At 55.6% G+C, this 46096-nt stretch carries 42 protein-coding genes and 1 other RNA gene; 24 read left to right on the forward strand and 19 right to left on the reverse strand.

What is annotated here, in order from left to right:
- Positions 1–160: 160 nt before the first annotated feature.
- The 3 genes from ssrS to CMO10_RS02945 form a co-directional block, all read right to left on the reverse strand.
- A non-coding RNA gene (gene ssrS / locus CMO10_RS02935) (6S RNA) lies at positions 161–321 on the reverse strand.
- Positions 322–467: 146 nt separating this feature from the next.
- Positions 468–806 carry a cell division protein ZapA gene (locus CMO10_RS02940; RefSeq protein ID WP_297018795.1) on the reverse strand — a complete coding sequence of 113 codons (339 nt, stop codon included), beginning with the start codon at positions 804–806 and terminating at the stop codon, positions 468–470.
- Between the two features lie 3 nt (positions 807–809).
- Positions 810–1076, reverse strand: coding sequence for a hypothetical protein (locus CMO10_RS02945; RefSeq protein ID WP_297018796.1), 267 nt, complete (start codon positions 1074–1076; stop codon positions 810–812).
- Positions 1077–1484: 408 nt separating this feature from the next.
- Between CMO10_RS02945 and tkt the strand changes: the two genes are divergently transcribed.
- The 10 genes from tkt to CMO10_RS02995 all read left to right on the forward strand — a co-directional run bounded on the left by tkt (position 1485) and on the right by CMO10_RS02995 (position 12084).
- Positions 1485–3467 (forward strand): transketolase, encoded by a 1983-nt coding sequence (gene tkt / locus CMO10_RS02950; protein ID WP_297018797.1) that lies wholly within the window; start codon positions 1485–1487, stop codon positions 3465–3467.
- Positions 3468–3581: 114 nt separating this feature from the next.
- On the forward strand, positions 3582–4589 hold the full coding sequence (gene gap, locus CMO10_RS02955) for a type I glyceraldehyde-3-phosphate dehydrogenase (RefSeq protein ID WP_044828566.1): 1008 nt from the start codon (positions 3582–3584) through the stop codon (positions 4587–4589).
- 119 nt (positions 4590–4708) lie between these two features.
- Positions 4709–5431, forward strand: coding sequence for a polyamine aminopropyltransferase (locus tag CMO10_RS02960; RefSeq protein ID WP_297018798.1), 723 nt, complete (start codon positions 4709–4711; stop codon positions 5429–5431).
- A 9-nt stretch (positions 5432–5440) separates the two neighbouring features.
- Positions 5441–5872 (forward strand): hypothetical protein, encoded by a 432-nt coding sequence (locus CMO10_RS02965; protein WP_297018799.1) that lies wholly within the window; start codon positions 5441–5443, stop codon positions 5870–5872.
- 68 nt (positions 5873–5940) lie between these two features.
- A complete protein-coding gene (thiE, locus tag CMO10_RS02970; RefSeq protein WP_297018800.1) occupies positions 5941–6582 on the forward strand; it encodes a thiamine phosphate synthase in 642 nt (213 codons plus the stop codon).
- A 200-nt stretch (positions 6583–6782) separates the two neighbouring features.
- Complete coding sequence (efp, locus tag CMO10_RS02975; RefSeq protein WP_297018801.1) at positions 6783–7349, forward strand: elongation factor P; 567 nt, start codon at positions 6783–6785, stop codon at positions 7347–7349.
- A 65-nt stretch (positions 7350–7414) separates the two neighbouring features.
- Complete coding sequence (locus CMO10_RS02980; RefSeq protein ID WP_200892670.1) at positions 7415–8224, forward strand: inositol monophosphatase family protein; 810 nt, start codon at positions 7415–7417, stop codon at positions 8222–8224.
- 265 nt (positions 8225–8489) lie between these two features.
- Positions 8490–9719, forward strand: a complete 1230-nt coding sequence (locus CMO10_RS02985; protein ID WP_297018802.1) for an OmpA family protein — start codon at positions 8490–8492, stop codon at positions 9717–9719.
- A 12-nt stretch (positions 9720–9731) separates the two neighbouring features.
- Positions 9732–10916, forward strand: a complete 1185-nt coding sequence (locus CMO10_RS02990) for a hypothetical protein (protein WP_044828560.1) — start codon at positions 9732–9734, stop codon at positions 10914–10916.
- 4 nt (positions 10917–10920) lie between these two features.
- Positions 10921–12084, forward strand: a complete 1164-nt coding sequence (locus CMO10_RS02995; protein WP_297018803.1) for a peptidoglycan -binding protein — start codon at positions 10921–10923, stop codon at positions 12082–12084.
- Between the two features lie 111 nt (positions 12085–12195).
- On the opposite strand, the gene CMO10_RS03000 is transcribed toward CMO10_RS02995, so the two are convergent.
- The gene (locus tag CMO10_RS03000) at positions 12196–12849 is read right to left on the reverse strand and encodes a peroxiredoxin (RefSeq protein WP_297018804.1); all 654 of its coding nucleotides are present in this window, start codon (positions 12847–12849) and stop codon (positions 12196–12198) included.
- A gap of 315 nt (positions 12850–13164) precedes the next feature.
- Between CMO10_RS03000 and CMO10_RS03005 the strand changes: the two genes are divergently transcribed.
- Complete coding sequence (locus tag CMO10_RS03005) at positions 13165–14355, forward strand: benzoate/H(+) symporter BenE family transporter (protein WP_297018805.1); 1191 nt, start codon at positions 13165–13167, stop codon at positions 14353–14355.
- 29 nt (positions 14356–14384) lie between these two features.
- Here CMO10_RS03005 and CMO10_RS03010 read toward each other — a convergent pair whose 3' ends face one another.
- The 6 genes from CMO10_RS03010 to CMO10_RS03035 all read right to left on the reverse strand — a co-directional run bounded on the left by CMO10_RS03010 (position 14385) and on the right by CMO10_RS03035 (position 21420).
- A complete protein-coding gene (locus CMO10_RS03010) occupies positions 14385–16151 on the reverse strand; it encodes a SulP family inorganic anion transporter (RefSeq protein ID WP_297018806.1) in 1767 nt (588 codons plus the stop codon).
- Positions 16152–16216: 65 nt separating this feature from the next.
- Positions 16217–17890 carry a bifunctional protein tyrosine phosphatase family protein/NAD(P)/FAD-dependent oxidoreductase gene (locus tag CMO10_RS03015; protein ID WP_297018807.1) on the reverse strand — a complete coding sequence of 558 codons (1674 nt, stop codon included), beginning with the start codon at positions 17888–17890 and terminating at the stop codon, positions 16217–16219.
- A 24-nt stretch (positions 17891–17914) separates the two neighbouring features.
- A complete protein-coding gene (locus tag CMO10_RS03020; protein WP_297018808.1) occupies positions 17915–18799 on the reverse strand; it encodes an MBL fold metallo-hydrolase in 885 nt (294 codons plus the stop codon).
- Positions 18800–19019: 220 nt separating this feature from the next.
- On the reverse strand, positions 19020–19673 hold the full coding sequence (locus CMO10_RS03025; RefSeq protein ID WP_297018809.1) for a Crp/Fnr family transcriptional regulator: 654 nt from the start codon (positions 19671–19673) through the stop codon (positions 19020–19022).
- 184 nt (positions 19674–19857) lie between these two features.
- Positions 19858–20304, reverse strand: a complete 447-nt coding sequence (locus CMO10_RS03030) for a VOC family protein (protein WP_297018810.1) — start codon at positions 20302–20304, stop codon at positions 19858–19860.
- Between the two features lie 27 nt (positions 20305–20331).
- Positions 20332–21420, reverse strand: a complete 1089-nt coding sequence (locus CMO10_RS03035) for a hypothetical protein (RefSeq protein WP_297018811.1) — start codon at positions 21418–21420, stop codon at positions 20332–20334.
- A gap of 403 nt (positions 21421–21823) precedes the next feature.
- Here CMO10_RS03035 and CMO10_RS03040 point away from each other — a divergent pair, with 403 nt between their 5' ends.
- Positions 21824–25309 carry an indolepyruvate ferredoxin oxidoreductase family protein gene (locus tag CMO10_RS03040; RefSeq protein ID WP_297018812.1) on the forward strand — a complete coding sequence of 1162 codons (3486 nt, stop codon included), beginning with the start codon at positions 21824–21826 and terminating at the stop codon, positions 25307–25309.
- A 62-nt stretch (positions 25310–25371) separates the two neighbouring features.
- On the opposite strand, the gene CMO10_RS03045 is transcribed toward CMO10_RS03040, so the two are convergent.
- The 4 genes from CMO10_RS03045 to CMO10_RS03060 all read right to left on the reverse strand — a co-directional run bounded on the left by CMO10_RS03045 (position 25372) and on the right by CMO10_RS03060 (position 28227).
- Positions 25372–25818 (reverse strand): MmcB family DNA repair protein, encoded by a 447-nt coding sequence (locus tag CMO10_RS03045; RefSeq protein WP_297018813.1) that lies wholly within the window; start codon positions 25816–25818, stop codon positions 25372–25374.
- Between the two features lie 78 nt (positions 25819–25896).
- The gene (locus CMO10_RS03050) at positions 25897–26142 is read right to left on the reverse strand and encodes a DUF2312 domain-containing protein (RefSeq protein WP_007090950.1); all 246 of its coding nucleotides are present in this window, start codon (positions 26140–26142) and stop codon (positions 25897–25899) included.
- Between the two features lie 113 nt (positions 26143–26255).
- Positions 26256–27425 carry a carboxylate-amine ligase gene (locus CMO10_RS03055; protein WP_297018814.1) on the reverse strand — a complete coding sequence of 390 codons (1170 nt, stop codon included), beginning with the start codon at positions 27423–27425 and terminating at the stop codon, positions 26256–26258.
- A 1-nt stretch (position 27426) separates the two neighbouring features.
- Complete coding sequence (locus tag CMO10_RS03060) at positions 27427–28227, reverse strand: N-formylglutamate amidohydrolase (protein ID WP_297018815.1); 801 nt, start codon at positions 28225–28227, stop codon at positions 27427–27429.
- A gap of 287 nt (positions 28228–28514) precedes the next feature.
- On the opposite strand from CMO10_RS03060, the gene CMO10_RS03065 reads away from it, so the two are divergent.
- Together CMO10_RS03065 and CMO10_RS03070 are read left to right on the forward strand one after the other, a co-directional pair.
- Complete coding sequence (locus CMO10_RS03065) at positions 28515–29264, forward strand: FadR/GntR family transcriptional regulator (protein WP_044828545.1); 750 nt, start codon at positions 28515–28517, stop codon at positions 29262–29264.
- Between the two features lie 62 nt (positions 29265–29326).
- Positions 29327–30589 carry a glycerate kinase type-2 family protein gene (locus tag CMO10_RS03070; RefSeq protein ID WP_297018816.1) on the forward strand — a complete coding sequence of 421 codons (1263 nt, stop codon included), beginning with the start codon at positions 29327–29329 and terminating at the stop codon, positions 30587–30589.
- Positions 30590–30608: 19 nt separating this feature from the next.
- Here the strand turns inward: CMO10_RS03070 and otnI are convergent, their stop codons facing one another.
- Together otnI and gcvA are read right to left on the reverse strand one after the other, a co-directional pair.
- Positions 30609–31400, reverse strand: coding sequence for a 2-oxo-tetronate isomerase (gene otnI / locus CMO10_RS03075; protein ID WP_297018817.1), 792 nt, complete (start codon positions 31398–31400; stop codon positions 30609–30611).
- Positions 31401–31464: 64 nt separating this feature from the next.
- Complete coding sequence (gcvA, locus tag CMO10_RS03080; protein ID WP_297018818.1) at positions 31465–32373, reverse strand: transcriptional regulator GcvA; 909 nt, start codon at positions 32371–32373, stop codon at positions 31465–31467.
- Positions 32374–32494: 121 nt separating this feature from the next.
- Here gcvA and CMO10_RS03085 point away from each other — a divergent pair, with 121 nt between their 5' ends.
- From CMO10_RS03085 to hemN, 4 genes are all read left to right on the forward strand, one after another.
- Positions 32495–33184: an FMN-dependent NADH-azoreductase gene (locus CMO10_RS03085; protein ID WP_297018819.1), complete on the forward strand. Its 690-nt coding sequence runs from the start codon at positions 32495–32497 to the stop codon at positions 33182–33184.
- Positions 33185–33299: 115 nt separating this feature from the next.
- Entirely contained in the window at positions 33300–33728 is a 429-nt protein-coding gene (locus tag CMO10_RS03090) for an HIT domain-containing protein (protein ID WP_297018820.1), read from the forward strand.
- Between the two features lie 60 nt (positions 33729–33788).
- A complete protein-coding gene (locus tag CMO10_RS03095; protein ID WP_297018821.1) occupies positions 33789–34145 on the forward strand; it encodes a DUF3088 domain-containing protein in 357 nt (118 codons plus the stop codon).
- A gap of 69 nt (positions 34146–34214) precedes the next feature.
- Entirely contained in the window at positions 34215–35570 is a 1356-nt protein-coding gene (gene hemN / locus CMO10_RS03100) for an oxygen-independent coproporphyrinogen III oxidase (RefSeq protein WP_297018822.1), read from the forward strand.
- 55 nt (positions 35571–35625) lie between these two features.
- On the opposite strand, the gene CMO10_RS03105 is transcribed toward hemN, so the two are convergent.
- Positions 35626–36576: an EamA family transporter gene (locus tag CMO10_RS03105; RefSeq protein WP_297018823.1), complete on the reverse strand. Its 951-nt coding sequence runs from the start codon at positions 36574–36576 to the stop codon at positions 35626–35628.
- A 66-nt stretch (positions 36577–36642) separates the two neighbouring features.
- The gene (locus CMO10_RS03110; protein WP_297018824.1) at positions 36643–37650 is read right to left on the reverse strand and encodes a mitochondrial fission ELM1 family protein; all 1008 of its coding nucleotides are present in this window, start codon (positions 37648–37650) and stop codon (positions 36643–36645) included.
- Between the two features lie 254 nt (positions 37651–37904).
- On the opposite strand from CMO10_RS03110, the gene CMO10_RS03115 reads away from it, so the two are divergent.
- From CMO10_RS03115 to CMO10_RS03140, 6 genes are all read left to right on the forward strand, one after another.
- Positions 37905–39911: a sensor histidine kinase gene (locus CMO10_RS03115; RefSeq protein WP_297018825.1), complete on the forward strand. Its 2007-nt coding sequence runs from the start codon at positions 37905–37907 to the stop codon at positions 39909–39911.
- 47 nt (positions 39912–39958) lie between these two features.
- Positions 39959–41335 (forward strand): sigma-54-dependent transcriptional regulator, encoded by a 1377-nt coding sequence (locus CMO10_RS03120; RefSeq protein WP_297018826.1) that lies wholly within the window; start codon positions 39959–39961, stop codon positions 41333–41335.
- 309 nt (positions 41336–41644) lie between these two features.
- Positions 41645–42637: a TRAP transporter substrate-binding protein gene (locus CMO10_RS03125; protein ID WP_297018827.1), complete on the forward strand. Its 993-nt coding sequence runs from the start codon at positions 41645–41647 to the stop codon at positions 42635–42637.
- Between the two features lie 43 nt (positions 42638–42680).
- Positions 42681–43250 carry a TRAP transporter small permease gene (locus CMO10_RS03130; RefSeq protein WP_297018828.1) on the forward strand — a complete coding sequence of 190 codons (570 nt, stop codon included), beginning with the start codon at positions 42681–42683 and terminating at the stop codon, positions 43248–43250.
- A gap of 23 nt (positions 43251–43273) precedes the next feature.
- Entirely contained in the window at positions 43274–44683 is a 1410-nt protein-coding gene (locus CMO10_RS03135; protein WP_297018829.1) for a TRAP transporter large permease, read from the forward strand.
- A gap of 163 nt (positions 44684–44846) precedes the next feature.
- Positions 44847–45359 carry a DinB family protein gene (locus tag CMO10_RS03140; protein ID WP_297018830.1) on the forward strand — a complete coding sequence of 171 codons (513 nt, stop codon included), beginning with the start codon at positions 44847–44849 and terminating at the stop codon, positions 45357–45359.
- A 6-nt stretch (positions 45360–45365) separates the two neighbouring features.
- Here the strand turns inward: CMO10_RS03140 and CMO10_RS03145 are convergent, their stop codons facing one another.
- Complete coding sequence (locus tag CMO10_RS03145; RefSeq protein ID WP_297018831.1) at positions 45366–46094, reverse strand: enoyl-CoA hydratase/isomerase family protein; 729 nt, start codon at positions 46092–46094, stop codon at positions 45366–45368.
- Positions 46095–46096: the final 2 nt, after the last annotated feature.

The raw sequence follows: 46096 nt of genomic DNA on the forward strand, positions 1-46096 counted from the left end.
GAGCGCTGCCTTGCGACCGGATTGCCCCAGAACGTCGCCAAGATGAAGTAAACGCATTGTGCTTCCTGTTTTGCGTCAGCCAGCAGGCAGACATGTTTCGTTTAATGCACCCTGCCCCGGGACGCATGACCGGCATCACGAAATGGAAAAGGGAATATAAGCGGGAGCCACCGCTGCCGTTGGCCATTTGGTAATTCCTCGTGACCTGCAGGTGCAGGTGGGCGCCGTATAACCAGACCACGGCCTGGCAAGGGACAGCTCCCTAGAGAAATGAGCATCGGCCCCGGGAATTAGCGAACCTGACGAACAGGGCAGCCCCCTTGATGCTGGGTTCTTGATCGCCGCGAACGGCGCATCGCAAACTGTCAGCGACCGGAACTTAGTCTTCGACCATCGGAATTTCAAGTAGATTGCGCGAATTCAGGCCTTCGGAAACGCAGCCATGCAGTCGGCGAATAACCGGGTGATCAGTCTTTGTTCAGGCGATCGGCAAGTGCTTCGACCCGTTCGGCCATGCTTTCGATATTGTCCGCAAGCGCATCACTTTCAGCAGCCGAGATACTTCCGGCCTCGGCCGCCGGGCTTGCCGGCTTTTCGAGCTTTTCATGCGCCATGCCGAGTTCATCGGCAATCAGAAGGCTGGTCATGACCAGAAGGCGCTGTTCACCGATTTGGCCAACCGCATCGGAGATTTCCTTGACCCGTTCGTCAACATAACCGGCAAGCGCGTGAATGCGATCTTCCTGACCGTCGTCGCATGCGATGTCGTAGCTGCGACCGTTAATGCGAATGGAAACCTGTGCCATGGGTTACGCCTGTTTCTTTGCGGGTTCTTCATCAAGGACGAGTTTGAGCTGATCAACAGCGCCATCAAGGCGGTTTGAAACCGTCTCGGTTGTGCGGCTCAGTCGGTCGTAATCTTCGCGAAGGGCCGAAAGCTGTCCGCGCAGGGCGTCGACCTCTGCCGTGTCAGCGTTTGCGTTCTGGCTTTTGGCGTCGATTGCCGACTCCGCAACCGTTTCCAGACGTTCCAATGCTGCTTTCAGCCGATCACTTGCCTGTTGCAACCGCGACATGATCCTACCCGAATGTTTGCTGTTTACCCAAATTGCGCAGACATGACCTGTCTGCTGCGACTCATCTGATGGCGATCAGACCCATCGAAGATGTCATGATCATGGCTGATTTAACATCACAGATTCCGATCAACAACCGTTTTGCCCGATCACGATTGCATCCGAACGCCTCAAGCAGCAGGCGCACTTGGGGAAAATCAGGCGGTATGCGCCCAAACAGATCAGCAGAACCCACAACTGGACACGGCAATTGCCAGTGTGATTAATCTGAATCCGGATAACTTGGCAGTTTTTCGATAGAAGCGGTTGACGTATGCCCCCTGTAAGGGCATCTTCCGCGCGAATTCCGTTAATAAATGGAAAAGTGTTTTCATCGCCCGACCGCGAAACCCCCAGGAACCGCATCACATGACGACGCAAGCAGAACACAACCGCATGGCCAATGCCATCCGCTTCCTCTCGGCAGACGCTGTTGAGAAAGCCAAATCCGGTCACCCGGGCATGCCGATGGGCATGGCAGATGTTGCGACTGTTCTTTATACCAAATTCTTGAAATTCGATCCGAAGCACCCGAACTGGCCGGACCGCGACCGTTTCATCCTGTCCGCAGGTCACGGTTCGATGCTTCTTTATTCGCTTCTGCACCTGACCGGGTACGAAGACTTCGATCTTGATCAGATCAAGAATTTCCGTCAGATGGGCTACCGCACCGCGGGGCACCCGGAATTCGGTCACGGCGAAGGCATTGAAACCACCACTGGCCCGCTGGGTCAGGGTATTGCGACCTCGGTCGGTTTCGCCCTTGGCGAGCGCATCATGAATGCCCGCTTCGGTGACAGCGTTGTTAATCACTACACCTATGTGATTGCTGGCGACGGTTGCCTGATGGAAGGTATTTCGCAGGAAGCCATTTCGATGGCCGGTCACATGAAACTGTCGAAACTCATCGTTCTGTTCGATGACAACGGCATTTCGATTGATGGCCCGACCTCGCTTTCGACCTCGGAAGACCACAAGAAGCGCTTTGAAGCTGCTGGCTGGGACGTTCAGCAGATTGACGGCCACGATCCGGCCGCGATCGAAGCCGCCATCGCCAAAGCCAAAACCACCAACACCCCGTCAATGATTGCCTGCAAAACCCAGATCGGGTTTGGCGCACCGACCAAAGCAGGTACCTCGGCAACCCATGGCGCGGCACTTGGCGCCGAAGAACTTGCGGGCATGCGCAAGAAGCTTGAGTGGGATTACGAGCCGTTCGACATTCCGGCCGATATCCGTGATGCATGGCTTGCTGCTGGCGCACGTGGTGCGGATGACTTCAATGCATGGGGTGGTCGTTTCGAAAGCCTCGAAGCAGCCCTTAAGGACGAGTTCGAGCGTCGTATCGAAGGCAAGCTTCCGGAAAACTGGATCGAAGCCTTCAACGACTACAAAAAGCAGATCACCGAAGACAAGCCGAAGGTCGCCACCCGTAAAGCATCCGAGAATGTTCTCGAAGTGCTGACCAAGGCGATCCCGGAAATGATCGGCGGCTCTGCCGACCTGACCGGTTCGAACAACACCAAGACCAGTGTTCAGGCACCGATCACCGCCGATGGCGGCTATGAAGGTGCGTATATCTATTACGGTATCCGTGAGCACGGCATGGCAGCAGCCATGAACGGTCTGGCGCTGCATGGTGGCGTTCTGCCTTATGGCGGCACCTTCCTGGTCTTCACCGACTATTGCCGCCCGGCGATCCGTCTTTCGGCCCTGATGAACCAGCGCGTTGTTTACGTCATGACCCATGATTCCATCGGTCTTGGCGAAGACGGCCCGACCCACCAACCGGTCGAACATGTTGCATCGCTGCGTGCGATGCCGAACGTGACCGTGATCCGCCCGGCCGATGCGGTTGAAACCGCCGAAGCATGGGCACTGTCGATCACCAACGAAAGCGGCCCGACCGTTCTCGCACTTACCCGTCAGAACCTGCCGGTTCTGCGGACCGACTACCGTGAAGACAACCTTGTCGCACGTGGCGGTTACGTGATTTCCGATTGCGATGGCGACCGCCAGGTCACCCTGATCGCGACCGGTTCGGAAGTCGAGATCGCAGTTGACGCGCAGGCGAAGCTGAAAGCAGACGGCATCAATGCTGCTGTTGTTTCGCTGCCGAGCTGGGAACTGTTTGACGCCCAGTCGCCGGAATACCGCAAGGAAGTCCTGGGCAGCGCACCGCGCGTTGCCATCGAAGCCCTTTCGGTCTTTGGCTGGGAAAAATATGTTGGCGANAACGGCAAGGTTNTCGGCATGCACGGATTTGGTGCCTCGGCACCGGCCCCGGTNCTTTACGAGCATTTCGGCATCACNGCCGANGCGCTGGTCAAAGCGNCCAAGGAACTGGTTTAATTTACAGGGCCGGATCGGTAACATGCCGATCCGGCCTTTTTTCTATGGGTTCTTGTACCCTAAGCCGTGATTGATACTCCCCAGGTACCAATCATTATAATTTTGGAGGGATGAATGGCTATTCGCGTAGCGATTAATGGTTTTGGCCGTATCGGCCGTCTGGTTCTGCGTGCAATCGTTGAAAGCGGCCGCACCGATGTTGAAGTTGTTGCCATCAACGACCTGGGTGACGTCAACACCAACGCACATCTTCTGAAATATGATTCCGTTCATGGCGTTCTGGCCAATGACGTCAAAGCCGAAGGCGACAACCTCGTCATCGACGGCAAGACGATCAAGGTATGCTCAGAGCGTGACCCGGCGAACCTGCCGTGGGCCGACCTTAAAGTCGACATCGCATTCGAGTGCACCGGTATCTTCCTTGACGAAGCCGGTGCTGGCAAACACCTGACCGCTGGCGCCAAGCGCGTTCTGATTTCCGCCCCGGCAAAGGGTGACATCAAGACCGTTGTTTACGGTGTTAACTCCGACACCCTGTCGGCAAGCGACATCATCGTTTCGAACGCATCCTGCACCACCAACTGCCTGGCACCGGTTGCAGATGTTCTGAACAAGACCGTTGGCATCACCAAGGGCTTCATGACCACTGTTCACGCCTTCACCGGCGATCAGAACACCGTCGACAGCCTGCATAAAGACCTGCGTCGTGCACGTTCGGCATCGCTTTCGATGATCCCGACCTCGACCGGTGCAGCCAAGGCTGTTGGCCTGGTTCTTCCGGAACTCAAAGGCAAGCTTGACGGTACCGCGATCCGCGTCCCGACCCCGAACGTTTCCATGGTCGACCTGACCTTCGTTGCGGGCCGTGACACCACCGTTGATGAAATCAACGCAGCGATCAAGGAAGCCGCAAACGGTCCGCTTAAAGGCGTTCTTGGCGTTTGCGAAGCACCGCTGGTTTCGGTTGACTTCAACCACAACCCGAACAGCTCGACCTTTGATGCCACCCAGACCCAGGTCATGGACGGCAACTTCGTTCGTATCCTGTCCTGGTATGACAACGAGTGGGGCTTCTCCAACCGTATGAGCGACACCGCTGTCGCCATGGCGAAGTTCCTCTAAGCATCGCTTAGACCGAGACTTATCAAGTGCCCGAAGTTCTGCTTCGGGCACTTTTCTTTTGCGCCTCTTTCCGTCAGTGTTGAGCCACCAACACATCAAGCCAAACAGGAGCCCGGCCCGTGAGCCTTCTTTTCAAGGAACTTGATTATCGCCCGACACCGATGGGAGTCTTGAGCCTGCGTCGCCGACGTGAGCTCAGCCTTGATATCGATGTCTATGAAATCAAGCTTGATGAAGAATATCTGATGTCGAGCCTGTTTACAGATGCCGAGATCGCGCTGGCCGACCTTGGCTTGGCCGAACTTGATCGCGACAACCTTGATGTTGTCGTTGGCGGGCTTGGGCTTGGCTATACCGCCAAGGCAGCGCTAGATAATCCCAAGACCGGCAAACTGACCGTGCTCGATACCCTGCCCGAGGTGATTGAGTGGCATCAGAAAGGGTTGCTGCCACTGGGTGAGCAGCTTTCAAACGATCCGCGGTGTGCGCTGGTGCATGGTGATTTCTTTGCAGCCTCACTTTCCGATACGCCGGGCATGAACCCGGATGCACCCGAAAAACTGCATGACGCCATTTTGCTTGATGTTGATCATTCACCGGGCAATGTCCTGCATGAAGATCACAAGCGCCTTTACACCAGGGATGGCCTCGCAAAGCTTGCCAAACATCTGGTGCCCGGCGGTATCTTTGCCCTGTGGTCGACCGAAATGCCCGAACCATGGTTTGAAGAGAACCTTCAATCCGCGTTTGAAACCATTCGGGCCGACGTTATCAAATTCAAGCATCCGCTGATTGACCGTGAAGACATCAACACGGTCTATGTCGCGCGCACCAAGGCCTAAGCAACCGTCATGACCGCCCTGCCCGATCCCGTCATTCGCATTCACGGCATCAACGGCGCCAGATCCGCCTGCCGGGTGATGGGGGATCGTGCCTTTGGCTTGCTGTCACCTGATCACGCAGCCCAATCGCATGGGGCACAGTGGTTTGCCGATCTGATCACGCTGGTGCGCGAAGAGTTTCCAGCAGCGAATGTCACCTCGATCCTTGATTGTCGCGGCCGGGTTTCCGGGGCGCTTGCAGCGATCGAGCTTGGGCTTGATGCAGTGATTGTCGATCCGATGGCGGCACCAAAGCTTGAAAAGCTTCGGGATATGGCCGGTCAGGCCAACTGCATCGTCATGACAGAACTGCCGCGCCGAGATGTGATTTATCAGATGGCCGATGACCTTTTGCCCGCCCCTGAACTCGACAAGCGGTTGCACGCGCATCTGGTGGGATAGCCTTGGCAATTGCCAAACCTTACGTCAAAGGTTACATAACACGCAGGAAATCATCAGGAATTATCATCGTGAATTCAGACGAACTTGCCGGTCTTTATCTTCTGACCCCGCCGAAAATCGATCTTGCACCCTTTGGCGAGAAGCTGAAATCCGTGCTTGATACCGGGGCGGTTGATTGCCTGCAATTACGCCTGAAGGATGTCAGCGACGATGAAATCCGCAAGGCAATTGATACGATCCTTCCAATGTGTGCGGAGCGCGATATCCCGCTGATCCTTAATGATCGACCCGACATTGCCAAGAAATCAGGTTGTGACGGCGTGCATGTTGGCGAAGACGATGCCAGCTATGACGAAGCGCGCGCGATCATGGGCGAAGAACACATCGTTGGTGTGTCTTGCTATGACAGCCGCCACAAGGCGATGATCCTTGGCGAAAAGGGTGCGGATTACGTCGCCTTCGGCGCGTTCTATCCGACGGAAACCAAGGAAGCCAAAACCAGCGTCACGCCGGAAATCCTTGAGATCTGGACGACCTTTACCACCGTGCCGTGCGTAGCAATTGGCGGCATTACCGCAGAAAACGTTGCCCCGCTTGTTCTGGCAGGTGCTGATTTCATCGCGGTTACCGGTGGTGTCTGGAACCATCCGGACGGGCCGGAAGCCGGGGCAAAGGCGATCAAGGCAGCGATTGCTGCAACCGATATCTGATTGCTTTTGGTGCGTGGCCAAAACTGCTTGGCCGCCAGATGCTTGATCCAAGCCATGCGCGAATGACGGGGTGTTATGCGCGCTATCCCGGATCAATCTGCTTGCAGCAAAACAGCCGAACTGGTAGGTAGAGCGCCTGAAATGGGGCGCTTGCCCCTTATTGCATTGTGAATCTGTGATCTGAAAGAACGGTTTGTGCCATGAAAATCAACGGCAACGAAATCCGTCCGGGTAACCTTATCGAACATAAAGGTGCCCTGTGGCGTGCAGTAAAATGCCAGGCTGTGAAGCCGGGTAAAGGCGGTGCTTTTAACCAGGTTGAACTCAAAGACATTCGTACCGGCACCAAGCTGAACGAACGTTTCCGTGCATCGGAAACCGTCGAAAAGGTTCGTCTTGAGCAGAAAGAATACACCTACCTGTTTGCCGATGGTGACATGATCACCTTCATGGACAGCGAAACCTATGACCAGATCACAGTAAATTCCGACCTTGTTGGCGAAGCTGCTGTCTATCTTCAGGACGGGATGGTTGTAACCATCGAATCCTTTGAAGGTGAGCCGCTTGGCGTAACCCTGCCCGAGCATGTCGTCTTCCAGATCGTCGAAGCCGATGCGGTCGTCAAAGGTCAGACCCAGTCTTCCTCCTTCAAGCCGGCTGTTCTTGAGAACGGTGTTCGTGTGATGGTGCCCCCGCATATTGAATCGGGTACGCGCATTGTCGTGAACACGGTTGAAGGCACCTATGTCGAGCGTGCCAAGGACTAAGGGCCTCCCTGCCCGCCGGTCCGGAAAGCGGACCTTCTTTTAATTCAAATTCCGGGAGATATGCCGTGCGAGGCGCCGCCCGTCGTTCTGCGAATATCAACGTGATGTACAAGGCTGTCGAAAAGGCAGCCTATGGACTGAAACGCGACTTCGGTGAAGTCGAAAACCTTCAGGTTTCGATGAAAGGCCCGGCAGATTTCGTATCTGCAGCTGATCACCGTGCCGAAAAACGCCTGCGTGAAGAGCTTGAGCGTGCCCGTCCGGGCTATGGCTTCCTTCTTGAAGAAGGTGGCGAGGTCAAGGGCTCCGATCCTGAGCATCGCTGGATCATTGATCCGCTTGATGGCACCACCAACTTCCTGCATGGCATCCCGCATTTCGCGATTTCGGTTGCCCTTCAGAAGGGTGACGAAATCATTGCCGGCATGATCTATGACGTTGCCAAGGATGAGTGCTTCTGGGCGGAAAAGGGCGTTGGTGCGTTCCTTGATAACCGTCGCCTGCGCGTTTCGGGCCGTCGTCGTCTGAACGAATGCGTTCTGGCTTGTGGCGTTCCCCATCTTGGTCATGGCGACCATGCAGCCTTTGAAAAACAGCTGCATTCGGTCATGGATCGTTGTGCCGGCGTGCGTCGTATGGGGGCTGCTGCCCTTGATATGGCTTATGTCGCAGCCGGTCGTTATGACGGGTACTGGGAATCTCACCTCAATGCGTGGGATATCGCAGCCGGAATTATCCTGATCTCGGAAGCTGGCGGCTATATCCGCGACGAAAAAGGCGGCACCAACATGCTTGGTACCGGCAGCGTTGTTGCAGCCAACGACTATATCCAGCCGGTGCTGGCCAAAACGCTTAAAAAGGCAATCGCGGGCTAACTCACCGCTTTTGTTACTGTTTTTTGAAAGGGGCGCTTCGCAAATTGTCGAAGCGCCCCTTTTGCATTATCGGTCAAAGCGGTTGTCCATCACCTGTCTCTAAGCTATGGTGCATGGGACTGTGTGGCCCGGTTGCGGGCCTGCGGACAACAGGGGGGCATTCCAAAAGATTTGCGGGTGCCTAATGATCGACACAAAACTGTGTGAAATAGAACAACGTTACCAAACGATTTCAAACACAGGGTATTAAGGGGCCTGCGATTTGATGATGGGGTATTCCAAGATTTCGGTGCTTGCGATGACGGCTGCACTGGGCACAACCGTGTTCTTTGGCGCTAACGCATCCGCACAACAATACTCCCCGGTTTCGAATGACAGCAGCGTTCAGGTAAACTGGGACGTTGCCGACGGTTACGGCGGACAGCCAACCGTCCCACAGTATCTCTCCCCGTCCGTGTCACGCGAACATATCGTCATGCCCGGCGGAGACCTGATCTTCCCGGAAACCCGTCCGAAATCGACCTTCCTGGCAGCAGAGCAATTTGCGAGTGCCACTGGCAGTGCCGGTTATGACGGCGGTTTTGAAACCGTTGTCATTGACGGATCGAGTGGCGGCGGCAATGCCTTCCCGACCCAGTCCGAATTTTATGGCGTCCCGGGCGTTGCCACGGCATCACGTGCCCCGGCACCTGCACCTGTATCGGCCCCAGCCATGATGGATGATGGTGCAAACCAGACCATCGCGCTGAACCAGCCCGAACCGACTGCCGCACCGCGCAGCAAACCGGCAGCGCCGGCAGTTAGCGAAACCAGCAGCTCCAATGCGCCGACGCCGCTGACCAAACCTGCGCCAGCACCGAGCGTTGCGGAAGCCGCTCCGGCCCCTGCTCCTGCAGCGCCTGCGCCTGCGACCGAAACAGCTGAAGTTGCCTCACCGGCAGCAGAACCGGCACCGGTTGAAGAAAACACAGCGCCAAGTGCGCCTGCGGCACCGGAAGTCGCCCCGATTTCCGAAGCACCTGCCGCCCCGGCAGCACCGGCACCTGATACCACCCAGTCCGCGACCCAAATGGCCGCAACGGCAGAACCGGTGACCGAACAGGTTGCACCGGAAGCCCCGGCTGCCGAAGAAGCCGCCATTCCGCCGGAAACTTCGGCACCGGCACCGATGCCAGCCACGGGTGCTGATGAATACAGCCTTGGCTTTGCCGCAGACAGCTTTGAGCTGAGTACTGCCGCCAAGAGCCAGCTTGATAGTGTGATTGCAAGCATGGGTCAGGATGAAAACCTGCGCATTCAGTTGCAGGCCTACGCCCAGGGTGACGGTGCGAATGCATCAAAAGCACGTCGTCTGTCGCTTTCCCGTGCGCTTCAAGTCCGTTCCTATCTGATTGACAGTGGTGTGCGCTCCACGCGCATTGACGTTCGTGCCCTTGGTGCGAATGTTCCCTCCGGCCCTGCAGATCGCGTCGATATCAAAACCGTTCAACGCTAGGATTAATCCGTTATGAGCAGCAATACGGCCAGTGGTACGGGATCGCTCCCGCCCATTACCAAACCCGGAAGTTATCTGACACGTATGGCAATCTTTGTTGCCATCATTGCCGGGGTTGGCGCCCTGCTGTTCCCGGCCTTGTCTGATGCCTTTATGGCCAACGCTGTTCTCAATGGCCTAATCCTTGGCGTGTTTGTGGTTGGCGTCATTTACACCTTCCGCATGGCGGCAAGCCTGTCACCAGAAGTGACCTGGATCGAGGATTTCCGTCGGTCCCGTCCGGGCCTGACATCGCAGGTTCCGCCGAAACTTCTGGCCCCGATGGCCAGCATGATGGCCGAACAGCGCCGCGATCGCCCGCAGCTTTCAACGACCTCGACCCGGACCATCCTTGACTCGATCCGCTCGCGTCTGGATGAAAGCCGCGAATTGTCGCGCTATGTCGTCGGTCTGCTGGTGTTCCTTGGTCTGCTAGGTACCTTCTGGGGCCTGCTTCAGACGGTGAACTCGGTTGCTGGTGTGATCAGTAACGTCAATGTCGGCAGTGGCTCGAACATGGATCTTTGGTTCTCTGAACTCAAAGACGGCCTGTCCGAACCGCTGAGCGGCATGGGCACGGCGTTCTCGTCCTCGCTGTTTGGTCTTGCCGGATCGCTCGCACTTGGCCTTCTGGACATGCAGGCCGGTCAGGCACAGAACCGTTTCTTCAACGATCTTGAAGAATGGCTTTCAAGCTTTACCCGCCTTGGTTCGGGTGGCGGCATTTCCGATGGCGAACAGTCTGTTCCGGCCTATCTTTCGGCCCTGATCGAACAGATGGCGGACAATATGGAAGGGTTGCAGAACTCTATCCAGCGGTCGGAAAGCTCACAGATCAAATCGCACAACACGCTGATTGATCTGGCAGACAAGCTTTCGACCCTGACCGATCAGATGAAGGCCGAACAGCAATTGATGGTCAAGCTGGCGGAAAACCAGATGCACCTCAAACCGGTTCTGGATCAGCTGGCAGACTCGATGAAGATGGGCAGCTTCGGGATTGATGATAATACCCGCGCCCATATCCGCTCGCTTGACAGCACGCTTGGCCGGATCGGTGAAGAACTGACCATGGGCCGCCAGCAATCCACACAGGAAATCAGAAGCGAGATCAAGCTACTGGCCCGGACCATCGCCGCCATCGCCGAGGAGGGCTGATCGCATGATCGGGCTTTCGCGCCGTCGTAACCGCGATGTAAATACCTGGCCTGGCTTTGTTGATGCGCTGGCGACGCTTTTGATGGTGATCATCTTTCTTCTGATGATCTTCGTCATTGCGCAGGTCTATCTTGGTGCGGCTCTTTCGGGCCGTGACGAGGCGCTGAGCGATCTGACCGCACAGGTCAATGAGCTAACCAATCTGTTGTCGCTTGAACGCGGCAACAATCAGCGCATGGAGCTTGAGCTCACCCAGCTGACGACCGAGCTTTCCAATACCGCCGATCAACGTGATGATCTGCGCAACCGCGCAGCGACCCTTGCCGATCAGCTGGCTGCAGCCGAACTTTCCGCCGACGAGATCGAACAGAAACTTCTGGCAGCACTGGCATCGCTTGAAGACAAGGAAGCCGAGCTGACCGAGCTTCGCGAAACCACCGGCGAGAAAATCACGGATCAGGAAACCCGCATTGACGAACTTTCTGCCCTTCTGGCGTCGCGTGCAGCCGAACTTGAAGAACAAAAGAACCTGAGCGACGAGGCCAAGGCACAGGTCGCAGCGCTTAACCAGCAGATGCTGGCTCTGCGGCAACAACTGGCCCGCATCGAGGCCGCCCTTGAGGCGTCAGAACGCGAGAACGAGGAAAAAGACGCTCAGATCGTCAATCTTGGCAATCGCCTGAACGCAGCCCTTGCCACCAAGGTCGCCGAATTGCAGCGGTACCGTTCGGAATTCTTTGGCCGTCTGCGTGAAGTACTGGGCGACCGTCAGGACATCCGGGTTGTCGGGGATCGCTTTGTCTTCCAGTCCGAGGTCCTGTTTGGATCCGGTTCGGCGGATCTTGGCGAAGAAGGTCAGGAACAGCTGGCCAAACTGGGTGAGACCCTGACCGCGATTGCATCCGACATTCCCGATGATATCGACTGGGTCATGCGTGTTGACGGTCATACTGACAGGGTGCCGATCCGAAACCTCCAGTTCGCCTCGAACTGGGAGCTTTCGTCGGCACGTGCGATTTCGGTGGTCAAGTTCCTGATTGATCAGGGTGTGCCGCCCAACCGTCTGGTTGCAGCAGGCTTTGGCGAATACCAGCCGCTTGATAACCGCGATGACGAAATCGCCTATCGCCGCAACCGCCGTATCGAGTTCAAGATTACCGAACGCTGAGGCGTCCCGGATTTCAGAAAACCGAATGAACAAAACCCCGCCAGATTGCTCTGGCGGGGTTTTGCCTTTGTACGGCCCCTTGCCCCGGGGACCGCACATCGGGGTGTTTGATCAGAGGGACTTGGTGCAGAAATAGAAGTCCACGTAATCATAGGCGGGATTGTTTACGCGCTCGGCGGCTGCCTTGGCGGTATGGGCCGGCGGAACGATGACCTTGTCACCCGGCTGCCAGCCTTCAGGCGTGGCGACACCGTTCTTGTCGCTTGTTTGCATGGCATCGATCATGCGCAGGAATTCCGGAATGGAGCGACCGTTGCTCATCGGGTAGTAGACCATGGCGCGCAGCATGCCATCGGGGTCAATGATGAAGGTCGCACGCACAGCCGACGTATCACCTGCACCGGGATGGATCATGCCATAGGCTTGGGCAACTTCCATTTTAAGGTCAGCGATGATCGGGAACGGGATTTCGACACCGAAATTCTGCTGGATGTTACGCATCCAGGCGATGTGCGAATGGGTGCTGTCAATCGACAGGCCCAGCAACTCGCAATTGCGCTTCCCGAATTCATCGGCATGCTTGGCAAAGGCGATAAATTCGGTCGTGCAGACCGGGGTGAAATCGGCCGGATGGGAAAACAGCACAAGCCACTTGCCACGATAGTCGGACAGGGATTTGACCCCGTCGGTGGTGGGGGCTGTGAAATCCGGGGCCGGTTCATTAATGCGCGGCAGGCCGACACGAATCTGGGGGGATACAGTCATTCTCGGGCTCCTAAGTCAGGAATTATCGTCCGCTCCGTTTAAGTACATTATAATTATTTAATTCTCAGAATTTATACGATGATATATGTCAATGAAGCCCGATTTTTTACGCAAAAAACTGTGTGAAAACAGAACGATGGTTCCAATTCGACTGCATCCCCCCTGCCCTTGGTGGATCGCGCCGCATTAGTGGGTGATCTTTCAACTTTCCGGTGTCTGGGATTGTGCTTTTTGCTGGCCTGACTTGTGGCATCTGGTTAGGGTCGATGCGCTTGCCACCACGTTTTCAATTATTTGCATTTCTGCGGAGCCCCCATGCTGCGTGATATTTCGCCCCAAAGTATTTTCATGGGCCTGTTGGCCGGTTTTGTTGGTTCCGCCAGTTCGTTTGCGGTTGTCCTTCAGGGACTGACCGGCGTTGGCGCCAGCCCGGAACAGGCGGCATCGGGCCTGATGGCGCTATCGATTTCGATGGGCCTTTGCGCGATTGTGCTTTCGCTTAAAACCCGCCTTCCGATCAGCATTGCCTGGTCGACACCCGGTGCAGCACTTTTGGCGACATCCGGTGCGATCGAGGGGGGCTTTGCAGTTGCTGTTGGCGCCTTTATCGTTTGCGCCGTGCTGATCATTATCAGCGGTGTTTGGAAACCACTGGGCCGTGCGGTTGCGGGCATCCCGGCACCATTGGCCAATGCAATGTTGGCCGGTGTGTTGCTGGGTCTGTGCCTTGCCCCGGTCAAAGCTGTCGCGTTTGATCCGTTGCTCGGCCTTCCCATTGTCATTGCCTGGATTGTCATGGGCCGGTTTAACCGGTTGCTTGCCATTCCAGCCGCCTTGTTGGCGTTTGTTGCGGTGATGGTATTCGGGGTCGAGTTTCCGGAAAATGCGATTGCCGATCTCGGTCATTCGATTGCGCCACCGGTCGAATTCATCATGCCGGAATTCACATTGGCCGGGCTGGTTGGCATTGCCTTGCCGCTTTTCATCGTCACCATGGCATCGCAAAACATTCCGGGCACAGCGGTTCTGCGCGCCAATGATTATGACACCCCGCCGGGCCCGCTCTTTACCGTAACCGGGATATTCTCGTTACTTTCTGCCCCGTTTGGCGGGCATGCGGTCAACCTGGCGGCCATCACGGCAGCACTGTGTGCGGGCAAGGATGCCCATCCCGATCCGTCAAAACGCTATTGGGCGGCGGTTTCGGGCGGTGTTTTTTATATCGTGTTCGGGCTTTTGGCCGGATTGGTGACGGCGTTTATCAGTCTTGCACCAGGCATCCTGATCGAAGCGGTTGCCGGTCTTGCCCTGATTGGCGCCTTTGCCGGATCGGCGGTTGCGGCGTTCAAGGAAGAAGACGGGCGCGAAGCAGCGGCTGTGACCTTTATCGTTACTGCAGCTGGCCTGACATTTTATGGCATTTCCGGTGCGTTTTGGGGACTGCTTGCCGGTGGTCTGATTTACTTCCTGACCCATCTGCGCAATGGCAGAAAAAAATCGGGCTGAGTTTTCAGCCCGATTTTCGTTCTTCAGTCCTAGACCAGTTTGACCTTTGGTTCGGAACTTGGGGGTGCTTCCGCCCCCTTCCCGTCTGTCAGTTTTGAGATAGCCTCGAACTGTGACAGGAAGACGTCCCCGGTCAGTTCATCAAGGAAATGGGTTTTCTTCAGGCGGTCCATGACCGGTCCTTTGACCTCGGACATGTGAAGGGAAATGCCCATTTCCTCAAGCCGGTGATTGATGGCCTCGAGCGATTCAAGGGCGCTTAGATCAATTTCATTCACGGCCGAGCACATCAGAACCACATGTTTGAGGTTCTTGCACGCCACCACCCGATCATAGAGGTAATCCTCAAGATAGCGGGCATTGGCGAAATAAAGGCTTTCATCAATCCGGATGGTCAGGACTGAGGGATGCGTAATCACCTTATGACGCAGCACGTTACGGAAATGCTGGGTATCGGGAACCAGGCCGACCTCGGCAATATGCGGGCGCGAGGTTTTATACAAAAACAGCCCGACCGAAAGCACCACACCGGCCGTCACCCCGACCTCAACCCCAAGACCAAGGGTCAGAAGGATGGTAGCCAGAACCGCAATGAAGTCGGCCTTGGAATATTGCCAGCTGGTTTTCAGGATTGAGAAATCGACCAGCGACAGCACGGCAACAATGATGGTCGCCGCAAGCGTCGCCTTTGGCAGGAAATAGACCAGCGGGGTCAGTGCCACCGCCGCAATCGCCAAACCAACTGCGGTAAAGGCGCCGGCCGCCGGCGTTTGTGCACCGGCATCAAAGTTCACGACCGAGCGGGCAAAACCACCCGTAACCGGATAACCGCCCGTGAAAGCCGCACCGATATTGGCAGCGCCCAGACCAATCAGTTCCTGATCGGGGTTGATGCGCTGACGGCGTTTGGCCGCAAGCGTCTGCGCGACCGAGATTGATTCAACAAAGCCGATCACGGAAATCAGGATGGCTGGCACCAGAAGGTCGGTCACAAGGCCCGGGCTGAAATCCGGCATGGTCAGCGGCGGCAGGCTTTGCGGCACATCCCCGACGATCTTCACACCCTTATCGGCCAGGCCGAGATACCAGGTCGCCGCCGTGGTGGCGAAAACAGCAAAGACCGGCCCAGCCTTGGTCAGGACATCAGCCGAACGTGCGCCAAGGCCCAGCTTGCGCAAGGCGGGTTTAAGCCCCTTCCGCACCCAGAACAGGAAGCCCGTGGCACAAATACCAATGATAAGCGTCGTCTGATTGGTTTCGGGAATATGGGCAATCAGCGAGGTAACAATTTCCCAAAGGTTATGCCCACCGGCATCAACACCAAGAATATGTTTGAGCTGACTGGCGGCAATGATCATGCCCGATGCGGTAATGAAACCGGCAATCACGGGGTGCGAGAGGAAGTTGGCCAAAAAGCCCAGCTTGAACACACCCATCGCAAGCAGGATCGCCCCGGACAGAGCGGCAAGCGTCAAGGCAGCAAGGGCATAGCCCATCGTCCCTGCCTCGGCAATATTGCCAACGGCGGCTGCCGTCATCAGGGAAACAACCGCCACCGGCCCGACCGCAAGTGCGCGGCTGGTGCCAAAGATGGCATAGAGAATGATCGGCGCGATGGAGGCATATAGCCCGGCCTCGGGCGGCAGACCAGCCAGCAGCGCATAGGCAAGCGATTGCGGGATCAGCATGATCGTCACGATCACGGCTGCAATCATGTCATTGCCAAAAGCCGTCCTGTCATAGGTCTGTCCCCAGTCAAAGATCGGGACATATTTGCGGAGCATGTTAAGGCGCATTCGTCGATCTCTTAGATCAGAGTGGGTCCAAGGCAACGCGAACGCTGCCTTGGACGAAGGGTGTTTTAGTTGCTGGTAACCTTTTCAGGCTTGGCCAGCCATTCCTTGCCGCGCAGCATCGCCTTCCAGTAAATCGGCGGCAGCAGCTTTTCCTTAAGCAACCAGGCAAGGTGGGACGGCTTGGTGCCATCGATCAGCCATTTCGGGAAGGACGGCAAAAGCGTTCCGCCATAACCGAATTCGGCCAGAACAATGCGACCGCGCTCCACCGTGAGCGGGCAGGATCCATAGCCGTCATACTGCGCGACCGGGGATTTGCCATCGATATCGGCCACAACGTTTTCGGCAACCACCGGCGCCTGTTTGCGGGCAGCCGCAGCCGTTTTGGCATTGGGTGCATTCATCACATCGCCAAGCGACCAGATATTGGTAAACGACTTGTGACGAAGGGTCGCCTGATCGACATCGACCCAGCCAGCAGCATCTGCCAGCGGAGAAACACGAATGAAGTCCGGTGCCACCTGCGGCGGGCAGACATGGATCATGTCAAAGGACTTCTCGATGCGTTCGACCTTGGTTTCGGGTTTGGCAACATCGAACCAGGCCTTTTTCGCCTGACCATCAATCGCAACCAGATTGTGGAAGAAGTTCAGATGGGCATCGTATTTCTTCACATAGCTTTCAAGGGCCGGGACGTAGTCCTTAACGCCAAACAGCACGCCACCGGCATTACAGAAATCAATGTCGATGTTCTTGAGAACACCATTGCCGTTCCAGTGATCGGCCGACAGATACATCGCCTTTTGCGGGGCACCGGCGCATTTGATCGGCATTGGCGGCTGGGTAAAGATCGCCTTGCCTTCGCGCATCGAGGAAACCAGTTCCCAGGTGTAGGGTGCGAGGTCATAGCGATAGTTCGAGGTCACACCATTGCGGCCCAGCGTTTCAACCAGACCATCAACCCGGTTCCAGTCGAGCTTAAGTCCCGGGCAGACGATCAGACGGTCATATTTAACCACCCGGCAGCCATCAAGAATGACGGCGTCGTCTTGCGGCTCAAACGCGGCCACAGCTGCCTTGATCCAGTGCACGCCCTTGGGGATCAGCGATCCCATGGTCTGGGCCGTGGTGCTGGCTTCAAACACGCCACCACCGACCATGGTCCAGCCCGGCTGATAATAGTGAATATCGGCCGGATCAATGACCGCGATCTCAAGGCCCGAACGACGAGCCTGCAGGCTCGATGCCACCGAAATACCGGCAGCACCGCCGCCGATGATTACGACGTCATATTTCGCATCGCCCTGATCGGTGGGCGTTTTGCCGCCATTGACAATACGGCGGACAACACCGCCCATGTCATAACCGGCGGCCTTGGTGGCGCGAAGGATTTCGCTGGTATCAAGATGCCCCGCCTGGCTCAGCGACCAAAGCGTTGTCGAACGCGTGCCTGTGCGGCAATAGGCAAAGACCGGCTTGGGCAACTCGTCAAACAGGCGGCCGAAGTCACGGGCGTCGTCATCGCTGACCTTGCCCGAAACAATCGGTTGGTAGCGGATTTCAAGCCCGGCTTCCTTTGCCGCGTTTGAAATCTCTTCAAAGGTTGGTTGATCGGCGCCCTCGCCGTCCGGACGGTTACAGACGATGGAGCGGAAGCCGAGCTTGGCGATTTCCTTGACATCGTCTGCAACGATCTGCGGACTGACGGAGAACCCGTTACTTATTGTTTTGGTTTCCATGGCTTTTCCTCACCTGAGTGTTGATCAGAGCCCGTTGACCGGGACTTTCAGCATTTTCTTGCCGCTGCTATCGGTCGGCACCTGACCGGCGCGCATATTGACCTGAAGCGACGGGATAATCAGACGCGGCATATCAAGCTGGGCATCACGTTCGGTGCGGAACTTGATGAAGTCTTCGCGGGTTTTGCCTTCGCCAACATGAATGTTGTGCTGCTTTTCCTCGCCAACAGTGGTTTCCCACTTGATGTCACGGCCATTGGGGCCGTAGTCGTGGCACATGAACAGACGCATATCATCTGGCAGGGCGAGGAGCTTCTGGATGCTGTCATAAAGGGTACCGGCATCACCGCCCGGGAAATCGGCACGGGCCGAACCACCATCAGGCATGAACAAGGTATCGCCAACAAAGGCCGCGTCACCCATGACATGCACCATGCAGGCCGGGGTATGACCCGGGGTATAGATGGCAAAGCAGGTCATGGAGCCGACCTGATAGGTGTCGCCATCTTCAAACAGGCGATCAAACTGGCTGCCGTCACGCTGGAATTCGGTGCCTTCGTTAAACACCTTGCCAAAGGTATCCTGAACAACGGTGATCTTGCTGCCGATGCCAAGCTTGCCACCCAGTTCCTGCTGGATATAGGGGGCGGCAGACAGGTGGTCGGCATGGACATGGGTCTCAATGATCCATTCCAGCTTAAGGCCGTTATCCTTCACGAATGCGATCATGTTATCGGCATGGGTAAAGGTGATGCGACCCGCCGCATAATCGATATCCATCACGGAATCGACAATTGCGCAGGCGTTGCTTTCGGGGTCCTTGACCACATAGCTGATCGTGTTGGTATCTTCGTCAAAAAAGGCCGTAACTTCGGGTTTTACGGACATGTTTACCGGGTATGCAGACATGGATTCCTCCTAAACAACTGTCTCCGGGCCGCCTTATCCACGGCATGCATCGGATGGGTTCGAGATGTCCGTTACCCACAGGTTTGCGGGCAAAACATCTGGCTATTCTCTTTATTTTAGGAATTCGCGATTTGCGCTTCAGTGACGAAGTCACCAAACATCGCAATATCAACACTTAATAATTCTAAAGTCGTAGAACCGCCTGAACGGCAGCGATTTTCTAGCTTTGCGCCAGCTTTTCCAGCGGTGCACGTTCAATCAGGCGGATGGTGCCGCGCGACTGTTCGATCCAGCCACGGCGCTGGAATTCCTGCAGCTGACGCGAAATCACTTCACGCGCGGTGCCCAGCTCAACAGCCAGTTTCTGATGGGTTGCGGCAACCGTTTCCTCGCCACCGGCCAGCTCGATCAGCTTGTGCGCGAGCCGGATATCAAGCTTCTGGAAGGCGATTTCCTCGATCACCATGAACAGGTCGGTGATGCGTTTAGAATAGGCGGTAAAGACAAACTGGCGAAACTCGATCGAGTCCGAGACAAGCTTGTCAAACACCTTGCGCGGGATTGCCACCGCACGCGTTTCGGTTTCGGCAATGCCTTCGGCAGAGTAATCCTCATAGGCCAGCAGGCAGGCCGTGGTCAGAACGCAGCTTTCCCCGGCATGGACACGATAGAGCACAATTTCACGACCCGTATCGGATGTCTGTTGCACACGAACGGTGCCATCGAGCAACAGCAACAGGTTTTCTGGCGACTTGCCCGGCCCGAAAATAACCGTGTTGGCCGGAACAGTGACGATCTTGCTTTCACCAACAAGGTAGGATCGGATGCCATCGGGCAAACGTGACAGACCCGGAAACTGGTCGATCCAACTCAAAACCTTATCCCCCTTGAAAGCATTGACTAAAACTACATCACATTCGATGTAAAAGGAAATTATCCCGGATGCAACTGTACTTTGGAATATTTCCGAAAATGCAGCCCCCGCCTTACCACACGACAAACATATAAAAACGGGCAGCAATTTGCTGCCCGTGTATGAATTCTTAGGGGGATGCGCCCTACTCGGCTTTTGGCGGTGGAAGGCGAAGATTACCTGCCTCGTCAATTTCCCAGAACGGATTAAACGCCACTTCCCAGGCATGACCATCGGGATCACGGAAATAGCCGGAATAGCCACCCCAGAAAACCTTTTCGGCCGGCTTCTGGATTTTGGCCCCGGCCTTTTTGGCCTCTGCCATGACCTGATCGACTTCTTCTTCGCTGCGCGCATTATAGGCCAATGTCAGCCCGGCGAAGCTTGCACCGGTATCATCATCGAACTTGCCATCTTCCTTAAGCGCATCGCGCCCGAACAGGCCAAGAGCAAGTCCGTTGGAGAGCTGGTAAAACACCACCTGCCCTTCGACCATTTCGGTCATTTGCCAGCCCAGCCCGTCTTCATAAAACCGACGGGACCGATCCAGATCCGCAACACCCAGAGTAATCAGCGAAACACGTTGATCCAACCTTGCACCCTTTCAAGAAAGATAGCCTTACTCAGGCACCTTGTGTTTCTCTTGCAATTTCCATTCTGCAAAATGCTTGGCGTCAAAACTATCCAACGAATGGGCATTATCAGAAATGAATTTTCTCAATCTCAAATTCCATGCCACTTTAGCCACGATGTAAGAGAATACAAATACGCCAAAAATTATAGCTCCGACGTAAAAGTATTCCAAGTTACCCGAAATGCCCAATACATATAAAATTGCACCAGAACACACACTAAACATCAAAAATGATAACAATAGAAACTTTCTAAATTTAGGCCTCTCCCTCCACAAAACCGACGAACAACAGTAATCCTCAAAAACCTTCCCTCCAATATTCTCTACATAATCATAAAAATTATTGTAGTACTGAATATAAGGTAGAGGAACTTTTTGCAAAACGACCATAGCAACAAAGCACAAGGTACAGCAAATCGCATACACAATAACAACGTAATTAAAAACCCCATCAATAGAAGGGTATTTTATTATATTAAAAATAATATATATTTGAGAAAATAAATAAATTCCAATGTAAAAAACAACAAATAATATTAAAAATATACCCATAAATGGGAATATTACTGAAACTGGGGACACCAAGAAAAGTTGCCCCCTAAAAAAACCTGGAGTTCGGTCAACTCCAAACATATTTCCAGGAACCAAACCCTCAACAACTCTTGATTCCTCCTCTCCTCTATCCCAAATATACATTTTCCTTAAAGCATTAATCAAAATACCAGTATTCATAGATAGAAAAGATGAGGCAACTAAAACAGAATAAGCTACAAAAACCGATACTTCCTTTACAGATGCCAAGTTTTTAGAGGAAATTTCCAAAATAGAAATATCCTTCTCAGGAAAATACAAACCAACGAAAAGAAAAATATTCAACATAAAACTAAAATTCATAAACCAGAAAGATCTTGTTTCCAACGTGGACAACCTTTCTCTCATATCTCCAACAATTCTCCGATGCTCCTCCTCAGATAAGGACATTCTTTTATAGCTATCGACGATGTTATCGGAACGCACGCTAGTCATCGTTTCCCAACGAATTACGCTCAAGCTCAAGTAATCGTAGTTTTTCACTTTTATATCCCCTGAGACCATATTGCGGCACACACGCCAACCAGCACGAGATTAACATAGCGCACTACCCACGCCGAGCATGGACTCGGCCCATCTTGCAATTTCGCATCGCAACAGAAGCGCAATTTTATTGCGCGCAAATCGGTACCGGAATAAGTAAATAATAAGTTGCCCTTACGTCAACAGATGCAATCAGGCGTTTTGCATAGTGCAATGCGAGTTCGTTTTGAAAAAAGGTCAGTATTTATTACCATTTCAGGATCAGGCATGGGTCCCGCAATCCCAACCTGACAGATAATTTACAGGTCATACCGAAACACTGCGCCAACACCCATATCAATAAAAGCAGTGCATAGGGCCCGAAATGACCCCGCATATCAGAGAGATCCGAGGGAGACCGGTCATGGCACAACAATTGGCGGCAGTTCAACTCGACGATAAATATACGCTTGAGGAAGGCCGGGTTTACCTTACAGGCATTCAGGCGCTGGTGCGCCTGCCCCTGATGCAGCGCCAGCTTGATGCGCGCGCGGGCCTTAATACCGCCGGCTGCATTTCCGGTTACCGTGGATCGCCACTGGGCGGACTTGATCAGCAGCTTTGGCGGGCGAAGAAATTCCTGACCAAACAGCAGATCGAATTCCAGGCCGGGGTCAATGAAGACCTTGCCGCCACCGTCGTCTGGGGCAGCCAGCAGGTCAATATGTACAAGGATGCCAAATATGATGGCGTCTTTGGCATGTGGTACGGCAAGGGTCCGGGGGTTGACCGGTCCGGTGACGTGTTCAAGCATGCCAACCATGCCGGCACGTCCAAACATGGTGGGGTTCTGGTTTTGGCGGGTGATGACCATTCCTGCAAATCATCGACCCTGCCCCATCAAACTGAGTATGCCTTTATCGATGCGCAGATCCCGGTCCTGAACCCGTCGGGTGTGCAGGATATTCTTGATTACGGTCTGCATGGCTGGGCGATGAGCCGCTATTCCGGGTGCTGGGTGGCGATGAAAACCATTGCCGAAACGGTTGAAAGCTCGGCCGCAGCCGATGTCGCACCGGATCGTATCGTTCCTGTCATCCCGACCGATTTCGACATGCCCGAGGGCGGCCTGCATATCCGCTGGCCCGATACGCCCAAGGAGCAGGAACATCGCCTGATGAAATACAAGCTTTATGCCGCACTGGCATATGCGCGGGCGAACAAGCTTAATAAAACCGTGATCGACAGCCCGAATGCGCGGCTTGGCATCATTACCACCGGCAAGGCGTATCTCGATGTCATGCAGGCCTTCGATGACCTTGGCATTTCCGAAGAAGACGCCGCCAAGATCGGCATTCGCGTGCTTAAGGTCGGGATGAGTTGGCCGCTCAACCGGGATGACGTGCGCGAATTCGCCATGGGGCTGGAAGAAATCATCGTGGTTGAGGAAAAGCGCGCGGTGATGGAAAACCAGGTCAAGGAGCAGCTTTATAACTGGCGCGAAGATGTCCGCCCGACCGTGATCGGCAAGTTCGATGAAAAAGGCGAATGGATCCTGCCATCCATGGATGAGCTGACCCCGGCCCGTGTTGCCGTGGTTTTGGCCGAGCGCATCAAGCGGTTCTATGACAGCCCCGCCATTCATGAACGCATTGACTGGCTGGCCGAAAAGGAACGCGAAATCGCCGAACCGCGCCCGGATGTGGCCCGTATTCCGTGGTTCTGCCCGGGTTGCCCGCATAACAGTTCGACCAAGGTGCCTGATGGCAGCCGTGCGATGGCCGGGATTGGCTGTCATTATATGGTCAACTGGATGGATCGCTCGACCGAGACATTCACCCATATGGGCGGCGAAGGTGCGACCTGGATCGGTCAGGCGCCGTTTACCGAGACCAAGCACGTCTTCCAGAACCTGGGCGACGGCACCTATTACCATTCAGGATCGCTTGCGGTGCGTGCCGCCGTCGCATCGGGTGTGAACATCACCTATAAGATCCTGTTCAACGATGCGGTTGCCATGACCGGCGGACAGCCGGTTGATGGCCCGCTGACCGTGCCGCAGATCACGCGCCAGATGTATGACGAAGGCGCCAAACGCATCATCGTTTTGTCCGACGAGCCCGATAAATATCCGATGGGATCGGAATTTGCGCCGGGGGTTGATATCCGCCATCGCGATACGCTTGATGACACCCAAACGGAACTGCGCCAGATCGAAGGTGTTTCGATCCTGATCTTTGATCAGACCTGTGCCGCGGAAAAACGCCGCCGTCGCAAGCGCAAGCTGATGGTTGATCCGCCCAAGCGTGTATTCATCAATGATCTGGTCTGTGAAGGCTGTGGTGATTGTGGTGAACAATCCAACTGCCTTGCCGTTGTGCCGGTCGAAACCGAATTTGGCCGCAAACGCGCGATCGATCAGTCAGCGTGCAACAAGGATTTCTCGTGCCTTAAGGGCTTCTGCCCGAGCTTTGTCACCATCGAAGGTGGCGAACTTCGCAAACCCGATGCAGCAGCCAAGGGTGACACCGGCACGGACGCCGTGTTTGCCAGCCTGCCGCGCCCGACCCTGCCCGCGATTGATGATCCTTGGTCGGTCCTGATCACCGGTGTTGGCGGCACGGGTGTTGTCACCATTGGCGCGTTGCTTGGCATGGCCGCCCACATTGAGGGCAAGGGCATTGTCGGTCTTGATATGGCGGGCCTTGCCCAGAAAGGCGGGGCTGTCGTCAGCCATATCCGCTTTGCCAATGATCAGAACAAGCTGCATGCCGCGCGCATTCCGGCCGGCGAAGCCAATGTGGTTCTGGGCTGTGACCTTCTGGTCGCGGCAAGCTACGAAGGGCTTGCCAAGATGCGCCGCAACTTTACCCAGGCGGTGATCAATACACATGAAACCGTCACCGGCGCCTTTACCCATAACCCGGACTTCGAGCTTAAAACCAACGAGCACATGAAGGTCATCAATGATGCCTGTGGTGCCGATGGTGTCCATTTTGTCGAAGGCAGCGACATTGCCACCCGTCTGATGGGCAATTCGATTGCGACCAACCTGTTCATGCTAGGTGTTGCCTGGCAGCGCGGCCTGATCCCGATCAGTGAAGAAGCGCTGATGCAGGCAATTGAGCTTAATGGCGTGTCGATTGACATGAACAAGCAGTCCTTCCATTGGGGACGCCTGTATGCCCATGAGCGCAACCGCGTGATTGACGTCGTCGGCCCGAACGAGGCCGAAGCCCATCCGATCGCGACCGAGCTTTCCGACATCATCGCCAAACGCCGTGCGTTCCTGACCGATTATCAGAACGCGGCCTATGCCGATCGCTTTAGCGCCCTTGTCGATAAGGTCGCAACGGCAGAAAAACGCCTTGGTGACGCGGATGATCTGGCCCGGTCAGTTGCGAAATATTACTTTAAACTGCTGGCCTATAAGGACGAGTATGAAGTCGCACGTCTTTATACCGACCCGGCCTTCATCAAAAAGGTCACCCAGACATTTACGGGTGATTACAAGATCAACTTCCATCTGGCACCGCCGTCACTGGCCAATGCCGATCCGGAAACCGGCAAACCGCAGAAATCGGTCTATGGTCCGTGGATGATGTCGGCCTTCCGGGTGCTGGCAAAGATGAAGTTCCTGCGCGGCACCAAGCTTGATCCGTTTGGCCGCAACCCGGAACGCCAGATCGAACGCCAGTTGATCACCGATTACGAAAAACTGGTGACCGAAGTGATTGACGGGCTCACCCACGACAATGCCCGCATCGCCAAAGCGTTGCTCGCCCTGCCCGAACACATTCGCGGTTACGGCCACGTCAAGGAAGAACACATCGAAAAGGCCAAGGCACGCGAAGCCGAACTGCTTGAACAGTTCCGCAACCCGCCCGAACACCTTAAGGCGGCGGAATAATCCCGCGTACCTCTAACATCAAAGGCCCCGGAAATTCCGGGGCCTTTTCCTATACCGTGCTGTCAGGAAACGAAGATTGGGTCCTTGCCATCCCCGCGCAGGCGGGCTGCGGCGGGCTGCCCAAACGAAATCAGAAGCTTCTTTCGACGCGCCGCGGAAAGCTTATTTTCGGGACTTGGACGGATGATAGCGGCTTCGAACCGGTCTGCGACGATCAGCCCGACATCTTCGGGGATCAGGTCCTTGGGAAAGTGCATCGGCACAGCAAAGAAGAACCGGTCGCAGTAATCGAGATAGCTTTGCCATTTCTGATCAACCCGGAAATCCTCGACCGATGATTTGACTTCTACCGCCCATAGCTCGCCTTTTGGCCCAAGGGCAAGCACATCAAGCCTGCGGCCATTACCCAGACGAAGCTCCGTCAGACAGGCAATCTGATGATGATATAAAAGCCGACAGACACCTTCGGTGACCTCGGATGTGATTTCAGGGCGGGATGCGTTTGTCATGGGCCAAACTTACAAAAGCAAAAGCCCGCATCAAAGCGGGCTTTTGGTATTCACGTCCAGTCTGCTGACAGGGTGCTGTCAGCTCATGCCCAGCGCACGTTTGTAGACTTCCAGGATTTCTTCCTGTTCGGTGCGTTCGTGGTCTTCCATTTTGCGCAGACGAATGATCTGGCGCAGGATTTTCACGTCATAGCCAAGCGCCTTGGCTTCGCCGTAGACTTCCTTGATATCAGCCATCAGGTTGGCTTTTTCTTCTTCAAGGCGTTCGATACGCTCGACATAACTCGCAAGCTGATCGGCTGCGATACCACCGACTTCGGTCATCAATTCTTCTCCGATGATGGATTGCACAGCGGATATCCGATGCGCGGAATTTCAAAGGGCCCAAACCCGTTTCGGCGCGACGATACTCAATGCATCCCTCGCTGACAAGCCCGTTAGGTGTCCGATCTTGCGTGCGGGTCGGTGCGTTCAATCAGCACATCGGCAACGGCAACCAATGCGTCCTTTGGCGAGGCACCCAACTCGATTGCCGCATCATAGATTTCGCGCTGTCGACGGGCACTGGTGCCGCGTTTAATGATGGTGCGTGCATGTTCGACTTCATCGACACAGCCAAAGAATTCGGCGTCAGGCCGGATGAGTTCAAGGATTTCTTCGAGCAGATCGGCATAGGGCACGATTTCGCCGCGACCAAAATCAATCAGACCGGCCTTCTCGCCCGGATCGCTGCCATAACGGCACGCCCGCCAGCGGTTTTCACGCACCAGCATGTTGGCATAAATCCGCCAGCGCTGATTATTGCGCCGCAGACGATAGAGCATACGCATCAGACATCGCGTGATCGACGCAACGCAAACAGCATCTTCAAGATCGGTACAGACATCAGCAATGCGCATTTCAAGCGTCGGCCAACGATCAGAGGGGCGCAAATCCCACCAAAGCTTGGTGCCATCTTCGATCACGCCAGCATTGATCAGCATATCGACATGACGGCGATATTCCGCCCAGGAACCGAACACTTCAGGCAAGCCGGTACGCGGCAGGTTATCAAAGACAGACAGTCGGAAGGTCTGAAGCCCGGTCTCCCTGCCCCGCCAGAAAGGTGAACTGGTGGTAAGTGCGAGAAGATGCGGCAGGAAGTAACTTGCCTGCGCCATCAGTTCGATGCGCAGATCATCATCCTCGATCCCGATATGGACATGCATGCCGCAAATCAATAAGCGATCCACCACCGTGCGCAAATCGCGCGCGATGGTGTTGTAGCGCTCGCCATCGGTATGTTTCTGATCGTCCCACTGGGCAAAGGGATGGGTCGAGGCCGCGAGCAGCGCCATGTCATACTTCGCTGCCACCTCGGAAAGGGTGCTGCGCATTTCAATCAGCTGCTCGCGCGCTTCAAGCGCACTGTTGCAAACCTTGCTGCCCGTTTCGACCTGACAGCGCATGAATTCGCTTGAGACCTGATCGCCAAGCTTTGCCTTGGCGTCCTTGAGGAATTCGGCAGGCGGGTCTTTGGCAAGATCGCGGGTTTCGCGATCCACGAGCCAGAATTCTTCTTCAATGCCGATGGAAAATCCCGGTTCGCGTGCGTTGGCCCCAGCCAAATCAGTCTCTCCTGATCTTGTATAGGTTCGGATCCGCAAGGATGTCGACGAAGGCATCCCCAAGGATCTTCGCCCATTTTTCACATCCTGCGTCAGTATCAATCAGATCCTGACGAATTTCAATCGACACACACGGAAGACCAGCCGCCTCGCCGTGATGATCGATGGTGTAATCAGCAAGATGACGCCCGGAATAGGGTTCATTGTCGCCAATGGTCAGATCCGGGTTCTGCGCGCGCAGAGTTTCAAGCAGCGGCACCGGAATACGATCATCCTGATCCCACAAAACACCAATTTCCCACGGGCGTTCAAAACCCTGAAATACGGGGGTGAAGCTGTGAATGGCGATCAGGGCCGGGGCGATTTTATGGGCGTGGAATGTGGCAATCTGTTCTTCGATCGCCCAGTGATAGGGCAGGAAAATCTCGCGGATGCGCTGCATATGTTCGCTGGGCGAGACGTTCTTGTTGCCCGGCACCACGGTCTGATCGGCAATTTCGGGCATTCCGGTCGGGTCCCAAAGCTGCCGGTTGCAGTCAATCACAAGACGCGAAAACCCACCCAGAACCGCCGGGCAGTCAAAACGATCAACCAGAATTTCAGTCACCTTGCGCGCGCCGATATCCCAGCCGATATGGCGCTTGCGCTCTTCCTCGGGCAGGCCGAGCGTACCTAGGCTTTTGGGGATTTCGCGGGACGCATGATCGCAGACAAAAAGCGAGTGGCCCTTGCCGTTTTCATTCAAGACTTCAAACGGGGCGGGATCATCATGGCCCAAAAGGGTCCCAGCTTGGTTCGGCACGCGTGTTCTCCTGAAATTCGGTGGTCTTTTGGTATTGAGTATCGATATTGGCAGGTCAACCGGGGCAGCAGCGCGCTTAAGGACGGGCTGCGCATGCGCCATCCGGCATCTGTTGGACTATCAATTTATCGCGACCGAGACAAGATTGCGCTGCAATAAGCAGGCCTGATGCATATCGACACTTTGCGTAGCGCCCAAACATCCCGTAAAATGGTATGACCATTTAGGGGCAGGACAACTAACATCATTGCTCTGGCACAGAAAAACACGATTGGAGACAACCCAACATGCCGTCTGCCAAGCCGGTTCAGGCACAAGACGACCCGGAAACCAAGCGTCCGAAAAGGATCGCCGATCAGGTTGCCGATCAGATCCTTGAAAAGATTTCAGACGGCATTTTCCTGCCCGGAGACCGCCTGCCCGGTGAACGCCAGCTTGCCGAAAGCATGTCAGTCAGCCGCGTGTCGGTGCGCGCAGCCCTGCAAAAGCTCAAGACCCGTGGGTACTTGCGCGCAGTTCAGGGTGGCGGCACCGAAATCCTGTCATCGACCGGGATCGACATGGATACCGCCATGACCGATCTGGTGCGCGATTCGATCAGCAATCTGCGCGATCTGCAGGAAATCCGCTGCACGCTTGAAACATGGGCGGCACGCCGGGCTGCAATCAATGCCAGTGACGAGGATATCAAGCTTCTGCGCATGGCCTATCGCCAGGCACATGACCCACGGCGGGCTGCGAAATATCGTGCGGATGATGACCACCGCCTGCATATGATGATTGGCCGGGCGACCGGATCGATCATTTATTATCACGTGATGAAAATGCTGCATGACGTGCTGCAGGCGGCCCTGACCGAAATCCGTTTCAACGGCATGGTCGGCCCGACCTTTGATCGCATGGTGCAGGACCACCACCGCGACATCATCGAAGCCATCGCTGCCCACGACCCGGATGCGGCGGAAAAGGCGATGTCCGATCACTTGCAAGCCGTAATCGATTTCTTCAAAACCGCATCGGACAAGCAGGCGACCTAAACACCCGAACCAAATTCAAGGCCGGGATCAACCCCGCCAAAATCCAATCAGGGAAACCCGACATGACCACTTCGCGCGAAAAACTTCTGGCTTTGATGGATGCGGCATTAAAGGCCGCCGACCCCGGTGTTCAGATCCCGCGCAACCTGCCGGAACCGCCCAAGGGCAAAACCATCGTCATTGGCGCTGGCAAGGCATCAGCCAATATGGCGCGTGCGTTTGAGAAAGCCTGGAAAGGTGATGTCGAAGGGCTGGTCGTGACCCGCTATGGCCATGCGGTCGAATGTGATCAGATTGAGATTGTCGAGGCATCCCACCCGGTCCCCGATGCCGCCGGGGAAAAGGCTGCCAAGCGGATCCTTGATATTGTTTCGGGTGCCGGTCCCGATGATCTGGTGGTGTGCATGATTTCCGGGGGTGGATCAGCCCTTCTGGCCCTGCCCGGTCCGGGTCTGACACTTGAAGACAAACAGGCGATCAGCAAGGCGCTGTTGCGCAGTGGGGCGACCATTTCAGAAATGAATTGTGTGCGCAAACACCTGTCCGCGATCAAGGGCGGTCGGCTTGCCAAGGCCTCTGCACCTGCGCGCATGGTGACCTATCTGGTTTCCGACGTGCCGGGCGATGATCCGGCGATTATTGCATCGGGCCCGACGGTGTCTGATCCCTCCACCGGGCAGGATGCGCTTGATATCCTTCGTCATTATCAGATCGACATCCCGAAGGCCGCCGAGGACCTTCTGCGCAGCGAGAAGGATGAGACGATCAAGCCCGACGATCCCTGCTTTGACGGTCATGAAACCATCATGCTGGCCCGCCCGCAGGATAGCCTTGAGGCCGCCGCATCAGTTGCACGCGACATGGGGCTCAATACCGTGATCCTTGGCGATGCGATTGAAGGCGAAGCCCGCGAAGTCGCCATTGTTCATGCCGGCATCGCCCATCAGGTTGCCAATCATGGCCAGCCGGCGGCAAAGCCGTGCGTGTTGCTTTCGGGCGGTGAAACCACTGTTACCGTGCGTGGCAAGGGTGGCCGTGGGGGACGCAACAGCGAATTTTTGCTGTCTCTTCTGCTTCAGTTGCGCGATCAACCGGGCTTTAGCGCGCTTGCGATTGATACTGACGGCATTGATGGCAGCGAGGATAATGCCGGCGCCATCATTGATGCCAAAAGCTGGCAAACCGCACAAAAGGACGGCGTCGATCTTTGGGAGTACCTTAATAACAATGACGCCTATAGCGCCTTTGCCAAGATTGATGATTTGCTGGTCACCGGCCCGACCCTGACCAACGTCAATGATTTCCGGGCCATCCTGATTGAATAGGCTTTAACCCAAAGACCGATCAAGCGCCGGGCTTTGGCATCCAGGGGCGCACCCAGCCAAGCCCGTCTTCGGTTTTGCCATGTGGTTTATATTCGCAGCCAATCCAGCCGTCATAGCCGATGCGATCAAGCATATAGAACAGGAAGGGGTAATTAAGCTCCCCACTGTCGGGTTCATGACGTCCCGGGGCGCCTGCGACCTGCACATGGGCGATGCTGTCGATATGCTTGTCCAGCCGTGCGGCAATGTTCCCGCCAACAATCTGGGCATGATAGATATCGAACTGCAGCTTCAGGCGCGGGTGATCAAGCTGTTCAAGGATCACAGCAGCCTGTTCGATGGAATTTAGCAAATAACCCGGCATATCAAGCGGATTGATCGGCTCGATCAGGATATCGACGCCGGCCTGATCGGCAAGATCGGCGGCATAAAGCAGATTGTCGCAATAAAGCCGGGCAAGTTCACCGGAATCCTCGCCCTTGCCCATGAGGCCTGCCATGCAATGGAGCATCTTGCAATCGGTGGCCGCTGCGTAATCAAGCGCCTGCACGACAGAGTCGCGAAAGGCATCCTCGCGCCCCGGACGGCAGGCCAGACCACGGTCGCCTGCTTCCCAATCGCCTGCAGGCAGGTTGAACAAAACCTGTTCCAACCCATTGTCATCAAGCAGCGATTTGACCGTGGAAAGCGGCATGTCATAGGCGCCGATATATTCCACCCCGACAAAGCCCGCATCCGCGGCCGCGGCGAACCGTTTTTCAAACGGCAGTTCGGCAAACAGGAACGAAAGGTTGGCGGCAAAGCGGGGCATGATCGATCCACAAGAATGATTGACGATGCCACATGGTTTCCGATGCAGCCCGCAAGGTCAATCTTCAATCACGCGAGGATCCGGCAAGCGGCCCGGATGATGCCACTTCGCGTTTGATCCAATCGCCGAATGCCTCGACCTCGCGACGGTTATCGCCCCGGCCGGTATGCACATAGTGATAAGAATGCCCTTTGATTTCCGGACCAAATGGCATCACCAGCAATCCGGCATCGATTTCGGCCCGCACCATCTCAGGGCTGGCGAGGACAACACCCTGCCCGGCAATGGCAGCCTGAATGGCGTGACTGTCATCCGAAAAGCTTATCCCCGCAGCCGGCAAGCATTCTGAGAAGCCTGCCACCTGCCCCCATCTTTGCCAGGTCGGGGTCGCATCATCGGGGCGCAGCCAGTCGAAATGCAGCAAGGTCGTCTTGCGCAGGCCTTCTGGTTTTTCCAGCCCCAAAGAAGGACTGCAAAGCGGGACAAAATGTTCGCGAAACAATGGGCTTGCCACCAATCCCGGATAGGGTCCGACACCATAACGAATGGCCGCATCCGCAACGCCACCGGCAAGGTCAACCGCCTCTGGCGAGGTATGAAGGCGCAGATGGATGTCGGGATACTCCGCCTGAAACCGTGGCAGGCGTGGCAACAGCCATTTTGCCGCAAAGGATGGAATAACCGACACCGTCACACTGCGAGATGCCGGACGGTTGCGCACCTGGTCAATCGCCTTGGCAAAGGATGCGAAGCCATCACGCAACACCGGATAAAGCGCCTGCCCGACATCGGTCAGGACCACCTGCCGTGGCTTGCGATCAAACAACTGAACAGCCAGCGTTTCTTCAAGAAGGCGCACCTGATGGCTGATCGCGGTTGGCGTGACTCCAAGCTCGGAGGCGGCATTCTTGAAACTTTGATGTCGGGCTGCGACTTCAAAGGCCCGCAGGGTCGCAAGTGGCGGCAATGACATATGAATGAACTGAGCTCATCTATTGGCTGAGGAATTCGATTTTGCCGTGCCCGTTAAATTCAGTCAATGCTTGGTCATCACAGACACACAGATGAACCATTTTCATCCCATGGAGAGTATGATGACCAGAATTCTTCATATCGACAGCAGTTCCCGCCCGGGCCGATCAGATCAGAAACAGCATGGCTCACATACGCGCCGCCTTACAGCCCAGTTCATGCAAAACTGGCTGGCGAAACGTCCGGATACCGAGATCATCTATCGCGACGTCGGGGCAAACCCGCCCCAACCGACCACCGGTGACTGGGTCCATGCGGCCTTTACCCCACCCGACGACCGTGAAGACTGGATGCACGCAGCTCTGCGCGAAAGCGACCAACTGGTGGATGAATTGCTTTCGGCCGACATCATTGTCGCCGGGGTGCCGATGTATAATTTTGGCATGCCTGCACAGATGAAGGCGTGGGTTGATAACATCGTTCGGGTTGGCCGGACATTCGGCTTTGACCGGTCACGCGACGGCGTGCCTTATTGGCCGATGATAACGGACAACAAATCCATCGTCGTTTTGTCGTCGCGTGGTGATTACGGCTATGACAAGGGTGGCCGGATTGATCACATGAACTTTGTCGAAGGCGGCGTTTTCACCCCGCTACAATATATCGGCATCACCGATCAGTTTGGCGCTGCCATTGAATATGACGAGTTCGCCGATGACCGCACCCAGACATCCATCAAGCAGGCCGAAGACAAAGTCATTGAACTTGTCGATCAACTGATCGCCAAGCATGACGCATCAAAGGCCGCGTGACTTTGGCTTGCGGGCAGGAACCCCTCCTGCCCGCCAACTCGCGCAAGGTTTTCAAGACATTCAAGGACGTTGTCGCTATAACGTCCCCGTGACTTTTCAAGGAACGAGGATATCGATGAACAACGCATTTACCCTTCATCCGCAGCTTGCCGCCGATACCACTTTGGTGACCGACGGACCGCTTTCACATGTTCTGTTGATGAATGATGCGCGTTATCCCTGGCTTATTCTTGTGCCCAAGCGCCCGGATCTGGTCGATTACGATGATCTGAGTGCCGAAGACCGCAAGATGCTTGGCGATGAAGTCGCCGCTGCATCTCGTGTGATCAAGCGCCGCTTTGATGCGTTCAAGACCAATGTTGCGATGCTGGGCAATATGGTGCCGCAGCTTCATTGCCACGTGATTGGCCGTTTCAAGGATGACGCGGCATGGCCCGGCCCGGTTTGGGGTGTTGGCACCGCTGAACCCTATGATGAAGACGAAGGCCGCGACCGCCTGGCAGCCCTTCGGGCGGATCTGGTATCGGCCTTCAAGCATCTCTGATCGTCGCCACCGACATCATCAAGGCGCGCGACACCGCGCCGTTACGAAAGGCCAAGCCCCATGCCGGTTCTCGAACGCGATACGGTATTTCTGATCAAACCCGATTTCGAAGATCCCGCTTGGCCAAACCAGCGTTTTTATTGCTGGCATTGCGCCTTGATTGATGGGGTACTGGGATCATTTCCAGATTTGCTTGGTGCGCTTGATATCCGTCACATCAATTGGTCGCGCCCGAGGAACGATGTCATCGCGCTTTTGGGCGAAGACCATCAATCACTTCCGGTGATGATTTTGAAATCGGGCGCCACATCATCGCTTCAAACCGGCACGGCAAATGGCCAAGCGTTTATTGATGACAAGGACGGCATTTTGCATGCCTTGAGTGAACGGCACGGCTTCCCTGTTCCTCACCCTTGAGGCATATCAAGGCAGAGCAGATTGGAATAATGCAAAAGACGGACAGAACGAATTTTCGGGATGTCCGTCATGCAGCTAGCCCTTTACGAAAAATACGATCTGCGTCTGCCGCGCTATACCAGCTATCCGACCGCGCCGCATTTCCATGCCGGTGTGAATGGCGAGGTATTTGAAGGCTGGCTTGGCGATCTTGATCCCGCGCAACCGCTGTCGCTTTATCTGCACGTCCCCTATTGCGAGGAAATGTGCTGGTTCTGCGGCTGCAACACCAAGATCACCAAAAACTACAAGCCGGTGAATGGCTACGTTTCGGCCCTTCTGACCGAGATCGAAGGCACGCTTGGCAAACTGCCCGCAGACGAGACTTTCACGGTTTCGCACATCCACTTTGGTGGCGGCAGCCCGACCATCCTCAAGGCCGAAGACCTGCGCGCCATCATGGCGGCAATCCGTGCACGGCTGCAGATTCTTGATGATGCCGAAATCGCTATTGAGATGGACCCGCGCACCGCAACCGATGACTTCATGGAAGCCATGGTCGAATGCGGTTTTAACCGCGCCAGCATCGGCATTCAGGATTTCAACCAGCAGGTCCAGACAGCCGTCAACCGCGTTCAAAGCATGCAGCTGGTGCGTGACGTGATTGCCAAGCTGCGCTCGCACGGGATTGCCGGCATCAATGTTGATCTGATGTATGGCCTGCCCTTCCAGACGGTTGAGTCGCTGCGTGAAACGGTTGACCAGACTGTCGAGCTTTGCCCGGACCGCCTGTCAGTCTTTGGCTATGCCCATGTCCCTTGGATGAAAAAGCATCAGCAGCTTATCCCGACCGAGGCCCTGCCAAATACCGAGGAACGCTGGGCACAGTATGAAGAAATTCAGAACCGCCTTGCCAAGCATGGCTTTGTCGCCATCGGGCTTGATCACTTTGCCCATCAGGCCGACAGCATGGCGCGTGCCCTGTCTGACGGTTTACTGCACCGGAACTTCCAAGGTTACACCACCGACCGCGCCGAAGCCCTGATCGGGTTTGGTCCGTCGGCGATTTCATCCCTGCCGCATGGATATGCCCAGAATGATCCGGCACTGGCGCGCTGGCAGCGCGCCGTTGAAGACGGAAAATGCGCGATTGAAAAGGGCATTGCCCTGACCGATGAAGATAAATTGCGCCGCGACATCATCAATGAACTGATGTGCAATCTTGCCGTCGACCTTGATGACGTATGTGCCAGCCACGGCATTTCGGCAGACCGCTTTGCGCCGGAGGTTGAGCGGATCAAGGCAATGACCCAAGACGGCATTGTCGAAGTTAACGGCGCTCACATCAAACTCAGCGAAATGGGCCGCCCACTGGTTCGTGCGGTTTGTGCCGCGTTTGACACCTACCTTAATCACGCGCATGGGCGCCACTCACAGGCGGTTTAACCAAGCCATCTCGAACGTACCAAAAGGGAGCCATCAGGCTCCCTTTTTTATTGAATCAGGCGCCTTTGCGCAGGGTCAGGATAACAATACCGCTGACCACAACCAACCCGCCCAGCATCTGGATCGGGCTGATCATTTGCCCGAGTACAACCCAGCCAAACAGCAATGTTGCGATCGGCTCCATATTCATCACCGATGCGTTGCGCGCCATATCAAGGCGCGGGACGGTGATGAACAGCATGGAAAACGCGATCCCATACAGCACCATCAGGGCAGCAAGGCCCATCCACCCGGAAGGTGCATTGGGCGTCGCCATCCCGCCGGGCAGGACATCGCCAATCCCGGCAATGATCATGGCGATGAAAACCACCACCATCGTGAACATGGACCGCACCGGTCCATTGATCCCGGCAAGCTTGTGATCGGTGATCCAGAATGCCAATGACAGTGCGGTTGCCGCCATCAAGGCAAAGCCGATCCCAAGCCACCAGCTTGCGTTGACCTCGGCCTCTCCACCGAGAATGGCCGGCAAATCAAGGGCAAGTACAAGTCCGGACAGGATGAACAACATCAGGCCAGCCGCGCGCAGTGTCGGGCGCGGCCCGCCAAGCCCCCAGGTCAAAAGCGCCAGAATGATCGGGAATGTATTACCCGTCAGCAAGGCCAATGCCACCGGCATGCGGGCGACGGCGGAATAAAGACACAGGCTCTGGATCGCAATCAGCAATCCCAGAACCAATTGCCACCGCCCAAGACCACGCGGCAGCCGGATTGAATGACGCTTGAAAAAGACGATTGCCATCAGGATCGAAAGCGCAACACCCGAGCGGCACAAAACGGCCAGAAGCAACCCCGTACCATTCTCAAACGCCAGCCGTGCCGCCACATGGTTGCCCGCAAAGCAGCAGGCAACAACCGCCAAAATCATCACCGCAACATGACGCGGAAACAATTGCGGTGCGTCAGGTGAACGCTGGTTAGCGGGGCTTGAGACGGGCGAGGACATCGGGGCGGTTTTCCTTGGTGGTGGCAGCCCACGAATAGACCTTACAGCCCCAAATAAAACAAGGTGTTATCGCCTATCCTGATGGGCAGGCGCACCAAGCAGCTCCAGACAACGCTGCGCAACCATGCGCGCAGGTTGCAAGGACGGATGCTTGAACGGCACCAGCTCGGTATCGGGCAAGAGCGGGCGGGCATACCCGCCTTCATAAAGACTTTGATGCAGACGTTTGTGCCGTTTGTTGGCCAATCCATCCGGATCAAAGATATAAACCCCGCCCGGTGCCGCCGCAGCTTCGCAGCACATGGAAACCGAATCACTGGTTACGATCTTCACATCAGCAAGGGCGAGATAGCCGAAATACGGGTTCTCTGCCTGTGATGTCCAGTCATGCAGATGATAAGGAACGCCTGACGTCGCCAGTCGCTCGGCAATCAGGGCCTCGTTTTCGATACCGGTGCGACGGCTGGTCGTGACCAGCAAGGAGCCATCAACGGCCTTTGCCGCCGCGACAGCCTTGTCGATCAGCTGTTCTGCCATATCCTTGGTAAAGGTCGTTCTTTTGGTACTGCCGCCAATGATCAGGGCAAATTTTGGTTCCGGAAGACCTTTGAAATGCGGACGCCATTTATCGGCTTCGACCAGAAGACGGCTTTCCGTAACGCGGTGCGGGGCACCGGGGATCTCGACGATGTTTTCGCGAATGACAGACCGATCATGGGCCGGCACAGCAATCAGATCAAACGCACTTTCCCCGCCATCCGGGCGCATGATGATGCAAATGCGGGTGTGTCCGCGACTTTGTTTTTTGATCCAGCGGGCCACCGGTGCAGAACGACGCCCGCAACAAATGACAAGGTCGGGCCAGGGCGCAACAAGGCGACGGCGCGATGCCTCATCAATACCGATCAGGCTGGTTCTGCGAATAAAATTGGGAAGACGCACAGATTTCGTGAAACCGATATCAATCCGCTTGAAGGGCTGTGCCAGTGCTTCGGCAACCCCAAGGCATTGGTTGACATTCCCGGTCCGGTCATCGGCCAAGACCCAGATCAGATGTGTGTCTTCATCGCTCATGCAGGGAACTTTCCTGACAGGTTGTTCGGGCTTGATCGGCGGGCCACACAGGTGGCGCGAAAATCCGGTGGTTATGCCTCTGATAGGTACAACCTGATCAGATGATTATCAAGCGTGAGAACCATCACGTAAATTTACGCTGGGCTTTGAAATCTTTTTGTAATCTAATCCCGGCGCCCCACCTGTAAGGGGACAAAAACCAACCCTAACGAATAGGCCGCCAAAGCCTGTCGCCTAATGCCAACGTGGATAGAATGCTCAGCACCTCGGTCTCAGTCAAAAGAACATCAAGAATAGTCCTCTGTGCCCTGCTGGTGCTGCTGCCAGTCACGGTGTGGCTGGTGACCACGTTCTGGCAGGAAGCGAAGCTGATCGACATTACCGAGGACGGGCGCAACAAGCTTGAGCTGTATCGCTCCAACCTTCAGGGCGCGATCAAGGAACATGAATACCTTCCAATCACGCTGGCATCGGACAAGCGCATCATCGACCTTGCCCTGCATGCCGATCCCGAGAATGCCGGGGCGGTGAATGTCTATCTTGAGAAGCTGGCTGCAGACAGTGGCGCATCAGACATTTACTTCATGGACAGCAATGGCGAAACGCTGGCGGCGAGTAACTGGAACAGTGATGCATCCTTTATCGGGCGCAACTTTTCCTTCCGCCCCTATTTCCAGCAGGCCAAAAGCGGACTGACCGGGCATTACTTTGCATTCGGGATCACGTCCAACGTGCCGGGTTATTATATATCCCACCCGGTGCGCCCGGACGGCACGAACTTCGCCGGGGCCATGGTGGTCAAAACCCATCTTGAAGCCCTTGTGCAGCGCTGGGCACGCGGCAGCGAAAGCGTTCTGGTCACCGATGAGAACGGCATCGTCATCATTTCATCCAATCTGGATTGGCGGTTCCGTGATCTTGCGGGGCTCGACAGCAAAGATCGCCCGCGCCTGATTGCGTCGCGTAAATATGGCAACTATCCGCTGGAACCCATGCCGTTGCTTGATGGCGAATGGCCAGTCGATGACAATCCGGCAACGCTCAGTCTTGGCCCGGTTGCGCAAGATGCCGAGGCAAGCGAAGCTCGCGAACAAGCGACCGGCACGCTACAGACCCGCCCGGCGACGCCGGACAAGACCACCTATCTGGTGACGGCAAGCACCCTTCCCAAACAGGGCTGGCGGATGTTTCTGCTGACAAACAAATCGGTACTCGATCGTTCCGTGATCAGTGCGGGTGCGATGGGTGGGGCCGCGCATATCATTCTGACCGGTCTGATTTTCATTATCCTGCAGCGTCGTCGTGCGATGCTCGAACAGCTTGAAATTCGCGACTGGTCACAGCGCGAACTGGAACGTCAGGTCCGCCTTCGCACGACCGACCTTATGAACACCAATCAGCGTCTGGCAGAAGAAATCACCGAACGGTCCCGCACCGAAGATGCGCTGCGCACGGCACAAGCCGAGTTGGTTCAAACCAGCAAGCTTGCCGCCCTTGGTCAGATGTCAGCCGGCATCGCGCACGAAATCAACCAGCCACTGACCGCCATTCGAAACTATGCGGAAAACGCGTTGAAATTCATTGCGCGTGGTAATGATGAAACCGCAAACCGCAATCTGCAGCGCATTTCGGAACTGACCGACCGCATGGGCCGGATTACCGGCAATCTCAAAACCTTTTCGCGCCGCCCGGAGCAGGACAACCATCCGGTCGATGTCCCGGCCCAGATGCAGATGGCCATCGACCTGGCGCTTGAGACCGGGCGGGCCGGTGTCGAAAACATCACCCTGCAACAGCATGGCGATATCAAACCTGTCATTGCCGAGGCCAATCAACTGACCCAGGTCTTTACCAATCTGGTCAATAACGCCGCTGATGCCTGCCAAAATGTTGCCGCCCCCGAAATCGACATCTCGATCACGGGCGGCGACGACCGTGTGATTGTGAAGGTCAATGACAACGGACATGGCATTTTGCCAGACAACCTCCCCAAGCTGTTTGATCCGTTCTTTACCACCAAGCCGTTTGGCGATGGTTTGGGGCTGGGCTTATCGATTTGCTATGGCATCATCCGAAGCTTTGGCGGCACCATTCGTGCGGAAAACCGCCCGCAAGGTGGTGCATCCTTTATCATCGAGCTTCGCTATGAAGGCCCCGGTGAAATGGCCGCGGAAAACAGCATCTCGACGCCAGACGTCACGGCTGCTAAAACACCGGCAGAAACCCACACACACCTTGCAGATCATCACGATCAGGGCTGACACGAAATTTGTCCTCTGATTGATCTATCGGGTCAAAGGATAAACCAGTGTCCACCAGTGCCGAATGCGTTCTGTTTGTTGACGATGACGAAGATGTGCGTGAAGCCGCACAGCAAACCTTCGAGCTTGCCGATATCGCAGTCGAAGTCTTCGCCGATGCCCCATCCGCGATTGAGCGCCTGAAAAAAGGCTGGCCGGGTGTGGTGATTTCCGACATCCGCATGCCCAGGATGGATGGCTTGGACCTGCTATCACAGGTCAAAAAGATCGATGCGGAAATGCCGGTTATTCTGGTCACCGGCCATGGCGATGTCGCCACCGCAGTGCAGGCCATGCATAACGGCGCGTTTGACTTCATCGAAAAGCCCTATGCCCCGGATCTGTTTATCGACATCACACGGCGCGCGATGAGCCACCGTGCGCTTGTCCTTGAAAACCGCACGCTCAAGATCGAACTGGCCCGCCATTCGAAAAACGCATCCGACTTCATTGGCCGTAATCCGGCGATGGAAAAGCTCCGCACACTGATTGGCAATGTTGCCAGCACCAATGCCCATGTCCTGATCAACGGCGAAACCGGATCGGGCAAGGAATTGATTGCACGCAACCTGCTTGAAATGTCGGGCCGTCCGGGGCCGTTTGTCGCGGTCAATTGCGGCGGTATGCCCGAACATCTGATTGAATCCGAACTGTTCGGCCACGAAGCCGGGGCCTTTACCGGGGCCGATCACAAACGCATCGGCAAGTTCGAGTTTGCCGACAAGGGCACGCTGTTCCTGGATGAAATCGAAAGCATGCCGCTTGCCCTGCAGATCAAGCTTTTGCGCGTCTTGCAGGAACGTGCGCTTGAACGTCTGGGATCAAACCGGGTTTTGCCAATTGATCTGCGCGTGGTTGCCGCAACCAAGGTCGATCTGCGCGCCGCATCGGCACGCGGTGAATTTCGTGAAGACCTTTATTACCGTCTCAACGTCGTGCAACTTCACATCCCGCCACTTCGCGATCGCAAGGATGACATTGCACTGTTGTTTGAATATTTCACCCGCGATGCGGCCAAGCGGTTTGATCGCACCGTTGCGCCGATTACGCCTTCGGAAATGGCGCGCTTTAATGCCTATGACTGGCCGGGCAATGTCCGGGAATTGCGCAATGCTGCCGAACGCCGTGTTCTCGGGCTTGATCCACTGGCAAGCGGCGAGGACGGCGAAGAAAATTATGGCGTCCCCCTGCCCCAACAGGTCGAGGCGTTTGAGAAAAGCCTGATCACCGAAGCCCTTCGTGAACATGGCGGCAATGTCACCGCAACCGTCACGGCACTCGGCGTACCGCGCAAGACGTTCTACGACAAGCTGACCAAATACAACATCATCCCGGCCGAGTTCAGGCGATCCCGCAGCACCAACGACCACGAGCCCGTCAATTAGACGGGCTTTTTTGTGCCCTGCTTTCATCAACGCCCGGTGCCTGTGACCATGCGGGCAAGATCATGTGTGAACTACCGCACATTCACTTCAAAAAAGTGAGTGAAATCACAAACATACGCGACTGGATTTGCTGCATCGCAACAACGTGAAATTGAACTTATCGCATTGATATAATTACACATTCATCACCTCCCCTGAACTGGCCCGCTGCTTGCTGATTACGGCACAGCGCCAAACGGCGTTTTAGAACGACGCCAAAAAGGCGCGCTAACGGGAAAACAGATTAATTCAATCAAGGGAGACGTATTGATGCGTCCTATCAGCAAAAGCATTCTTGCTGCCGGCGTTGCTGCCGCAGCACTTCTGGGGTCCAACCTTGCCGCTTCCGCACAGGAAGTGATCAAGTTCGCGCATGTTGTTGCGCCGAACACCCCGAAGGGCCAGGGTGCCGATTACTTCAAGAAACGCGCTGAAGAAATCCTAGGCGACAAGGTCCAGATCGAAATTTATCCGAACTCGCAGCTGTTTGATGACGACAAGGTTCTTGCCGCCATCCTGCGTGGTGACGTTCAGTTCGGTGCACCGTCACTTGCGAAATTCGGCAAATGGACCAAAAAACTTCAGGTCTATGACCTTCCGTTCCTGTTCAAGGACATGGATGCGGTTTCCTGCTTCCAGAACGGCGAAAAAGGTCAGGAACTCCTGAACGCAATGTCGTCCAAAGGCCTGACCGGTGTCGGTTACTGGCACAATGGCCTGAAACAGCTTTCGGCCAACAAGCCTCTGCGCGCACCGGAAGATGCCGCTGGTCAGAAATTCCGTATTCAGTCGTCTGACGTGATCGCAGCCCAGTTCGAAGCTGTTGATGCCGTTCCGCAGAAAATGGCGTTCTCGGAAACCTATTCCGCCCTTCAGACCGGCGTTGTCGACGGTCAGGAAAACACCTGGTCGAACATCTATTCCAAGAAGTTCTTCGAAGTTCAGGATTACATCACCGAATCCAACCACGGTCTGCTTGACTACATGGTCGTGACCTCGGCCAAGTGGTGGGACGGTCTGGATCCGGAAATCCGCGAAGGTCTGGCACAGGCGATGAACGAAGCATCCGAATATGCCAACAACCTGTCGGCGGATCTGACCGCAGAACAGCGTCAGGCCGTGATCGATTCCGGTGAAACCGAAATCCTGCAGCTTTCCGGTGAAGAATTCGCCAAATGGCAGACTGCAATGAAACCGGTTTGGGATGAGTTCTCTGGCGATATCGGCCAGGACATCATCGACGCCGCTGCTGCGTGCAACTAATCCGTACTTTTTTCCTAACATCATCGGAAAAGGGCCGTTCAAGATGATCTCAACGGTCGTTAACCGGCTGGAGGAGGGCATTATTGCCCTCCTGCTCGCCGCCATGACGTCGCTTACCTTTGTAAACGTCGTTATGCGTTACGTGTTCAATTCCGGCCTGACCTGGGCTCTGGAAACCACGGAATTCCTTTTTGCCTGGCTGATCCTGTTTGGCATGTCCTATGGGGTCAAGGTCGGGTCGCACATCGGGGTGGACGCCCTCGTTCGCCTGTTCCCCAAGAATGCCCAGCGCGTCATTGGTTTGATCGTGGTTGCTGCGGGCATTCTGTATTCAAGCTGGCTGATTATTGGCGGGTGGGAGCTTGTCAGCTTCAACCACATGCTTGAAATGGAAGCCGAAGACAGCCCGGTCATGCTGTGGTTCGTCTATCTCATCATGCCCGTGGGTGCAGCCTTGCTGGCATTTCGCCTGGCGCAAGTCGGCTGGCGCATCATTACCGGCAAACAGGTCGGCTTTAATCTGGCAGACGAAGCGCGCGAAGCCATCGACCAACTTGGCGCAAGCACCGCGGATGACGACAAGTCCGCCACCGCTTCGACGCCAAAACCATAAGCCGGACGGGGGGAGACATTTAAATGACGATTGCATTCCTGTTTATCCTGCTGTTTGGCCTGATGGCATTTGGTGCACCGATCGCGATCTCGCTGGGCGTTGCATCGCTTTCAACCATTCTTCTGTTTGGTGATGACAGCCTTGCCACCTTGGCAGAAAAGCTTTTTGGCGGGATGGAGCATTACACCCTTCTTGCTATTCCCTATTTCATTCTGGCATCCGCATTTCTGTCGACCGGCGGCGTTGCACGGCGTCTTATTCGCTTTGCCATTGATACGGTCGGCTGGTTCCCTGGCGGCCTTGCCATGGCATCGGTTCTGGCCTGCATGCTGTTTGCCGCTGTGTCGGGTTCAAGCCCGGCGACGGTTGTTGCCATCGGATCCATCGTGATTGCCGGCATGGTCCGCGCGGGCTATCCGCAAAGCTTTGCTGCTGGTGTCATCTGTAACGCCGGCACGCTTGGCATCCTGATCCCGCCGTCCATCGTCATGGTGGTTTATGCCGCCGCGACCGAGGTTTCCGTGGGTCGTATGTTCCTGGGTGGTGTTATTCCGGGCATCATGGTTGGCCTGATGCTGATGACGGCGATCTATATCGTGGCGCGCATCAAAAAACTGCCAAGCCAGCCGCGCCCGACCATCGGCGAATGGGGGAGCGCCCTGTTTTCCGCATCGGGTGGTTTGTTACTTGTGATCCTGATCATGGGCGGCATTTATGGCGGGGTCTTCACCCCGACCGAAGCTGCGGCTGTGGCAGCGTTTTACGCCATGTTTGTCGCGGTTCTGTTTTACCGTGACATGGGCCCGATCAAGGAACTCTCCTGGGTGCCGGAAAACGGCAACAAATCCATTGGCAGCCTGATCGCACATAACGTGCCGCAGATGGGCAAGGCGCTTGCGTTGCTGCCGTTTGACAAGGACATCCGTCACGTTCTGCTCGATGCCGGTAAAGTCACGATCATGCTGATGTTCATCATCGCCAATGCGATGCTGTTTGCCCATGTTCTGACGTCTGAGCGCATCCCGCACACCATTGCCGAAACCATCATTGGCTGGGGTCTTCCGGCGTGGGGCTTCCTGATTGTGGTGAACATCGTTCTGCTGATCGCCGGCAACTTCATGGAACCAAGCGCGATCCTTCTGATCATGGCGCCGATCCTGTTCCCGATTGCCATGCAGCTGGGCATTGATCCGATCCATCTGGGCATCATCATGGTGGTCAATATGGAAATCGGTATGATCACGCCGCCGGTCGGATTGAACCTGTTTGTGACATCGGGGATTACCGGCATGCCGTTGCTCAAGGTCGTCAAGGCCGCCTTTCCGTGGCTTCTGATCCTGCTGGGCTTCCTGGTACTGATCACTTATGTCCCGGCGATATCGACCTGGCTTCCGACGACCCTGATGGGTCCGGAACGGATCATGACCCACTAACGGGCTCTCGTCGAAACACATCAAGATCAAGGGCGGCATTCAATTCGATGCCGCCCTTGATGTATTTCAGTGCCATGGCAATTCACATGCGGTAGTATCAACCATATCCACAACAACCAATAAGAACGCAGCCAAATGCGGTTTTGAAAGGAGTGGTATCGATATGTCCAAGATGAATTTCAACGACTATGGCCGCTGCATGGCGACCTATAACAGCTGGCAGAACAGTGTTCTGTTTGACCTGTGCGCGCAGATCGGTGATGTCGAACGGCGTCATGATCGCGGCATGTTTTTCGGGTCGATCCACAGCACGCTGAACCATATTCTTTATGTCGACCTGCGCATTCTGACCATTCTGCGCACCGGCGAAGCTGGCCCGTTTGAACCGACGACAATCGTTGCCGATGATTTCGAGACTCTCAAAGCCATGCGGGCCGAGATTGATGCCGAGATCACCGAATTTGTCGAAAGCACCGATCACAGTTGGCAGGATGAAATCCGCGAACTGCCGTTCCCCGATGGCGTCACGCGCAAGCTGCCGCGCCAGCTGTTTCTCGTCCAGCTGTTCAATCACCAGACCCATCACCGTTCACAAATCACAAGTGAACTGCACAAGATGGGCCTTGATTACGGCAATACGGACGTGCCTTACACGCCCGATCTTCCACTATATTAACGTGGCTTATTTACCGGTGAACACCGCTTTGCGCTTTTCAAGGAACGCGGTGTAGCCTTCCTTGAAATCAGCACTCTCAAAGGCGCGGTAGCCTTCATCAAATTCGCGCGCATCAATCGCTCCGCCCTGACGCAGGCGGTTAAGCATGCTTTTATGCGCACGCTGCGTTAGCGGCGCCCCACCGGCAATTCGTTTGCCGGTCTTGGTGACTTCCTCGTCAAACGCCTCAAGCGCGACATGACGGGCGATAAAGCCGATCTCGCGTGCACGGGCGGCGTCAAAGACCTGCCCTTCCAGCAGGATTTCAAAAAGCGCTGCCTCACCCAACAGGTCCAGCATGATTTCGAGTTCAGGATAGCCCAGCGTCGCGCCCAGTTTCATCGGTGGCACGGCGAACTTTGCGTTATCGGCCGCAATCCGCAAATCGCACGCCGCGGCCAAAACGAACGATGCCCCCATGCATGGTCCATCAATCGCGGCAATCACCGGATGGGTGCAGTTCTGAATGGTCTGGAGTGCCTCGGCATGCAGCATGCCGTAATCACGCGCCTTCTCGAACCCGGAACGCTCACGCACGAACTCATGGATATCGGCCCCGGCACCAAAACCGGCCCCTTCGCCACCGCGAATGATCACACAGCGCAGCTCAAGATCATCTGACAGGCTTTGAACGATCTTGGCCAACTCCCCCCACATCGGTTTGGTCAGGGCGTTTTTACGTTCCGGCTGACAGATGG

It is taken from the genome of Thalassospira sp., assembly GCF_002709775.1.
In the GTDB taxonomy this organism is placed as follows: Bacteria; Pseudomonadota; Alphaproteobacteria; order Rhodospirillales; family Thalassospiraceae; genus Thalassospira.

Excerpts from the sequence above, each read along its gene's own strand:
- CMO10_RS02995 (WP_297018803.1), top strand. The coding sequence starts at position 10,921 with ATGATCGGGCTTTCGCGCCGTCGTAACCGCGATGTAAATACCTGGCCT.
- CMO10_RS03140 (WP_297018830.1), top strand. The coding sequence starts at position 44,847 with ATGTCCAAGATGAATTTCAACGACTATGGCCGCTGCATGGCGACCTAT.
- CMO10_RS03040 (WP_297018812.1), top strand. The coding sequence starts at position 21,824 with ATGGCACAACAATTGGCGGCAGTTCAACTCGACGATAAATATACGCTT.
- CMO10_RS03135 (WP_297018829.1), top strand. The coding sequence starts at position 43,274 with ATGACGATTGCATTCCTGTTTATCCTGCTGTTTGGCCTGATGGCATTT.
- CMO10_RS03020 (WP_297018808.1), bottom strand. The coding sequence starts at position 18,799 with ATGTCTGCATACCCGGTAAACATGTCCGTAAAACCCGAAGTTACGGCC.
- CMO10_RS02990 (WP_044828560.1), top strand. The coding sequence starts at position 9,732 with ATGAGCAGCAATACGGCCAGTGGTACGGGATCGCTCCCGCCCATTACC.
- hemN (WP_297018822.1), top strand. The coding sequence starts at position 34,215 with ATGCAGCTAGCCCTTTACGAAAAATACGATCTGCGTCTGCCGCGCTAT.
- CMO10_RS03085 (WP_297018819.1), top strand. The coding sequence starts at position 32,495 with ATGACCAGAATTCTTCATATCGACAGCAGTTCCCGCCCGGGCCGATCA.
- CMO10_RS03125 (WP_297018827.1), top strand. The coding sequence starts at position 41,645 with ATGCGTCCTATCAGCAAAAGCATTCTTGCTGCCGGCGTTGCTGCCGCA.
- CMO10_RS03050 (WP_007090950.1), bottom strand. The coding sequence starts at position 26,142 with ATGACCGAAGTCGGTGGTATCGCAGCCGATCAGCTTGCGAGTTATGTC.
- CMO10_RS03105 (WP_297018823.1), bottom strand. The coding sequence starts at position 36,576 with ATGTCCTCGCCCGTCTCAAGCCCCGCTAACCAGCGTTCACCTGACGCA.
- CMO10_RS03130 (WP_297018828.1), top strand. The coding sequence starts at position 42,681 with ATGATCTCAACGGTCGTTAACCGGCTGGAGGAGGGCATTATTGCCCTC.
- gcvA (WP_297018818.1), bottom strand. The coding sequence starts at position 32,373 with ATGTCATTGCCGCCACTTGCGACCCTGCGGGCCTTTGAAGTCGCAGCC.
- CMO10_RS03015 (WP_297018807.1), bottom strand. The coding sequence starts at position 17,890 with ATGGAAACCAAAACAATAAGTAACGGGTTCTCCGTCAGTCCGCAGATC.
- CMO10_RS02940 (WP_297018795.1), bottom strand. The coding sequence starts at position 806 with ATGGCACAGGTTTCCATTCGCATTAACGGTCGCAGCTACGACATCGCA.
- CMO10_RS02945 (WP_297018796.1), bottom strand. The coding sequence starts at position 1,076 with ATGTCGCGGTTGCAACAGGCAAGTGATCGGCTGAAAGCAGCATTGGAA.
- CMO10_RS03000 (WP_297018804.1), bottom strand. The coding sequence starts at position 12,849 with ATGACTGTATCCCCCCAGATTCGTGTCGGCCTGCCGCGCATTAATGAA.
- CMO10_RS03090 (WP_297018820.1), top strand. The coding sequence starts at position 33,300 with ATGAACAACGCATTTACCCTTCATCCGCAGCTTGCCGCCGATACCACT.
- CMO10_RS03045 (WP_297018813.1), bottom strand. The coding sequence starts at position 25,818 with ATGACAAACGCATCCCGCCCTGAAATCACATCCGAGGTCACCGAAGGT.
- CMO10_RS02985 (WP_297018802.1), top strand. The coding sequence starts at position 8,490 with ATGATGGGGTATTCCAAGATTTCGGTGCTTGCGATGACGGCTGCACTG.
- CMO10_RS03005 (WP_297018805.1), top strand. The coding sequence starts at position 13,165 with ATGCTGCGTGATATTTCGCCCCAAAGTATTTTCATGGGCCTGTTGGCC.
- CMO10_RS03065 (WP_044828545.1), top strand. The coding sequence starts at position 28,515 with ATGCCGTCTGCCAAGCCGGTTCAGGCACAAGACGACCCGGAAACCAAG.
- CMO10_RS03095 (WP_297018821.1), top strand. The coding sequence starts at position 33,789 with ATGCCGGTTCTCGAACGCGATACGGTATTTCTGATCAAACCCGATTTC.
- CMO10_RS02965 (WP_297018799.1), top strand. The coding sequence starts at position 5,441 with ATGACCGCCCTGCCCGATCCCGTCATTCGCATTCACGGCATCAACGGC.
- CMO10_RS03010 (WP_297018806.1), bottom strand. The coding sequence starts at position 16,151 with ATGCGCCTTAACATGCTCCGCAAATATGTCCCGATCTTTGACTGGGGA.
- CMO10_RS03070 (WP_297018816.1), top strand. The coding sequence starts at position 29,327 with ATGACCACTTCGCGCGAAAAACTTCTGGCTTTGATGGATGCGGCATTA.
- CMO10_RS03110 (WP_297018824.1), bottom strand. The coding sequence starts at position 37,650 with ATGAGCGATGAAGACACACATCTGATCTGGGTCTTGGCCGATGACCGG.
- efp (WP_297018801.1), top strand. The coding sequence starts at position 6,783 with ATGAAAATCAACGGCAACGAAATCCGTCCGGGTAACCTTATCGAACAT.
- CMO10_RS03115 (WP_297018825.1), top strand. The coding sequence starts at position 37,905 with ATGCTCAGCACCTCGGTCTCAGTCAAAAGAACATCAAGAATAGTCCTC.
- otnI (WP_297018817.1), bottom strand. The coding sequence starts at position 31,400 with ATGCCCCGCTTTGCCGCCAACCTTTCGTTCCTGTTTGCCGAACTGCCG.
- gap (WP_044828566.1), top strand. The coding sequence starts at position 3,582 with ATGGCTATTCGCGTAGCGATTAATGGTTTTGGCCGTATCGGCCGTCTG.